The organism is Sulfurovum sp. TSL1, assembly GCF_019972135.1.
Lineage (GTDB): Bacteria > Campylobacterota > Campylobacteria > Campylobacterales > Sulfurovaceae > Sulfurovum.
The window spans coordinates 230687-288357 of sequence record NZ_BPFI01000001.1; the positions used below are offsets into that span (position 1 = coordinate 230687).

Consider the following 57671-nt stretch of genomic DNA (forward strand, 5'->3'; position numbering starts at 1 on the left):
ATTTAGTAAGCGAAGGCTTAAAATTTATGGTGCTAGGTATGCTGATCGTATTCATATTTCTAGTTATCCTGGTTCAGATAATGAAGCTCCAAGCTAAAATTATCAATAAATACTTCCCAGAGAAAGCACCTGAGGCAGCCCCTTCTTCTGCCAATGCTGCACAGGAAGCTGAACAAGAAGCACATCATGTTGCAGCTATTATTGCAGCTGTCACAGAATTTCGTAAACAATCATAAAACAAGGTATCGTAAATGGCTAAAAAATATATTGATGTAATGGACACAACTTTTAGAGACGGATTCCAGTCTGTCTTTGGCGGTCGTGTACTTATGGATGATTTCTTCCCTGCCGTAGAAGCAGCGAAGAATGCAGGTATTAATCACTTCGAATTTGGTGGAGGAGCAAGATTCCAATCACTCTTCTTCTATTTACAGGAAAATGCATTTGATATGATGGACGGTTTCAGAGAGATCGTAGGACGGGATGCAAACCTCCAGGTACTTTCACGTGGTATCAACACAGTTATGCTTGATACTGGTAGCCGTGAAATGATAGAACTTTTTGCAAAAATGTTTAAAAAGCACGGTACAACGACCGTACGTAACTTTGATGCACTGAATGATGTGAACAACCTTGCATTTTCTGCAGAAATGATCAAAAAACATGGCCTTGACCATGAAGTAGTGGTAACAATGATGGACCTTCCTCCGGGATGTAAGGGTGCACATGACGTTGCTTTCTACGAAAAAACATTGAGAAATATTTTAGATTCCGGTATCTCTTTTGACAGCGTTTGTTTTAAAGATGCTTCAGGTACAGCAAACCCTCACAAAGTATATGAGACTATCACCATGGCGAGAAAGCTTCTTGGTGACAGTGTACACCTGAGACTTCATACACATGAAACAGCAGGTGTTTCAGTGGCATCATACCTTGCAGCGCTAGATGCAGGAGCAAATGGTATCGATATGGCAGCATCACCGGTAAGTGGTGGTACCAGCCAACCGGATATCCTTACGATGCTTCATGCGACCAAAGGAACAGATTACAATCTTGGTGATCTACAGTTAGATAAGATCCTGAAGTATGAAGAGAGACTTAAAGAGTGTCTTTCTGACTACATGATACCGCCTGAAGCAACACAGGTATCACCGCTTATTCCATTCTCACCTATGCCTGGTGGTGCATTGACAGCCAACACACAGATGATGAGAGATGCGGGAGATCTTGAAAAATTTGATCAAGTGATCGCTGCTATGAAAGAGGTCGTAGAACGTGGCGGTTACGGTACATCAGTCACACCTGTAAGCCAATTCTACTGGCAGCAGGCATATGCGAACGTGATGTTCGGACCATGGAAACAGATAGCTCCGGGATACGGACGTATGGTACTTGGGTATTTTGGTAAAACACCGGTACAAGCCGATGAGGAGATCATCAAACTTGCATCTGAGAAGTTAGGTCTGGAACCAACAACAGAAAATCCTTTGGATATTGCAGATAAAGATGAAACGAAATCTATCGCACATTGGACAAAAGTGCTTGAAGATGAGGGATTGGATACTTCAGATGAAAATATTTTCATCGCAGGTGCATGTGCAGAAAAAGGTATTGCGTTCTTGAAAGGTGAAAGTCCTCTCATGGTAAGAAAAGGTCAAGAAAATAATTGTAATGGAGAAAAAGAGATGGCAGGAAATTATACAGTAGTTGTAGACGGTAAACAATATAGCGTACAAGTGGCAGAGGGTGAGGGAGATATCCAAATAGCACCTGCGGCACCAGCAGCACAGGTCAATGCAGTGGCAGAATCTGCAACACCGGCATTGGTACCGGGGGCAAAAGGAAGTGTGGAAATACACTCACAAACTCCAGGTAATGTATGGAAGGTCGTGAAGAACCCGGGCGACACTGTTGCTGAAGGCGATGTGATCATGATCCTTGAAGCTATGAAGATGGAAATTGATATTACTGCACCAAAAGCGGGTAAAATTGCCTCAATTAATGTCAATGTCAACGATTCAGTCGCAGACGGACAACTTCTCGCCACAATGGAGTAAGCATGAAGTTCAAACATCTTTTACTTTCGATGATGTTCGCTTTTACAGCACTGACATCAACCGTGCAGGCCAGTGTGCATGAAGCACCTGCTGCCCCTGTGCAAGAAGAACAAGCCTATGAACCCAAATCTATCACCAAACTTCTTGTAAGCTTTTTTGAAACTACAGGTCTCAATGCAATGGTAAACCCGGAAGAGGGTGTGAAGAATGGCCATGGGGATGAGATGAGTTTATTTGCCCAAAGTTGGGGTAAACTTATTATGTTTACCATTATCTTCTTACTTTTCTATTTAGCTATTGCTAAAGGATTTGAACCACTTCTCCTTCTACCTATCGCCTTTGGTGGACTTCTCGCCAACATACCTATCGCCAATATGACAAGTGATCACGGAATGCTGGGTATTATCTACAATATGGGTATTGCTAACGAATTCTTCCCACTGTTGATCTTTATGGGTGTTGGAGCGATGACGGACTTCGGACCACTTCTTTCCAACCCTAAAACTGCACTTCTCGGTGGAGCTGCACAGTTTGGTATCTTTGGTTCATTGGTCGGTGCTGCTGCACTTTCTCAGTATACAGGCATGGTAGACTTCACACTGAAACAATCTGCAGCGATCAGTATTATTGGTGGAGCAGATGGTCCTACATCGATCTTTATCGCGTCGGCACTGGCACCGGAACTTCTTGGAGCGATCGCAGTAGCAGCCTATTCTTATATGGCACTGGTCCCAGTGATCCAGCCACCGATAATGAGAGCATTAACAACAAAAGAAGAGCGTCAGATCGTCATGAAGACTACGAGAAAAGTAAATAAGCTTGAAAAGCTTATTTTCCCTCTCATCGTTATTATGATGATCGCACTCATCTTGCCGGATGCTGCACCGCTTATGGGTTCTTTTGCACTTGGTAACTTTGCAAAAGAGTCAGGCGTTGTGGATAGACTTTCCAATGAGATGCAAAACTCACTCATTAACATTGTGACTATTTTCCTTGGACTGGGTGTCGGTTCCAAACTGGCTTCAGACTCGTTCCTGGTAGCTGAGACCATGGGTATTATGATCATTGGTCTTCTAGCCTTTGCTGCTGGTACAGCAGCAGGTGTACTTATGGGTAAAATCATGAACAAGTTCTCTAAAGAACCTATCAACCCACTTATCGGTGCAGCGGGAGTTTCTGCAGTTCCGATGGCAGCAAGGGTTGTAAGTAAAGTTGGTTCTGAAGAAAAACCGGGTAATATTCTGCTTATGCATGCTATGGGGCCAAATGTGGCTGGTGTGATCGGTTCAGCCGTAGCAGCTGGTGTACTACTTTCTATCTTTAAATAACGTAGTATTACATATTATGCTTCCTCTTTTGAGGAAGTATACGTTAGGAAATACTATCTATTTTCTAACTTATGCTTTGGCATGATAAACATAAAAAGCGGTACCGCTTGAGCACTCTACCGAAGAGAGTGATCATGGTGAGCGTAGAAAAAACGGACTAGTTCGTTTTATATTAAAATAAAAAAAGAAAGAAATAGGATACTTATGAGTACTAAAACGCCCAACGGACTTGATAAACTAGGATTGAAAGATATTGGAGATGTCTATTACAATTTAAGTTATGACGAGTTGCAAGCGCACGAAGTAAACAGCGGAGAGTGTAAGATCTCATCATCAGGTACAGCAATGTGTGATACAGGAATCTTCACAGGACGTAGTCCTAAAGATAAATATTTTGTTGATCAGGCACCTTCTAATGAACATATCGCTTGGGGTGACATCAATACAAAGATCAGTAAAGAAGTTTACGATGAACTTCTTGATCTTACATTAACGCAACTTTCCGGTAAGAACATTTATGTTACCGACGTCTATGCCGGAGCAAGTGCAGCAAGTAAGCGTTCTGTACGTTTTGTGACAGAAGTTGCATGGCAGGCACACTTTGTTAAAAATATGTTCATCCGTCCTACGGACTCTGAACTTGAAAGATTTCAACCGGACTTCACTGTCTATAATGCATGTAAAGCGGTAGATGAAAAGTATAAAGAACACGGGTTGAATTCTGATGTTTTTGTTGTCTTTAATATAGAAGACAATGTGGGTATCATCGGTGGTACATGGTATGGTGGTGAGATGAAGAAAGGTATCTTCTCTATGATGAACTACTGGTTGCCTCTTGAAGGTAAACTTTCTATGCACTGTTCTGCCAATGTCGGTAAAGAGGGCGATGTTTGTCTATTCTTCGGACTTTCAGGTACAGGTAAAACGACGCTATCAACAGATCCTCAAAGAGCACTGATCGGTGATGATGAACATGGTTGGGACAATCACGGTGTCTTTAACTTTGAAGGCGGATGTTACGCTAAAGTGATCAATCTTGATGAGAAATCCGAACCTGAGATCTATGGTGCGATCGTGAAAGATGCACTTTTGGAAAATGTCGTTGCGGATGAAGTCGGTAATGTTGACTATACAGATGGTTCTAAGACTGAGAATACACGTGTTTCATACCCTATAGAACACATTGAAAACCATAAAACAGACCTACAGGCGGGTCATCCAAATAACATTATCTTCCTTTCAGCTGATGCATTTGGTGTCTTACCTCCGGTAAGTAAATTAACCAAAGAGCAGGCGATGTACTATTTCCTTAGTGGATATACAGCGAAAGTGGCTGGGACAGAAAGAGGTATTACTGAGCCTGTAGCAACCTTCTCTGCATGTTTCGGTGAAGCATTCTTACCACTGCATCCAACTGTCTATGCAAAACTCCTTGGTGAGAAGATAGATGAGCATGGCGTGAATGTATACCTGGTAAATACGGGTTGGACAGGTGGTCCATACGGTACAGGTAAGCGTATGAGCATCAAAAACACAAGAGCGTGTATCGATGGTATCTTGAGCGGTGCTATCCTGAATACAGAGTTTGAGACATTGGATACATTCAATCTTGCTATCCCTAAAACATTAGAGGGTGTAGATACAGAGGTACTTAATCCAAGAAATACTTGGGAAGATAAAGCAGAGTATGACGCAATGTTAGCAAAACTCGCTGGTATGTTCCAGGAAAATTTCCATCGTTATGACGGAAATGGTGACGAGTTCGATTTCGCATCTGCAGGTCCTCAACTATAAAACTATAAACTCACACAGCATATTGTGTGAGTCTTTAATATCCCCTTTCAAATCATTCTTTTTTCCATCTTTTACAACTAAGCTACACACTTTCATTGTATCATCTTCAATATAGTCTAATTTATAATGTTTATATCCTTCCTTATATTCTATCTATAGGTATAAAAAACGGGTCTCTAATGGCCTTTTTAGGCATCAGAAATCGACTCTGTATATCTATTGTCTAACGAACAATAGATAAGCAGTATGATCTCCTGATATCTAATTCATTTTTTTATCAAAGTAGATAGGAAGCGCTTTTTAGATCTACAAATATATATACTTACTTCATCTCTTTGATACCTTTTCTTATGGTACTAGTGCTTTATTTCCAAATAAAGGCTATTAAATGGCAAAAATACTCAAATATATCATTTTATACCGCACTTATTATAATAATTATGTGTAGTTATGAAACATATAAATTAAATAGGACTGAAAGTATCTTATTTATTGTATTTTTTTGTAAAAAATTTGTTACTTTTTGAACATTAATTTAATTAAAGGAAAGAAACATGTCAAACTTACCAAAAATCATATGGTCAAAAATCGATGAGGCACCGGCTTTAGCTACATATTCATTACTACCAATTGTGAATGCTTTTACTAAAGAGGCAGGTGTAGAAGTTGTAGAGAGTGATATCTCACTGGCAGGAAGAGTGCTTGCAGCTATGGGTCTTGCTGAAGATGAACTGTCTAAACTTGGAGAAGTGGTGCTTCAACCGGACGGAAACGTTATCAAGCTTCCAAACATCTCTGCATCCGTTGGTCAGTTGAAAGATTGTATCGCTGAGCTTCAAGGTCAAGGTTACGATATCCCTAACTACCCTGAAAATCCGGCAAACGCTGAAGAAAAAGCGATCCAGGCAAAATACAATGGTTGCCTTGGTTCTGCTGTTAACCCGGTACTAAGAGAAGGGAACTCTGACAGACGTGCTGCAAAAGCTGTTAAGAGATTTGCACAAAACAACCCACACAGACTTAAAGCTGTTGATGAGAACTGTCAGGCATACGTTGCTCACATGGGTGGTAAGGGTGACTTCTTCGGTCATGAAAAATCTGTAACATCGACTGCAGACCAAAAAGTAACGATCGCACTTAACGGGAAAGAGCTTACTTCTATCGATGCATTGTCAGGTGAAGTGCTTGACGGTACATTTATGTCTGTTGCTGCTCTTAGAGCATTTTATAAACAAACGATAGAAGATGCAAAAGCAAAAGGTCTTATCTGGTCACTTCACTTGAAAGCAACGATGATGAAGATCTCTGACCCGATCATGTTCGGTCACGCATTTGAGATCTTCTTTGAAGATGTATTTGCTAAATATGCTGATACTTTCAAAGAGCTAGGTGTGAACCCTAACATGGGTATGAGCGACCTTGAGAAAAAGATCGCTGGTCACGCTCATGAAGCTGAGATCAAAGCAGCATTCCAGGCAGTAGTTGATGCTGATGCTCCAAAAATTGCTATGGTTGACTCTGATAAAGGTGAAACGAACTTCAATGCATCTAACGATGTCATTATCGATGCTTCTATGCCTGTTGTGGTAAGGGAAGGTGGTAAACAGTGGGATAGAACTGGTGCAGCTGGTGAAACTGTTGCTGTAGTTCCAGATTCTACTTACGCGATGTTCCACGAAGAAATGGTAGCTGATATCGTGAAAAACGGTCAATACGATGTATCTACAATGGGTGCAATGCAAAATATCGGTCTTATGGCTCAAAAAGCTGAAGAGTACGGTTCTCATCCAACTACATTTGAACTGGCAGAAGCTGGTACGGTTACCGTGACTGGTAGTGTAGATGGTGAAATGATGAGCTTTGAGTGTGAGGCTGGTGACATCTGGAGACTTGCAAGAACGAAAGATATACCGATCAGAGACTGGGTAAGATTGACTGTTGAAAGAACAAGAATCGAAGGTATCCCTGCCGTATTCTGGCTAGATGAGAACAGAGCACATGATGCTGAGCTTATCAAAAAAGTAAACGAATACCTTAAAGAGTATGATACTGACGGTCTGGATATCAGATTCATGAAAGTAACGGATGCAACTAGATTTACAAATGAAGAGATCAGAAAAGGGAACAATGTGATCGCTGTAACCGGTAACGTACTAAGAGATCACTTGACGGATATGTACCCGATCCTGGAGCTTGGTACTTCAGCGAAGATGCTTTCTATCGTTCCATTGATCGCTGGTGGTGGGCTGTTTGAAACGGGTGCAGGTGGATCAGCGCCTAAGCACGTAGATCAGTTCAACGAAACAGGTCACTTAAGATGGGATTCACTAGGTGAGTTCCTAGCATTGGCTGAATCTTTAAGAATGATCGGCCAAAAACATGAGGATGCTAAACTTGCAGCCCTGACTGCCGGTCTTGATGCTGCCAACCAAGGGTACCTTGATAACAACAAAGCACCAGGAAGAAAAGTAGGTGAGCCGGATAACAAAGCGTCTCACTTCTACTTGGCTCAGTACTGGGCAGAAGCACTTGCAAATGGTGAGAATGCTGCATTGGCTGCAAAGTTCGCTCCGGTTGCGAAAGCACTGAAAGAGAATGAAGAGAAGATCATGGAAGAGCTTCTTGCAGTTGAAGGAAAACCTCAGGATGTTGGCGGATACTTTCACCCGAACGATGAGTTGGCTGCCAAGGCAATGAGACCATCTGCTACACTCAATGCGATTATTGACGCTATCTAAGTAAAGCTATCGAGTATTGCACCATATCGGTGCAGTACCCGGCACCAAAATGATTTTAGGAGATTCATTATGAATATCGATTTAATACTTCAAAATATTTTAAATCCACCGATACTATTCTTTTTGCTCGGTATGTTAGCTGTTTTTTTCAAATCAGAATTGTCGATTCCGCAGCCTTTACCCAAACTTTTTTCATTGTATCTGTTGATAGCCATTGGGCTTCATGGAGGATATGAACTTTCTCATAGTGGTTTAAATACCTACATCTTTACTGCACTTTCCTTGGCAATCCTCATGGCGATCATTGTACCGATCTATAGCTATTTTATTTTACGTATGAAATTGGATAACTATAATGCTATCGCTATTGCTGCGACCTATGGATCGATCAGTGCAGTGACGTTCATCACCGGTATCACCTATCTTCAAACGATTGGTGTTGAATATGGGGGCTATATGGTAGCGGGAATGGCACTTATGGAGTCTCCTGCTATTGTAGTAGGACTTGTGTTTGCTACACTGTTCGCTAGAGGTCCTGAAGATAAAAAAGAGACAGATTGGAAAGAGATCTTTAGAGAAGCATTTTTAAATCCATCAGTCTATTTACTGGTCGGTGCTTTGATCATTGGTATTGTAACCGGAGAAAAAGGCTGGAATTCTATGGAGCCGTTGTTTGGAACGCTGTTTAAAGGAATGCTTGCATTTTTCCTTCTTGATATGGGATTGGTTGCAGCAAAAAGAATTTATGAGTTAAAAAAAGTCGGACTGTTTTTAATTATGTTTGCAATCGCTATGCCTATCTTTAATGCATCCGTTGCTATTCTATTAGGGTACTTCTTTGAACTATCACAAGGAGATACCTTATTGCTGTCATTACTTGCGGGAAGTGCTTCTTATATTGCAGTGCCTGCGGCTATGAGGTTGTCTGTACCTGAAGCCAATCCTGGGCTCTATCTGCCATTAAGTCTAGCGGTCACTTTCCCTTTTAACATCTCTTTAGGGATACCGCTATACTACTACTTTATTACTATTTTATGGGGGTGAATTATGGAAAAAATGAAAAAAGTCGAAGTGATCATTGAGTCTATTTATACAAATAGAGTATTAGAGATATTTAAAGAAGCTGATGTAACAGGGTATACCATCATCAGAGATATTGAAGGGTATGGAAGTCATGGCCTAAAAACAGCCGATGAAGCGAATGACCTTCTTAGCAATAATTATATCTTTACCGTATGCCGAGAGGAAAAATTTGAAAGAATGATAGAGAAGATTAGAGCGTTCATAGACAGATATGGCGGGAAATGCATTATTAGCGATTCTCTTGTTTTATTACATGAAAAAAAGTAAAGAGTACTTTGGAAGATTGTTTTTCGTTTGATAACACGATAATACCAATATTAGATAACTATACTGTTAAAAAAAGACAATTAAATATCAAAAATAGATAATTTATAGAACAAAAATAGTGTAGAGATAAAATCTAAAAATCTTTAAAATACTGGCAAATAAAATTGAAGGAATTCGAGTGAGTAAAAAAATATCAAAAATTTTAATAGCCAATCGTGGTGAAATTGCTCTACGTATCATCAGAGCATGTAAAGAGTTGGATATTACCAGTGTAGTTATACATTCGGATGCTGATAGTGAAGGCTCATGGGTACAGAAAGCAGATAAGAGTGTCTTGTTAGAGGGACACCCTGTGCAAGTCTATCTGGATTATGAGAATATTATTAAGGTCGCCAAAGAGTTAAAGTGTAGTGCTATCCATCCAGGATATGGTTTTTTGTCTGAAAGTGCCGACTTTGCAAGAGCCTGTGATGAGAACGGTATTATTTTTATCGGACCCAAGGCAGAACACATTGAACTTTTTGGAGATAAAATTACTTCAAAAAATGCCATGAAAGAGATCGGGGTACCTGTGCTTGAAGGTACAACTACGCCTATCACGGATAAACAAGAAGCACAAAGAATCTCTCAAGAGATAGGTTTCCCGGTTATCATCAAAGCCGCATTTGGCGGTGGCGGTCGTGGAATGCGTGTTGTGCATGAGGCAAAACAGTTCGATTCTCTTTTTGAGGCAGCAACAAGTGAAGCAAAAAAATTCTTTGGAAACGGTGATGTCTTTATAGAAAAATTTGTCAGCAATCCCCGACATATTGAAGTGCAGGTCATTGCGGACAAGTATGGGAACGTCGTGCATTTGGGAGAAAGAGACTGTTCGATCCAGAGACGTCATCAAAAAGTCATCGAGATCGCCCCTTCACCAAGCCTCAATGATGCTACACGAAAAGAGCTCTATCGTATTGCTATCAGAGCGATGAATCGTTTAGGCTATGAAAATGTCGGGACGATCGAATTTTTGCTCGATGCAAAAGACAATATCTACTTTATCGAAATGAATACACGTCTTCAGGTTGAACACCCGGTCACAGAGATCATCACCGGTGTGGATATCGTACAAAGAATGATCCAGATCGCAGAGGGAGACAAGCTTCATTTTTTACAAGAAGAAATCGTGTTTAGAGGATATGCCATTGAGTTCAGGATCAACGCAGAGGACCCGCTCAACAACTTTATGCCATCATTTGGAACGATCGAAAAGTACTTAACTCCGGGTGGACCGGGGGTAAGGCTTGATACAAGCGTATATGGCGGATACTCTATACCGACCAATTATGATTCTATGATAGGGAAACTGATCGTGTGGGCATTAGACTGGGAAGGTGTAGTTAAAAAAGCCAAAAGAGCTTTAGATGAATACTATATAGAAGGACTTACAACCAACATTCCACTTCATAAAGAAGTAGTGTGTGATGAGAGTTTCCAAAAAGGTATATTTGATACAGGATTTTTGGACAAACGTGTTGAACACTTTGCCCTGATCAATACCATCGCACCGACAGAAGATAAACGTATTACTTCTTTTATCTCAAAACTGATGCAAAAGGGTTTAACTTCCAAAAAAGGTGACTTTATATAGTCACTTTATGTTACATATAAATTACATCATTGATGCATATAAAAATATTCTTAAGTAAATATACTATTATATTGTATTGTTTTGATACATATATAAACTAGGATGCATGTTGAACGCTGGTTATGAAGTAAGCAACTTAGTGATCTTAAGAATGTTTACATTTTCTTTACATACTTACACTATGATGACTTTCATCTTCTCTCAAAAAATTCATTGTTGTTATCTATACAACATATCGTGAAAGTTTGAACCCCATTGGGTTTAGATCCTGAAAAGAAAGATGAGGGGTTTTACTTATTGATATCATGTTAAAAGTGATCCGTTGAAATAGAAGTAAACTGAATAGGTGTATAGCTTTGATCTTTATCAGGGTTTAAAAATAAGAATGATGTTCTTTAAAATGTAATCTAGAAGGAAAAATATGAAAAAAACGATCATGACCATCTGTGCATTGGCACTAGTCACACCGACTGCTATATTTGCAGTGCAGAAAAAATCAAATGAGATCACCATTCATTTTGCGCACATAGGTGATATACATGGACACTTGATTCCGCGTGCACATGTCCGGGATGATGGCAACGGTATGAAACAGGGCGGACTCGCCCGTGTCTATACGCTGATCAAAGAGATGCGTGAAAAAGATGATCAGCTTGTTCTGGTAAACACAGGAGATACGATACAAGGATCGGCAGAAGCACTCTACACACGCGGTGGAGCAATGACAGAAGTGCTTAATGCCTTTGGTATTGATTATTATGCTCCGGGAAACTGGGATTGGCTTTATGGGAAAGCGCGTTTTAAAGAGCTTTTTGTAGGTAAAGATGCTTTATCACACTGGCATCCGTTGATTGCAAATATCTATAATGCTGATGACGGTACACATCTTGTAGAACCTTATCATATTCAGACTATAAAAGGGATCAAAGTCGGATTTTTAGGGTTTACATCGGAACGTGGACCCATGATCGTGGGCTCAAGTGTAACTAACGGTTTGAAATTTTCCAATGGAGATACAGAATTTGAAAAGTATGTTCAAGAGTTACGTCCCCAGGTTGATCTGCTTATTGTTTTGTCAGAACTGGGTTTGGCTAAAAATATTGCGTTGTCCAAAGCATATCCGGGAGTAGATTTCGTTTTTTCCTCTGACATGCATGAGGAGACACCAAGAGAGGTAGTGCTTAAAAACGGGACTGTTTTGATTGAAGAGGGACAGGATGGAACGCGTGTGGGTGAAATGAGTGTAACGCTTAGAGACCATAAAGTTGTTGGACACAAGTTCACATTTCACATCGTGGATGAACAGATCAAGCCTGATGCAGAAATTACAGCGCTGATTGAACAAGTACGTGCACCATTTGTTGAAGAAACAAGCGCAAAAAAATATGTCAATCCATTTAGTAAACGTCATTTAAAGGGTGCAATTAATACTGTAATTGGCAAAACGGATGTAGATCTTCATAGAAGTAATTTTTCAGACAGTGTGATGCCTGCAGTTGTTGAAGGAAGTTCTCATGACTTTATCACAGATGTTTTTAGAATACAAAGTGGTGCAGACATAGGATTACTACGCGGTTTTAGATATGGAACACATATCAAAACCGGTAATATTCGCCGTGAAGACATCTATCATTATATCCCGATTGGTCCGTTCTTGGCAAAAGGAGAAATGACAGGTCAGACTATAAAGAATGTGATCGAAAACAGTGCAGATGGATCGCTGGCAGGTGATGCTACTGATTGGAAGGGTGGCTGGCTTTTTGCATGGAGCGGCCTACACTATGATTTGACGCCAAATGCCCAAAAAGGGGAAAGAGCAACAAACATTACTGTACTCGACAAACAGACAGGTAAATATCTACCGTTAGACCTTGAAAAGGTATATACCGTTGCCGGTTATAACTATGAGGAGGAGCCAAACCGTATTAACAAAGTCATATGCGACACTGTTGAGCCAGTTAAAAATGATAAAGGGGAAGCCATCGAAGCAACTGATGCGATTGAAGAGTATTTAAAAGTTCAACATGCAAATCCGGAACTCAATCGTATTAAGATCATTGCACCGCTTAGTAAACCACATTATGGGAATAGAGAGATTCAACCTCTGCCCTAGACAATGGGTAATCAAGCAGAACACATACCTGTGTTCTGCTATAATTTGAAAACATTTGCTAAACAGGATAGTAATGATAAAAGGGGCTATGATATGAAACTTAATGATATTGTTATCAATTATGTAAAAAAAATCATTAAAGAAGATCGAAAAAATATTTTTCATTTATTGTATTACTCTATCATTGATGCAATTCTTGTTTTATCTATTCCTCTCGCATCCGCTATTATTATCAACAGTGTATTGGCACATGCATCACTGTCTTTAGTTATTCTGGGATCAATAGTTCTTGTTTTATTTGTATTTATTACTATTTTACAATTGCTTAAAGGGTATATTGTTGAAAAGTTTCAACAGAAAGTTTTTCTTCAAGAAGGCATAGAGATTGCGACAAAAGCAATAAATCTAGACCATGAAGATCATGATGCCGAAATTAAACATAAAAAATTAATGAACTACTTTTTTGATATTACCTCGATTCAAAAGTTCTTTCCTATTCTGTTACTTGATGGTTTGGGGCTTGTGATCAAGATCGTTGTGAGTCTTCTTTTGTTACTTGCATTTGACCCGATTCTATTTGCTGCAGGAACACTCTTTTTTTCGATCTATATCATCCTGTTGTTTCTCCTTGGGCACAATGCAGCACAAAGTGCATTGGAGCGTTCGGATGCAAAACATAGTACCATCTATTTTTTACAGCATATCAATGAAGAAATAGGTACTGAACATGAAACGCTATCAAAGTTTAATACCTATTTAACTACGTATGTACAGGCCAGGAAAAAGTTATTTCAGATCATTATCAGACAATTGGGATTTACTTTTTTTGCAGAAGGATTCATTTTCAGTATGTTCCTGGTCATAGGAGGTTATCTTGTTATTAACGGCAGTCTGCCGCTGGGGGAATTTGTTGCCGCTGAAATTATTGTGACCTCTATTACTTACGCATTAAAAGGATTTGCAAAACAGCTTGATTATATTTATGATATGATCGAAGGACTCTATAAAGTCAATAAGTTGTCAGTAGGGTTGGAGGATAAGAGACATGGATAGATTTAAGTTTGATGCATTGCAACTTGTTGAGACCAATCCTTTTGTAAATCGTATCGGCCGTTTTACATTTGTTCTCATACTTTTTTTCATCGTCATTCTTTTTTTACCCTGGAGACAGACGGTTCAGGGTGAAGGCACACTGATCGCGTATGATCCCACCCAGAGAATACAGTCTATCTCGGCGCCTATTGATGGTTTTATCGATACCTTTTATGTTTCTGAGAACGAACATGTACAGCAGGGAATGAAACTTTTCAATATGATCGACCCCGATAAAGACTACAAAACACGTGTGTATAAAATGAAAGAGGATTTCGAACAGCAGCATGAAAATATTGAAAATGAACTCATTGTCCTCAAACAAAAAGACACCAGTCTTCTGAATCAGAAAAAAATACGTTTAGAGCTCTATGACAAACATTATATTCAGGCAGAAGAACAGTTGAAAAGTCTACAGCTCAAATATCAGGCGGAAAAAAAGAACTATGAGGTTCTCTTCAACCATTTTACCAGGATCAAGCAACTCTATGTTCAAAAAATAGAATCAAAAAAGCATTATGAAAAAGCCGAGAATCAATATATCAATTCGAAAATAACATTAGAGAAGATCGAAATTGATATAGAGGTGCAGAAGCGAAATTTATCCATCATTCAACAGGAAAAACAACATTTTCTGGAAGAAATAGGAAATCAGATAAGAACACTTGAAAACAATATGTTAGGAGTGGAAACACGCTTAAATATTTTAAAAAGGGACTATGAAAAACATTTGACAGAGATAGCCAGATATGAAACATCATCGGTGATCTCACAAAAAGATGGTTCTGTCATGCGGATCTTGGAAAATGACAAGAATACGTATATCAAAAAAGGGCAGCCTGTCATACGTTTTTCTCCAGATGTTAATACCAGTGCACTGTTGTTAAAGGTCTCAGACTTCAATATGCCTTTGATGAAAGAGGGACTGCCTGTAAGGATCAGATTCTATGGATGGCCTGTGTTGTACATCCCCGGATGGCCGGTGATAAGGTTTGGTACCTTTGGAGGCATTGTGAAGAGAGTGGACCCGGTCTTGCATGAGAAAGGTGCTTACTATGCCTATGTGGTTGAAGATCCAAATGAACCATGGCCCTCTCATGAAAAACTTCGAGTAGGTACAGGTGCAACTGCATGGGTTGCCTTGTCAAGTGTGCCGATCTGGTATGAACTTTGGCGCTTAATGAATGCATTCCCAGCGAACATGGTCACGCCGGAGAAAAAATAATGAAACAAACATTTTTAAGATACTGTATCTATCTCTGTATGTGTTCGTATGATGCATTTTCCAAAGAAATTTTTACCGTGGAGCATATGAAACACTATCTGACAGAAGAAAACCCGTATATATACACTGCAGTGGGACAACAATATATTGATGCAGCGCGTATTGGATCAGCACAGGGAGGCTTTGATACGAAGCTCTCCGTAGCGTACGATAAAAAAGAATACCCGATAAGTACAGGCGAATTTTCTGATATCTCTTTGAGCAAGCCGACAGAAAACGGTACGGAATTTATTGTAGGGTACAGAAAAGCTGAAGGGGTTCAAGAGTATAACAATATCAAAACCGGTAGTGAAGGGGAATTACGGCTGGGAGTGAAAGTACCGGTATTTTCAGTTTTGAACGATATGAACGAACGTAAATATACGCTTGATTCCGCCAGAATAAATGCTACCAGGTCGGCATTTGAATCACAAAACAATTTAAGAAATCTCTATACGCATATCGTCACTTCATATTACCAACTCCTCTACTATAGTGAGGTCCTGAAGCTTGAGAAAAGTCTCTTGCATAAAGCGACAAAAAGGAATCGTTTTATTGAGAAAAGAGTACGAACCGGAGACCTTTCGGATATCGCTATACTTGAATCAAAACAGCAGATCATTAATCGTGAACAGAGAGTTCTCAGAACAAAAAACAGTTATACCCAGGCATTACAGACATTTTTAAAGTATCTGAACCTCTCTAAAAAAGAGTTTGATCTGAGATATGTGCTCCCCCCACTAAAGATGCTAAAGAAGGAAAAGATCATTTTCCACAATGTGATCAGTCAGGCATTAAAACAAAGACCAGACCTCAAAGCCTTGGAGTCCCAACAAAGCAAACTGGACCTGGACACAGCCTATAATAGCGTATCAGCGTATCCCGAGTTAAATCTTTTTGCCTACGGCGTGCATGATATACACTATGGAGAGGGTATAAAAGTGGGACTGCAGTTTGATATCCCATTAGAAAGACGATCGTATAAAGGAAAGATGATCGAGATACAAAAAGGTATGAATCAACTTGAAGAAGAGAAAAACAGACTACTGTTAGACCTGAAAACAAATCTTAGTAATTTAATGTATGCATTGGATATTGTCAATCAAAATATAGAATTGGGGGATAAGGAAACAAAGATCGTTGAATCGCTCGAAGAAGCTGAAAATAAAAAATATGAAGTGGGTTCAAGTGACCTGTTTCAGATCAATCAACGTGAGATCAGAACATTGGAAGTCAAGAAAAAGCAATTGGAATACCATCTCAATGCGCTGGTGATACAACAGGAGATAAAAAAAGAGATGGGAGAGTATATGACACTGTAAAAGTGTGATATGCATAATATATTTTAAGCTGAATCAACTCCATCTTATTGTCCATAATTATTAGTATACCTTCTCTATTATATAATCTTAAGTTATTTATATTACAATATCAAGAAATATATCAAAGGAAATACTATGGATATAAATAAATGGAGAGCCACATGTAGACCTATCAGGATTGTGGTAGGGTTGGCACTTATCGGTTACGGTGCATACTCAGGAAATGCATGGTTCTATCTTGGCGTGGTCCCGCTTATTGCTGGGCTTACAAATTTTTGTCCGGCCTGTATCGCCACGAAAAAGTGTGATACACCGGTGAAATAAACCAGGTGAGGACCTACCTCACCTGGTTTATACGTCATTGTAACGCTATTACGTTAGCACTCTTTTCGTAATTCAACCATTCTACTTGGTTAATAAAGTATAATTTCACAATACAACGCTTCAAAGGTACTGTCTATGGATAAAATCACACAATATTTAAAAGACCATCCTCATGATGAACTGCATCCTTCTGAGCTAGCTAATATTCTCAAAGATCTCAATGAGAAAAGTTTTCATGAAGCATTAAAGGCCATTCCTAGAGAGCTGATCGCAGATGTTGCACTGGAACTTCCGGACAGATATTTTGAAGATATTGTTGAGTCGTTTACCACAAAAGAAATCGCAGATTCGGTCGCTGAACTGGAAAGTGATGATCAGACAGACTTCATGCAAGAGCTTGAAGAGGTGGATAAAGGCATCGCCAAAGCAGTATTTAGCCAGTTGGATGAAGATGACCAGGCAGATATTTTAAAGCTGAAGCAGTATGATGATGATATCGCGGGTGCGTATATGCAAGTGGAAGTCTATACAGCGAACTTGCATGATACTGTACATGATGTGATCAGACAATTTGCGAAATTAAGACGCAATGATGAACTTGAGAATGTGAACTATCTTTTTGTAACGGATGAAAAGCATCATCTTCGCTACGGTATAGGATTAGACCATCTTCTGGTCTTTAATTTTGATCGAACACTGGCAGAGAATATTAACGAAAACCCTGAAAAATATAAACCTATTATGGGATATGATTCTGACGATATCAGTGATATCGTACAGAAGTTTCAAGAGTACGATCTATCGTCTATGCCTATTATTGATGAGGATGGTATACTTCTTGGGCGTATCACTTCTGATGACATTTATGACATTATCAATGAACAGGCGACAGATCAAATGTACCACTTGGCAGGGGTGAATGATGATGCCGAAGAAGATGAAGATATTTTTAAAGCAGGTAAATCACGTGCCGTATGGTTGGGGGTGAATCTGATCACAGCCATTATCGCCTCTCTGGTCATAGGTCTTTTTGAGGATACCCTTCAAAGTATTGTCGCTTTGGCTATTTTGATGCCTATCGTGGCTTCGATGGGGGGTAATGCAGGGACACAAAGCCTTACGGTTGTTGTGCGTCAACTCGCGCTTGGTGACATTGCCCAGCATGATGCCTTTCGTACGATAAAGAAAGAAATCATACTCTCGCTTGCAAATGGTTTCCTTTTTGCTATAATCATGGGTATAATAGCCTCCATATGGTTTGACAAAGGGATGCTTGGTATTGTTATAGCACTCTCGATGGTCATCAATTTGTTGAGTGCAGGTTTGTTTGGTGCTATGGTGCCATTGTTACTCAAAAAAATGGAAGTCGATCCGGCTATTGGAAGTACTGTGGTATTGACAACGGTGACGGATGTTGTAGGCTTCTTTTCGTTCCTGGGTCTAGCGACCCTGATATTATTATAAAGGTAAATTTACATAAATGGAATTGTTAATTCTCTATTTCACTTTGGCAGTGATGATATCCTTCATCTGTTCAATTTTAGAATCTGTTTTACTCTCTGTTAATATGGCCTATGTTTCAGTGCTTGAAAAAGAGCGTCCCATCGCAGGAAGACTTTTAAGAGGACATAAAATTAATATAAATAAATCTTTATCTTCTATTTTGATCCTGAATACGATTGCCAACACTTTAGGTGCAGCTGCTGTGGGGGCACAAGCTGAAAGTATTTATGGAGTGGGTGCGGTCTTTTATGTATCGATTGCCTTGACGTTTGCTATTCTTTTTTTGTCTGAGATCATTCCTAAAACCATAGGTGCAGTGTACTGGAAAGCTTTATCACCTGTGGCAGCGTATGTGATTCATTTTTTCATTTGGATAACGTACCCTATTATCATTTTAACACTCTTTGTGACCAATCGTATAAGCAGAGGTGTTGATACCACCAGTTTGACGAAAGAAGAACTCATTCAGAGTACCTTGCATAGTGAAGATGAGGGGCTGCTTAAAGAGCAAGAATCTGATGTGATTGAAAATATCCTGCTTCTTGATAAGATAAAGATCAAAGATATATTAACGCCTAGAACGGTTGTTTTCGCTTTAGATGGAAATAGAAGCATTAAAGATATTGTGGAGAGTGAACCAGCGATATTTAAATTTTCAAGGGTACCTGTCTACGATGAGAGCATTGAAAATATTACCGGTATAGTCATGACTAAAAAGATCTTTAAACAAGGTTTAAAAGATGGTACTGTAGCGTTAAGTACGATACAAAAAGACATTTTTAAGATCTCAGAAAACCTGCCTGTATCTAAAGCGCTTGATCTGTTCATTAAGAAAAAAGAGCATATGTTTCTTGTCCTTGACAACTATGATCAGACTGAGGGTATCGTAACACTTGAAGACTGTGTAGAGACGATCCTCGGTGTAGAAATCGTTGATGAGAGTGACAGTGATGCGGACATGAGAGAAGTGGCAAAACAGAAGATGCGTTTAAAGCGTAGGTTAGAGAGTATTTCTAACGAAGAAGAGTAAGGCTTGTTTTGTCATTAGCAACACTTGGATTATCTTCGGAGATATTAAAAGCACTGAATGAGAAAGGCTATGAGTCTGCCACGCCTATCCAAAAAGCACTGATCCCCGCTATGTTCACGGGTCGGGACATTATGGCCGGTGCACAGACGGGTACAGGGAAGACAGCAGGATTTTCTCTTCCTATACTCCAAGAGCTCAGTAAAAGTTTTGTTGAAGGACACCATTACCCTAAGGCTGTTATTTTGGTGCCTACACGTGAACTCGCCAAACAGGTGCATGCAAGTATAGAAGCGTATGGAAAGTACCTTCCTTTAAAAAGTATGGTGCTCTATGGTGGAGCAAATTTGACATCACAGGCGAACAGACTGAAAGCAGGAGTAGACATTATCGTTGCTACAAGCGGACGTCTCCTGGAACATATAGGCCAAAAAAATGTCAATCTTGAAAGTGTGGTACACTTAGTGTTGGATGAAGCAGATACGATCCTGGATATGGGCTTTGTCCATGAGGTGAGTAGGATACTCCAGTACCTCCCGGATAAACGCCAGAATGTACTGATCTCAGCGACACTTTCAGGATCTGTAAAAAGACTCGCAGAACAGATACTCCAAAAACCCAAACTCATAGAAGTGGACAGTATGGGAACTTCTGCACAGTCTGTAGAGCAGATCGTCTACCCTGTTGAGAAAGAAATGAAAACTGAGCTGCTCTCCTACCTGATAGGTTCGCGCAATTATAAGCAGGTACTTGTTTTCACACGTAAAAAAGAAGTAGCCGATGAAGTGAGCAGAGAGTTAAATCTCTCAGGGCTAGAAACAGCGGTCATTCACGGAGGTAAAAGTTCTGGGGAGAGATCTAGGGCACTCGAAGGTTTCAAAGAAGGGAAAGTGCGTGTACTTGTTGCGACGGATATCGCAGCACGGGGATTGGACATCCCAGCCTTGGGTGTAGTCATGAACTATGATATCCCTCACGTCACGGGTGACTACATACACCGTATAGGACGTACGGGAAGGGCAGGAGCAAAAGGATTGGCCATTACGCTCATATCTCCTCTGGAAACGGTAGCACTTAAAGAGGTAGAACGTCTTATGGGTAAACGCATTCCTCAAGAGAAATTGGAAGGGTATGCACCTAAGGAAATACCTAAACAAAAAGGTGCACGTAAAAATCCCAATGAACATAAAAAGACAGATGGGGCTTTTGGTAAAAAGAAATCCAAAACAGCGACTGCACCGAAGAGCAAAAAACGTAAAACAACCAAACGTGACGGTTTTAAAGCATTTGATACGGCTAAACCAAAGACGGATAAAAAACGCGGGAAAGGCAGGAAATAACTCTACTGATCCGTTCTTCGTATTCCACAGCGCAATGATACATATTATGTCTTCGCGAAAAGAATTTTAAGACGTTTTATGATTTAAGGTCTTTCAAAAACGCTAGGGTCAATGTATCTTTACCATTTATGAGTTTCTTTCCAACATAGAGTTGTATGCTGTGGAAAAGAAAAAGTTCACCTGCATAGTTGATACCCAAAATAAAAGTATAGTCACCAAAAGTAAATTTTTTCAGCCCTTTTGCTTCAGGTTTATGGGCAGGATTCTTAATGTAAAAACAGATTTCATTGGGAAAGTCGCTTGTACGTTGATCATCATCGTTCAAATGTACCTCACCCAACTCAGACGTTACTTGAACAGAGAGCTTCTGATCAAGTTCATGTGCTCTTATCGTATAATCACCAAATGTAAATTGCATGCTTACTTCCTTGTTTTTTAGATGAAATATTATAGCTTTTATTGTAATGGTTTTATATGAATTTTTGTATAAATAATGCCCAGACTTACCATAGCATAGAACGGAACTTTCTGAAATCTGATTTAGTGATTCTATGTAGTTTAGACTTCCTTTAAAGAAAACTTCCCGATCTCTTCCAAAAATGTAGTAGCATACGAACCTTTAGGAAGATAAAACTCAACGGTAAGCTTTTTAGTATCACTTTCATAATGTGTTTCTACATCTTTAGGCCAGATCCATGCGAAACGTCTGTCTCCTTTGAGACTGTTCAATTCCGTATCATCATAGGCTTCTTCTAGATGGTGGGCATCACTTTTGGCCCTCAGTGCATTGGCCCCACATAGCAGTCCGGTAGGTGAGATCTTCTTTTGTTCGAAGGCTTGAGCACTTTGCTGCATCTCTTTGACATAATCAATTTTTCCATAAGGATAGGGCATGATGACATCACCGAGAAAGAGTTTGAAAAACTGAGGCTGCTTGGCCAAAACTTTCACCAGTTCCAGAGGATATTGGAGTTTTTTTGCCGCCTCTTCAGCTTTATTGTCCCTTACGATGGCAGAGAGCTTGACCCTTGAAGCCAGCCATTTATTGTACAGGTAGCTCTGGTAGGCTGACACAAGCAGTTTTTCTTTACTCCCTTTGAGACGTTTCCCTGAGTGGGCTATCTCTTTGCCCTGCAGATAGGAACGGCTGTCTTCACCAAAGCGCTGGTAACCATAATAGTTCGGTATGCCGTCAACTTGCATTTTTTTCGCCGTGGTATTGAAGAACTTTGCTTCATTTTCAGCAAGTTCATGCAGGATGATGGAAAAGCGATTGCCTTTGAGGTGCCCTATCTTGATAGGCGCTTTGTTGTAGGTGCGTTCCAGTATCTCGATCTTCTCTGTCGTAAGGTTCTTGTTCAGTTCTTTTTCATATTTTTTTGGAAGTGAAATATACTGGATGGTAGTGGCATTTTTATCTTTAAGGCCTGCATAGCCGATGTCACGTTCTTGAAGACCGGTTGCTTTGGCAAGAACCGTAACCAGTTTCCATGTGCTCATATCGGTTTTTTTGATCTTGAGTATGAGAAAATTTCCTGTACCGGTAAAAGCATAAAGAGGTATCTCCTCAACAAAAAAACGTTCGACGGTCTGTTTAAAGTCAAACTTGAGCGGGGTATGGTTATAGGCGTAGGTTTTAATGTGATTCATGGAGAAATTATAGCGAAATAATGATGTGATCAGGAGATATGATCATGAATTGAAATGCTTATTGGATCTTTTTTATGTTTAAAACTTAAATTATAATTTAATATATGATAGACTTATGGACAAAATTTTTGGGAGGATGAATGATGAAATCATTAAAATTTGAGGGAAGCGGGAGAGAGTATTTCAAAATATGGATCGTGAATGTACTTTTAACTATATTGACACTGGGGTTCTACTATCCATGGGCGAAGGTGCGTAATCGTCGTTATTTTTATGCCAACTCTATACTGGATGGTAGAAATTTCGAGTATCATGCCACAGGGAAACAACTCTTTATAGGTTTTTTGGTGGCAATGAGTCTCTTTATTGCCTATGTGGTGATCCAGCAACTTTCACCTATAGGCAATGTTATTTTGATCGGTGCTTTATTTGTAGCGATACCTTGGCTCATTTGGAGAAGCATGATGTTCAATATGCGTATGACAAGTTTTTCCAATGTGCGTTTTGGTTTTGTAGGTAAACTTCGTGATTCTTATATGAACTTCTTCGTATATCCTGCTCTTTTAATGATCGGTTATGTAGTATTGGTGGTTGGTGTGGATGTATTGATGCCTGTATTGGGTATGGGGCTAACATCTTTGATCTCAGTTATTGTATTTTTAACGTTCATTGTGTTTGCCGTTTCGTTCATAAAAAAGAAAAATACTGAATATTTCATCAACCTTTCACGTTATGGACAAGGCATATTTCAAACAAATATTAAGACAAAAGAGTTTATGAACATTATGGTCAAAACAGTAGGTATCGCACTATTGACGATGGTTGTCACAACATTGATCATAGGAGCTTTGGTCTATGCAACGGTAGGACTTGAAACACTTGTTTCTATCCAAGAGGCAGCCAATGATCCTCAAATGATGCAGGCGAAGATGGCTGCTATCATGCCTATCATAGGATTAGCCTACCTGGGGATGATCCTTGCATCCATGTTCATTATGGCATATGCTATGACAAGACAACGTAGCTATGTGTATAAAAATACGACTTTGGATGATGAAATTTCCTTTGGTTCTACACTCAAAGCCAAGCAATTTGCGTGGGTCATGATCACAAACTTTTTGGCTGTGATCGCAACATTGGGTCTTGCTATGCCATGGGCGAAAGTAAGGGTTGCAAGGGTCATGTTGGAAAATACACAAGTGCATACTAATGCAGGATTTGACCAATATATGACACAAAGACAAAATGAATCGTCATCACTGGGAGAACAGATAGGTGATGCCTTTGATGTAGATGTAGGACTGGGATTTTAGAAATATGATACAGGGCAAGTGGTATGCACCGGGAAGTGCAGCATCTCTGGATGCGACACTTGCTACAACATCTGACACTACCTATGTGATCAAGATAGCAAACGGCGCTGTCTATGAAGGCAAATTAACTGTATTGAATGTCGGTAACAGGCTGGGGAACACAGAGCGGAAGATCACACTTGAAGATGGCTCCATCTTCGCTACAAAAGAGAATGACTTTATCGATCATACCTTTAAAACACAGTTGTTAAGTAACGGCTTTATCCATACTCTGGAGTCGAAGATAAGATGGGTTTTCGTCGCACTTGTTATCACGGCATTGACTGCATTTGGATTTTTTAAATGGGGTGTGCCATGGAGCAGTACAAAGATAGCCTATATGTTGCCTCATGAAACCAATGAGATCATAGCCAGCCATACTTTAGAGTTTCTTGATACGTATCTATTTGAAAAGAGTCAGATCTCTCAAGCTAAAATGGAAGAGATACGCCGACATTTTACATCTAAATTAGTTCCGTTAAGTGAAGACAAAGAGATAAATTACAGAGTGCATTTTCGTTTATGGCGTGATGGAAACGTAAGTATACCTAATGCATTGGCATTGCCTTCAGGAGATATTATCTTAACAGATAAATTTGTAGAGTTATCAAAAAATAAAGATGAAATTGATGCTGTACTACTGCATGAAATGGGACATGTCGTACATCGTCATACTTTAAAGATGGTGATAGAGAGCACATTTATCACAGTGGCTGCGATGATGATAGTCGGAGACAGTAATGGATTGGCAGATATGGGAGTTGGGTTAGGTTCACTGCTCGTAAGCAGCAGCTATTCACGTGGTCATGAATCTGAAGCAGATCGCTATGCATTTGAGCAGATGCTTACTGAAAAGATCGATCCTATGGCATTTTCAGATATCATGAATCGTATGATGTCCTATATGGAGAGATCAAGCAAACATGATAAAAAGGGCAAAGAGTCCGATGAGGATATTTTGGATTATGTTTCTTCTCATCCTACTACCCAAGCGCGTGTCAAGATAGCACAACAGTACAGTGAATGTTTCAAACAAGGGTTGACTACCTGTGAAATAGCTTTAGAGTCCCAATAAGATTCAACCGCATTTACCGGGCGCACATTTCATACCGTTAAATTGTCCTGTCAGTGTACCATCGGTACTTCCTTCATGCATTTTATCCATTCTTTCTTTCATCATTTGCGGATGTGCGATGAAGTTGTAGCCTTTGTAAAGTGTGATCCCCCCATAGAGAATAACAAAGAGAGAAGCCAGCTTCATCATGGTACCTCGGAGGGAGCCTTTTTGTAAGATCTTTGTGAGGAAGCCTAAAAAGAAAAGTGCGGGGATGGTCGCCAGCCCGAATGTCGCCATCACCAAAGCACCGGAAATGGGATCAGCGGTACTTGCCGCAAAAATAGCAAAAGAGTAGACAAGTCCACAAGGGATGATACCATTGAGCAATCCCAAAAGATAAAAGCTAAGATAGGATTTGTCCGACATGAGTGCTCTAAAGCTGTTTTGATACCAGGCATATTTGGAAACAGACCATTCAGCAGAATTCAGAAATTTGAGATTTCCTATAAGAGAAAGACCTGCGAGTATCATCAGCATACCTGTGATGAGAAAAAGTATCCCTTTGGTAGTAGGTGTAAAGGCGACCACTTGCCCCACATAGCCAAATAGAGCACCCAAGATCGCATAGGTCGTGACACGTCCAAAGTTATAGGCCAAGTGTGCAGCTGTTTGTTGCAGATAACTTGTTCTTTGATCTATTTTTGTAGAAGAGTATGCAACAACGATCCCGCCACACATACCAATACAATGTCCAACACTTCCTAAAAAAGCGGTTGTTAAGATAATAATTAAATCTATATTGCCCATGGAGATAGCCTCTTTTGTAAATAGTGATAAAACTATAGTATTATTTTGTTAAAATAGTGTTAATAAATCATAAGGGCAGTATCGTGTTTAAATTTTTAAAACGTAATTTTATGAAAATGTTTAGAGAATTACTTGTATACCATCACAGTTCTTTAGAATACAGAGCAAAGATCCTCACCCTTATGGTCTCAGCGAACGGCGAGATCTGTGAATGTGAAAAACAAAAATTGAAAGAGATCGCACATAGCATTTATAGTGATGATCAGGAAAGAGCAGAACTGCTCATCGATATGGTCAATGAATACCATACAAAAATTGTAACCAACAACGGGCTGGATTTTGAGCATCTTGTTATGTTGGTCAAAAATGAGACCAAAGAGGTACCTCGTTTTACATCAAAGATAGATATGGGGCTTCTAATGCAACTGCATGAATGTATGGACAGTGAGGAGGATACCCTGTTCCAACAGCGTATTATTGAATTTTTACAGGGCCTTAAGGACGAATATGGAGTGGTATAGATTTATTATTTTTGGTAAAGTACAGGGTGTATTTTATCGAAAGTTTGTTTCTCAGTCCATGATGAAGAAACAATTCAAAGGCTACATACAGAACCTTGATGATGGTACAGTTGAAGTCGTCGCTGAAGTATTTGATGATGATTTTGATACGTTTATGTCTATTTTGAACGAAGGATCACCAACTAGTTCTGTAGAGGATATACGTTATGAGATCATTCATGATGCAGACTTTAGAACCGACGGTTTTGAGATACGATATAAGTAGGAGTGTCAAATGAGTAGTGGTTGGGGATGTCAATTTATGGGAACAAAAGGTGATGATAAGGAGTGGTGTTTAAAACTGCATCATCATTGTGAACCCGGATGCAAAGGATGCATCATCGCTGGAAAAGTAGAGTTCTCTACTCCGAATATCAGTGAAGAACAGGAGAGGAAGGTCAAAAAACGCAGTGACAACCCTCTAAGTGGCAAGTAACTACGCCATCTCTTTGCCAAACTTCTCTTTGAGTTTTGCCAGCTTCGGCGGAATAACTGCCATACAGTACCCCTGCATAGTGTTTTGACGGTAATAGTCCTGATGGTAGGCCTCTGCTGTATAATAAGACTCTAAAGGTTCTATGATCGTGACAATAGGGTCTTTATACTCTGCTTGTGCTGCTGCCATCGCCGCTTCGGCAGCTTCTTTGGTCTCTTCATCGGTATAGAGGATGGTCGATCTGTACTGTGTGCCTCTGTCTGCGCCTTGTCGGTTGAGTGTGGTAGGGTCATGTATCAGAAAAAAGATCTCCAGTAACGTGTCTACTGTGATGATGCTGTCATCATACGTGATCTTAATCACCTCTGCGTATCCTGTGTCACCAGTACAGATATCTCTGTACGTCGGATTAGGCGTATGCCCGTTCGCGTACCCACTCTCTACGTCACTGACACCTTTAAGCAATTCAAAGACTGCTTCCGTACACCAGAAACAACCACCACCGACTATAAGTTCTCGTTGCATTATCTATCCTTTTATTTCTCTAAAACTACAATGCGTATGGGGCAATGTGCTTGTTTAATTTATATTTATTTTATACGCTATAATACCTAAGAAATTAAAAATTAATCTAAATAAGGGGTTTTCTTATGAATATTAATGTTGTATGTCCCCATTGTTTTAAGGTGAATCGTATACCTAAGAAAACATCATATAGTAAAGCCAACTGTGGGGGTTGTAAGAATTCTTTACTTAAGAGTGCACCTGTCTCTGTCGATGCAGACAAGTTAGGTACTTTTATTGCAAACTCGGATGTGCCTGTTGTGGTTGACTTTTGGGCCCCTTGGTGTGGTCCCTGTCTGCAGATGGCTCCTGCTTTTGAAGAAGTCGCTTTGGCCATGCCGCTTCAGGCACAGTTTCTCAAAGTCAATACGGATGAACAGCAGGCTTTGGGTACGCAGTACGGTATACAGAGCATCCCTACGCTGATCGTATTTAAAAACGGAAAAGAAGTGAATAGAGTGAGTGGTGCTTTAGATACCGGTAGACTGCAAAGCTGGGTAAGGCAGTATCTCTAGATGAGTAAAATATTATTGTTGGAAGATGATGCCAACCTGAATGAAACGGTCACAGAATTTCTGGAAGACAAGGGTCATGATGTGGTAAATGTCTATGATGGATATGAGGCACAGGAAAAATTGTATGAGAGCAAGTATGACCTGCTTCTTTTGGATGTCAATACGCCAGGTATGAATGGCTTTGAACTTCTCAAAGAAGCCAGAGAGAATGATGTGGTGGCACCGGCTATTTTTATCACTTCTTTGGATTCGCTGGATGATCTGGAAAAAGGATTCGAGAGCGGATGTGATGACTACATACGGAAACCGTTTGCGCTCAAAGAACTACAGATACGTGTGGAGACACTGCTTAAACGAGCTTTTTATCATGAGTCTAAAGAGTTGATAAAGATTGCAAAAGATATTGCTTATGATATCAAAAATAATGAACTGATCATCAACGGTAAAACGGTATCTTTGGGACATAAAGAGTCTCTGCTTCTTAAACTCTTTATGAAAAATGAGGATGAGGTCATTGTTCATGAACGCATCTATAAACATTTATGGGATTTTGATGAAGAACCTAGTGATACGGCACTCCGTACGTATATCAAAAATCTTCGTAAAATCATAGGTAAGGAAAGAATTGTCAGTATTAAAAAACAAGGCTACAAATTCACTGCTGAGAAGTGAGAAAAAATCTCTTTTGAGATTTTTGACACTCTATGTGGCCATGGTCATATTTCTGATCACACTGTTATCACTGTTTTATTATCAAAGTCAGGAAAAACTGATGCTTTCTGACCAGCGGGCGATGTTGACAAAGTATGCCTATATCCAGACAAGAAGACTTAAAGTACTGCATCATTTTTTTCCTGAAAGAACAGAATATCCTCGTGATCCCCGTTTCAGATCAGCTATTTATGACTTGGAACATATGAAAATATTTTCATTACTGGAAGATGAAAATGTGCGTTTTGATGCAGAAGAGATATATATTACGAATAGTCATATACATTTAGTGAAAATGCTGGATGAGTTTTATCTGGGGACCAAATACCTTATCATAGAAGTAGAGGACAGCGGTGCATGGAGAGGGGAGATATGGACAAATATCATCACTTACGGTATGGCTGTTTTTATCTTTTTTATGCTCTTTGGACTCTATCTTGCTAAACTGTTTTTAAAGCCAATGCGGGATTCCATTGTACTCTTAGACAGGTTTATTAAAGATACGACGCATGAACTCAATACACCGCTCTCTGCGATACTGGCTAACATAGAGATGATGGATACCGATGTAATGGTAGAGAAAAATAAGACCAAACTGGCACGCATCAACATTGCAGCCAAAACGGTTTCAGTTCTCTACAAAGATCTCACGTATCTCATGTTGGAAGAAGAGAAAGAGAACCACGATGAAGAGATTGAGATCAAAGAACTGATCCATAACAGGGTAGAGTATTTCTCTGTTTTGGCACAGTCAAAACATATAGCGTGTGATCTGGATCTGGAAGAGGCGACTATTATAATGGATAGACGTAAATTTACCAGAGTGATAGACAACCTGATATCCAATGCGATCAAATATAACAAACGTAACGGTACCATAGGCATAAAATCGAGAGAAGGGTTGTTGGTTATCTCGGATACAGGTATAGGTATCAATGAAGAAAAAATACCTTTTATGTTTGATCGCTATATGAGATTCAACAGCAGTGAAGGCGGTTTTGGTATCGGTCTGAGCATCGTGAAAAAAATAGTGGATGAATATCATATCTCAATAGAGGTTGAGTCAAAAGAAGGAGAGGGTACAAAAATGGTGTTACGATGGTAAAGTCTATCATATTATGTTTCGTCCTGTTTTCAGGTGTATTTGCTCAGGATGCGTATGAACGTCACTGTGTGGAGTGCCATAAAGAGCTACCTACATCTTTACAGCGTATGTTTATGCGTTACCTGCTTGTGTACAGCGGTGAAGAAAATGTGAAAGCCGGACTGAAACACTATTTGAAATACCCTTTAAAAGAGATCTCTGTGATGTCTGACCTCTTTATAGACACGTATGGTATTAAAGAAAAAAGTACATTGAGTGATAGTGAAATCGATGAAGCTTTGGATATCTATTGGGATAAATATAAGGTGTTTAACAAGTTGAAATAGTTACACATTGACAAAGCTTTAGATATCTATTGCAATAAGTTTAAGGTTTTTAATAAGTTGAAGTAGTTACAATAACTTTGGATAAGGTTATATTATAAATTAAAGGAAGAATGAAATGAAAAGAATAGTCACTGTACTTAGTCTTGTTGCATTTGCAATGGTTAGTACGCCTACAGTCGCATCAGCGAGTGTAAAAAAAGGTCAAAAAATATACAAGAAAAAGGTGAGAAAATACTGTGGATTCTCAGGTGTGAGATTTGCAAGACACCATAATCAGGATGAGTGGGAAGAGATCTATGATGATGGTGAATTCTCAGCAGAAATGAAAAAAATTTGTCCTAAATTACCTTTAAATAAAATTAAAAAATCATGGTGGAAACATCTGTATGAGTTTACTTATGAGTATGGTGAAGGCGGATCGCACGTTCCAAAGTGTTAAACCAAATGTAACTTCTTGAAGCAGTTGTTAACCTTCTGCTTCTTCTTTCACACACTTCACAATATTTTCACAATTACATGCTATTATACTTTTACCTAAAAATAAAAAGGATTACATATGAAGACTACAACTAAATTAGCAGTTGCTGCTTTACTTGGTATGACATTACTTTCATCAACTGCATCTGCAGATGTGAAAAAAGGTCAAAAAATTTATCTTAAGAAGCTTAAAGCTCCTTGTGGATTCAATGGTGTTAAGTTTGCACAATCACATACGCAAGATGAGTGGGAAGCGATCCATGAAGCTGGTAAATTTGAGGATGAAATCAAGAAAATTTGTCCAAAAGTAAAAAAATTCAAAGCAAAATATATTCCAGATGTATATGATTTTGCATATGAATATGCAAGCGATTCAGGTAACGTACCGTCTTGTTAAGGTATGTATCTTAAAAAAAATAGAGGTGGAAGGTCCGCTTTGAGCGGACCTTCTTTATATGAAATAAATAAACTTAAAGGAATTAAAATGAAAAAAATTGCAATCGCGATGTTATTTGCTGGATCTACATTACTTATGGCTGATGGTGCTGCTGCTTACGCTAAATGTGTTGGTTGTCATGGTGCAAACGGAGAAAAAGCTGCTCTAGGTAAATCTGCTGTGATCAAAGGTCAAGATGCTGCAAAAACAGTTGAGCAACTTAACGGTTATAAAGCAGGTACACTTAACCAATATGGCATGGGTGGTCTTATGAAAGGTCAAGTAGCTTCTATGGATGATGCGACGATCAAAGCTGTTGCAGATTACATCGCAGCAATGAAATAAATTTTATACACTTTACATTCAGAAGCCTTTTGGCTTTTGAATGCTCTTACACTCTTTTTAAAATCCCTCTTTTATTATTCTTATTATTTTGTAGCTTCAGTATATTTTTTTATTTTCCTGGCCTCATATGAATTGGCATTTGAACAACTATTACATACTGCTTCCGCATTTTCCTGTTTCACATTTCATTGTGGGTATCTCTTTCTTGGGTGCTTTTACGGTATTGTCTGTTGAACATTTTGTGCTCAGTCTCCCGGTTTCTTTGACACGTACACAATCATAGATCTCTTTCGTTGTTAAGGCTTTCAGTACACATTCCCGTCTGTTATCCTCTTGTGCAAGCTGGCTTAAGATATTCATTTTCTTTTTTACCAGTAAGGCAGAACCATCCACCATACTTGCCCCACATTTTCCCGGACCACATTTCATTCCATCTTCTGTTAAGTTATCTGTTTTATCTTTATCTGTACATCCTGACAGAAGTGATAGTGTGACAAGCAGTGTAATCGTCAGCTTTGATCTCATTTGGTCTCCTTAAGCTCTTTTAACTGATATTTCTCATACATTTCATAAAAAATAGGGATGAGAAAGAGGCTGAGTATAGCGGAACTGACTAGACCTCCTATCATCGGTGCAGCGATACGTTGCATGACCTCACTTCCTACCCCCGACGTGTACATGATAGGCAGAAGTCCCATCAGGATCGCAAAGACGGTCATGAGTTTGGGTCTCACTCTTTGAACGGCACCTTCATAAATAGCATCGGAGAGATGTTGAGTGTTAAATTGTTTCCCCATTTTTTGATGCATCGCTTCGACACTTTCTTGTAAATAGACGATCATGACTATGGCTGTTTCTGCAGCAATTCCCAGAAGTGCCAGGAAACCGACTATCACTGCAATACTCATATCGAACTGTAATAGATAGAGGTAGATTATACCGCCTAGCAGGGCAAAAGGCAGTGTACAAAATACAATAAGGGTAGGTACGATTTCTCCCAACGCAAAATAGATCAGGATCAATATCACTAACAGTACAACAGGCACGATCCATTTTATTTTTTGCATAGCCGAGTGAAGGTATTCTGACTGTCCTTCCCATTCCAGATAATATCCGGGAGGGAGATGTATATCTTTTAAAACTTTAACGGCCTCTTCTTTGTATTTGACGGCACTTACGCCTGTTTGTGGCGTAATATAGATGAAAGTTACCGGTGTTGCCATCTCACTTTTGATCACAGAGGGACTCTCTTTGTATATGACAGTGGCAAAAGTAGAAAGCGGTACAAATCCGAGTGGTGTTTTGACCGGTATATTGCGTATATCATCAAGATTTCGACGCTCTTCCTCTTCAAAACGCAGTGCGATAGGGTAACGTTCCAAACCTTTATACATGGTAGTGATCTTTTTCCCACCTATTGCTGCAGATGTATAGTCATCGATCAGTGACTTGGAAATATTATAACGCTGCAGCGCCTCGGTATCTATGTTGATATCTATGAAATATCCTGCACTTGCCTGATCAGAGAAAACTGACTGTGTCCCTTTAAGTGCACGAAGTTTTGACTCGATCTGCATGGCTACAGATTGCAGCCCCTGTGCATCTTTCCCATAGAGTTTGATACCCAGGGGGGTTCTGATACCTGAGAGTAACATGTCAATACGACCACGTATAGGGTAGGTCCATGAGTTCACAAGGCCAGGTACCTGGAGGGCTTCTTCCATTTCCGCCATCAGTTTTTCATAGGTCATCCCTGCGCGCCATTGTGATCTGGGTTTAAAGGTAATGATGGTTTCGATCATACCAAGAGGGGCAGGATCTGTGGCTGAATTGGCACGTCCTCCCTTACCGAACACCGTATCAACTTCCGGAAAACTTTTAATGATCTTATCGGTTTTCTGTGTCAGTGCTTTGCTTTGATCCACTGAGATACCATACGGTGTTACAGGCATATACATAACGGTTTGCTCATTGAGCATAGGCATAAATTCCCAGTTTAATTTTTGGTAAAGAGGGAGTGAAAATGCAAGTCCGCCAATAGCAAGAAAAATAACGAGGTATTTGAATTTTAAAGCATGGACCAGAAGTGGATGATACAGCCAAATAAAAAAACGATTCAGCGGGTTTTTTGATTCGGGTATGATCCTTCCTTTGATGAAATATATCATGAGTACAGGTACCAGTGTGACAGAGAGTATCGCTCCTGCTGTCATTGCAAAGGTTTTTGTAAAAGCAAGGGGGTTAAACAGTAACCCCTCTTGACCGGAAAGTGCAAAGATGGGCAAAAAAGAGACGACCACAAGTGCCAGGGCAAAAAAGATAGGACGTCCTACAAGTTGAGAAGATTGAATGATGGTTTTGATACGCTCATCATTCTTCAGAGGTTCACCATGTTCTTTGGTTTTTTTATGTATGGCCTTATGTGTATTTTCTATCATCACGATAGAAGCATCTACCATGGCACCGATAGCGATAGCGATACCTCCCAGACTCATAATATTAGAGTCAATGCCAAAGATCTTCATCAGTAAAAATGGGAGGGCTATGGTTAAGGGGAGTACGATGAGCATGATAAGTATGGAACGAAAGTGCATCAAGAATAGACCAATGACCAGGATCACGATGATACTCTCTTCGAATAATGTCGTTTGAAGTGTTTTGATCGCTGATGCTATCAGCCCTGAACGGTCATAGGTCGTAACAACGTTCACATCTTCTATTTGGAGTTCTTGCATTTTGGACTTGATACGTTTTATGACCGAGTATACATCTTCCCCATACCGTACCATGACGATACCTCCGACCACTTCTCCCTCTCCATTGAGGTCAGCCAGTCCGCGTCTGGCACTTGGGACCCTCTCTACACGTCCCACTTGAGAGAGAGTCAGAGGCACACCGTTTTTGGTCGTCACGACAAGTTGACGTATCTCATCCAGATCTTTGATATAGCCTTTGGCCTGTACCATCCATTCATAACCGTTTTGAATGACGATGCGTCCACCTGTGTCATTATTGTTCTCTTTGAGTGTTTTAGAAATATCCTTGATAGAAAGATTGTACTGGACCAGTGCATCATTGTTCACCGTAATCTGATACGTTGGTACAAATCCTCCTATACTGGCTACTTCACTCACCCCGTCCACACCCATCAGCGCGTATTTGTAGTAGTAGTCTTGAATCGTTCGCAGTTCATCAAGGGTCTTTGTTTGAGAGGTCAGTGCATATTCGTATACCCATCCTACACCTGAAGCATCAGGTCCAAGGGTGACTTCCATCGTATCTGGAAGCTGACTTTGTATGGATGCAAGCTGTTCAAGTACACGGCTTCTTGCGGAATAGAGGTCTGTACCTTCTTTAAAGATAATGTAGATCAGGGCAGTTTCATAGGTTGAAAAACCGCGGACGGTTTCAATATCCGATATCGCAAGAAATTGTGAAACCAGTGGATAGGTTCCCTGCTCTTCGATGATCTCCGGGCTTTGTCCTTTCCATGTAACCTGTACGATGACCTGTGGAGGTGAAAGGTCCGGCAGGGCATCCAGGGGGGTATTCCTCATGGCCCAAATGGAACCTATGATGAGGAAGAGCGTGGTCATAAGGACAAGAAAACGATTTTTAGCCGAAAATACGATAAGTCGTTCTATCATTAGTAGATCCCGTGTATCTGAGCATCGGAGTCCATCATGAAGAGTGCATTGTTCACCAGTGTATCTCCCTCATTCAGCCCTTTTATAATTTCATAATGTTTCGCGTCTAAAGATTTGATCTGAATGACCACAGGTTCATACTCTCCTTTAAATTCAGTTACAAGAAAAGCATACCACAGTCCATTTTTGCGTATAGCTGCAGTACGAGGTATAACAAGATGACTTGCCGCATCGGCTGAGGCATATACTTTTGCATACATGCCCGGTTTTAATACAGTATCTTCATTGTCAAGTTGAAGTCTTAATGTGGCTGTTGCTTCTTTTGGGTCCAGCTCGGGGTAAAGAAAGTTTTTTTTGGCTGTATATGTTTTCGAAATACCTTTGGCATTGACCGTAAAATTTGTAAGGAGAGGCAGTTTCTCTATCTCATCCTGATAGAGTTTGACCTCTATCCATACTTTGTCCAGATTGACGATCTGAAAGAGCTTTTTTTGTGGGTTGAAAGAGGCACCTTCATTAATATTTTTTTCAAATATCCACCCGGACTGTGGTGCATAGATAGTTGTGAACTCATCAACCTTACGTTCAGTGTTGATACGTTTGATCTCTTCATCATGTACACCCAAGAGACGCAGTTTGGTTTCCGCACTCTGAAGCATTTGAGGTGAGGGGTGCTTTTCATTGAACTCCAAAGAGTGTAAGTAGTCCTGTTTGGATTTGTATACTTCCGGAGAATAGACATAGGCCAAAGCATCTCCTTTTTCTACTTTTTTATAGAGTGTATCAGCAAACAGTTTTGTGATATAGCCTGAAAACCATGCATGTACATCTATCTTTCGTGAGTCCTCCGCAACGATATATCCGTAGTTGATCTGCTCCTTGGAAGCAGTCATTTTTTTTACTTTTACTGTCTTCACACCGAAAAGCTGTTCTATAGTGGGAAGAGAGCTATTGTGTTCCTGAGAGAATAAAAAAATCGGGATCAGTAAAAGTGTGATCGTTGTTTTTATATGTATGGATACCATTATATTTCACCTATAAGAGATTTTAGTTGTGCCTGTGTTCGAAGGTATTCGGCTTTGATGGAGATACGTTGTTCTTCCAGGTCCAGTTTTTGTTCCAGTAGATTGGTGTAAGCAAAAAGGTCACCTCCGCTTTGAATACCCGATTGACTCAGTTCGATCATATGTTCAAGCTGAGGCAGGCTTTCATTTTGGATAATGTGATAGATCTGGTAGGCTTCAGTGAGTTTGGCATACATCACAGTAATTTCACTTTCCAAAGAGGATCTGTAGTCTAACGAAGCACATGCAGCAGCAAGGGCTTCCTTGCGTGCAGCTTCAGCCTGATGCTCTTCTGAACCATATAAAGGTAGAGAGACCCCCACTGTCACAGAGGCATAATCAGGAAATTCCTGACGGTTGTAATAGCCTACATTCACATAAGGGTCAGGTGCCATATTTAGCTCTTGTATGACTTTGTTCGCCTCTGCGATATGCTGCTCAGAGAGTTTCATATGGTAATTTAGATTGTTCTGTGACCTGGAAAGATAACTTTCCAATGATCCGGGACGTTTGATCTCCAATGGATCAGATACCCTGGAGACCTCACCTTGTACAAGGTATTTGAGTGTAGTCTGCTGGTTCTTCAAGATCATCTTATAGCGTTCATATTTTATTTTTATTTTGGCGAGCATCAAGCTTGCAGCCATACTGCTGGTATGACTTCTATTCTCAGTAGATGCATAGGAGGTATAGAGATCTATATTCTGTTTGGCGACAGCTTTATAGCGGTTGACAACGCGGATACGTGCTTCAATCTCTTTCATGCTATAGGATGTCATGCGTATCTCTTTAGCCAGTGTGATCTTGGCTGCTTCATAGGAGTCCAATATCAGACTTTTTTGTGCTGTCGTAAAGTTTTTTCTTGCATCGAGTTTGCCGAACCATGGAAATTTTTGCTTTACATTGATAGCATTGAACTGCATAGGTTCAAGACCACGGTCCGAAGGATGATCAAACTGTATGTCATTGATGGTCAAAGAGATATCCGGGTTGGAGAAGTTCTGACTTTCATCTATACGTTCATCCATGGCAGAAAGGCGGTGCTGGATAGTCTGGAGTGAAGGGTGCTTTTTAAGTGATTGATCGATAAGTTGTTGAATACTTTCTGCCTGCAGTACTCCTACAGTCCATAAAGTAAAAAGAATGATGCGCATTGGTTCTCCCGGATTTTGTGTAGCGTGCTGATAAAGTTATGCGTATTTTATCGTATTTATGTGTACCTCGTGTGTAATGTCTGAACAGTATAAAATAAAGGTGAAAATATGGGTGAGATATAAAAAACAATAAAACCTATAGATTTACTTGACATTAAAAAAATATTTGGATAATATACGCTTATTAAATGAAATAAGCACTTGTAAAAACCCTAGATATTTACATAGGACAAGGCATTGTACTTTTTTTTGGTTATTTTAGTCTCCCCTAATACTCAAACTGAGAAAAAAGTCAATATTATTGTAAAGTACTCTAGGGTCTTTAGAGGTGCTAATGATATGGTTAACTAAAAAGTTGCTTCAGTGAAAGGAAAGAATATGTCTCCAAGTTGTCCGATATCTACAAGAAGAATCGACGCCAATATGGTAAGAATGATCTCTTTTCAAGTAGCACTTTTTACATTCATATTTTTGATCACTCAAGAAAGCTCTTTTGCATGGGTCATACTCTTTGATTTTTTGATGAGAGCATTACGTTTCTCAGGCTTCAGTCCATTTCAGATGATTGGAAAGTTCGTACTTAAGGGGTGGGGGGTTGCACCTAAACTTTGTGATGAATCACCAAAGAGGTTCGCTCTCTATCTGGGGTTGGTCACTTCGTTGTTCATTGTGCTCTTCTATTTTGCGGGCTTTACACTATTTGCTACTCTGTTAGCGGTTATTTTATTAATTTGTGCATTACTTGAGACATTATTCGATTTTTGTATAGGATGTAAGCTATACTACGCAATACAAATCGGTAAAGGTCTTTTAGGAAATGATAGGAATATCCAGTAAAACAATCTATGCGATCGCTGCACTTCAGGAGTTGGGTTCCATTCCCGATGATAAAGTTCTCAAGATAAAAGAAATAGCAGCCAATGCATCCATTCCGCAAAACTTTTTGGAACAGATACTCTTAGAACTGAAAAAACAGGGGCTTCTTACCAGCATCAAAGGTGCACATGGCGGATACAAACTGGCAAAAAGCCTCAACGATATCACGCTTAAAGATGTGGTGCTTATTCTGGAGTCAGATATATTTGCTGACAACTACCAAACAGATAGCCAGGCACTTAAACTCTTTTGGGATGATATTAAACAAAAAGTCTCGGCGGTGTTCGAGATCCCATTGTCTGAACTGAAGAACTATCAACTGAAAGCCAACCAAATACTAAATTATTCAATATAGGGACAAAGATGAACAATACCACTGATTTTGACTATTTCAATACCTTGCTTGTCCAAAGTGTAGGTTCCAAGGTAGGACCCATTGCACCTACGATCACCCCGTCCGCTGCCTATGGTTACGAAAATGCTGAAGAAGCAGAAGGTATCTTTGCTGCCCAGGTCAATAAACCACTCTATGCAAGAGTAGGAAATCCGACAAATGCCAAACTGGAAGCTATCGTAGCGAAGATGGAAGGCGGATTTGGTGCCATTGCCACCTCTTCAGGTATGGGTGCGATCTCGATGGTATGCAGCGCTTTTTTATCTGCAGGAGATGAGTTGCTCTGTATCGGCGGTTTCTTTGGTGGCACCTATTCACTTGTCAATGAAACTTTGGCACGTTTTGGTGTGAAGAACACTTTTTGTACCGTAGACGATTTTGAACATATTGAAGCAACACTTCAGCGCGGTATCAAGATGGTGCTTTTTGAGTCTGTAGGGAATCCAAGCCTTACACTGCCTGATATACAGCGTATCATCGATCTTTGTAATCAGTATGAGACATTGGTCATGATAGACAATACTGCGACACCGCTTTTGGTCCGACCACTGGAGATGGGAGCGGATATCTCTGTGCACTCTTCAACGAAAAATATGTCCGGACATTCGGCTGCACTCGGTGGTATAGCTGTTTTCAGAGCAGTAAAAGAAGAGGGTGATAAACTGATGAACCCGAAATATGCCGATGTACACAAAATAGTCAAAAAGATGGGAGAAAAAGCATTTATACCTATCTGTAAAAAACGTGCCATTCGTGATTTCGGTATGACTGCCAATGCCTTTGGTTCATTTATGACCATGATAGGACTGGAAACACTCTCACTCAGGGTAGAGAGGATCAATAAAAGTGTCGAAACAGTCGCAGCATTACTGGATGAAAAACTGCCTGAGGGGGTGAGTGTAAACCACCCGTCATTGGCATCAAGCCCTGATCATGAACGATACAAGTCAGACTTTGCACAGGGCTGCGGTCCGTTGCTCAGTATAGACTGTGGAACAAAAGAGCGGGCTTTTACGTTTCTGAACAAACTGAAGTATGTGATACAAACAGCAAACATTGGGGACAATCGAACACTTGCACTGCATATGACAAGTACTATCTATAGTGATTTCAATGAAGAAACCCGTAAATTTCTGGGTGTCCATGAAGGGTTGATCCGTGTTTCCATAGGTTTGGAAGATCCTAAGGTCATTGCAGAGGACTTTTTACAAGCAGCGAATGCATTGTAAGAATCTCTTATAAGTAGGTATCGTGCTGTATAGATCACTTCGTTCTTCTCTTTTGATCATCTGTTTGTTGGTTTCTCTTGAGGCCAACAGTGCACAAGAAGGGCTAGCATATCTCAACAGTATAAGAGAAAAGAGCGGTCTTATCAAACTAAAAAGCAACAAGGCTTTACAAAATGCAGCAGCTTCTCATGCCCGCTATCTTATACAGAATCAACAAAGCGGACATTATGAAAAAAAAGGACACCCTGCCTATACAGGTAGTACACCCTCACAGCGTGTCGTAAAAGCAGGGTATCCTTCTATGTTTGTGATGGAAAATGTCTCTATCAATACCGTAGGCCAGAAAAAATCCATAGAGAATCTTTTTTCCGCGATCTACCACCGTTTGGTATTTTTGAATTTTGATACGGACGAGATAGGATATGGATCTTCTTCTGCCAATAAAAAAAGACAGGTAAAACAAGCATATGTCTATAACATGGGTGCTTCAGGTATTGCAGCATTGTGTAGAAGATCTTTTACTTTGACCAATGGTACCTATTATATGAGAGATATTTGCAAACAAAGTAGCAAGATGGTACCTCAGTCACTTTTTGAAGCAACAAAAGATAAAGTACGGCGTAAAAACAGAGAGATCATACTCTATCCCTATGCGGAACAAACGGATATCTGGCCTGCATTTTACAATGAGTCTCCAGATCCTCTGCCTGGTTATAAGGTGAGTGGTTTTCCTCTTTCTGTACAGTTCAACCCTGCATATTACAGCCATGTCACGTTGAAAGCATTTCGTCTCTATAATGAAAATGGAAAGGAGATCGAGGAGACCAGGATCCTGCAAGAGAACAACGATCCCAACCATATTTTGACTGCATTGGAATTCGTACTGATGCCACTGAAAAGACTGGAGTTTGACACAAGATATACGGCAGTATTTGAAGCGGTTGCCGATGGAGTTAACGTGAAAAAACATTGGAAATTCAGAACATCAAAACCTGAAGCAAAAATCTATAGAGTGAATGGAAATACGATAACATTGGCAGTAGAGGCAGGTACCACAGCCGTACTCTATATGGTACCCGATTCAAGAAACGATATCTTACACGGTTACAGGTCCAGGGGAGGCATCAATGCTTCATTCCTGGATCAAAATACATTAAAAGTAACGTTCCCGAAGAGACGCTCTTCGGGAAAGGTCAGTCTGGACTTTGGAAAGAAAAAAGTTTTCTTTGACGTACAGTAGTTAGAAGGAAGCTTTCAAACCGTAAAAATAGTTTTGTAACTGCATCATACCTTTCGTCGCAAACTGTTCCATAAAGCTCTCGAGTTTATCTTTTTCTTTCCATCTTGGATCTGTGACGTTTGCAAGTTTCTCCACTTCTGCTTTGGCTTGGCTTTTCACTCCGACATAGTCGATGAGTCCTGCATCTTTTGCTCTTTTGGCTGAAAATATATGCGCATCTGCATAGGCTTTGGCATGCTTTATATCTAATCCCCTAGCATTGGCTACATCACTGACAAAAAGTTCATAGGTATCTTTGGTAAGCCTTTCAAGTTCAGCACGTTCTTCATCTGTCCACTCTCTTGTCGGCGTACCTGCCTCTTTGTAGGTACCTTCTTTGACTATCTGTGTTTTCACACCGATCGTATCCATCAGTTCCTCTATATTTGCACTCTCCATGATGACCCCGATAGATCCAACGATGGAACCCGGATTGGCAATAATGGTATTTGCATAGATAGAAGCATAATAACTGCCGCTTGTCATCATACCCGAAGCATAAGCAACCACGGGTTTATGCTCTTTTAATGCTTTGATCGCATAGGCGATCTCAATGGAAGGCGGAACCGCACCTCCGGGTGAATTCACGTTGAGCAGTACCCCTTTTATCTTAGGGTCTTTTTGTATCTCTTCTATCTCTTTAAGTATCATCTCCGCATCGATGATGGGACCTGCAAGCTGTATCTCCTGTAGATTGGCAGGCTTTAATTCAGTCGTTGAAGTGGGCATAAGCACAAGCAGAACAATGAGTAAAAAAAGCATTCCAAAAAAGTGTTGACCGATCCATTTGATCACTTTACCTATAGCACTAAACATATTTTTCTCCTTCGATATAAACTTCGGAAACCTCTTTTGTATGCAAGATACTCCACAGCGCCAACTCTTCAGTTCTTTTAGGCGCTTCAGGCAGAGTGACGACTGCAAAGTCCGCAAGTTTGTCGACTTCTATTTTACCACAGTTCAAACCCAATATCTCAGCAGCATCTCCGGTCACTGCTCGCAGCAGTTTCTCGGAAAGTTCCTGGATAGGTATGTCATGGTGCAGCATGATCGCAGCTTTGAGCTCATCGAAGATATTGAGTGAATCGTTGGAACTTAATCCGTCTGTGGCGACACTGAAAGGAAGGTTTAGATCTTCAATGGCAAGCCTTCCGCATCCCAGGTATCTGTTGGAACGTGGACAATGGGCGATAGAGTGCCCTTTATGGGCCAAATAGTCTAACTCCTCCTCTGTTGCCTGTACACAATGTGCAAAATGTGTCGGATAGGTATCAAAGGCATGCATGAACTCTTCAATATTTGTGACAGTGGTTGTGGTGTTAAAGTATTTCAGAAAAAATGCTCTGAGCGTACCGCTACTGGATTCAAGCCATTCTCTTTCATCCTTTGATTCTAAAAAATGCGTACTGAGGGGCATGGTGTGTTTTTTGGCCAGAGTGACCGCTTTTTGCAGCAGTATCGGGTGTACAGAATAAGGGGAGTGTATCGCTATGGCCGGGGTGATACGAGCACGCTTGTCACATGACTGTGAGGCTCTGACACGCTCCTGAAAGTCACCATACAGCATATCTGCGTACATGGCATTTGAGCCTATGAGTTCATTGAAAAAGACCACACGTTGAGGGGTTTTCTCACACACTTCAAGTTCGTTGCCAAAACTTGAAATGGCACCAAAAGCAGTGATTCCTGAACGCAGCATATTTTGACACTCGTGAAGCATTATTGCATTGTTGCATGCCCCCATAAGCTCCTCTCTGTGTTCTATAACAGAATCAAGCCAGGGTTTGAAAGCACCATACAATAAAGAGGTTTTGTTCGCAGAGAACTCCAGATGTACATGGGTGTTGATAAATCCAGGATAGAGTATGGAGTGCGGCTCGGTCCGGATGACCTCTGCATCGGGATAACGTTGGGTGAGTTCTTCCAGCGGACCAATATCTTTAATGATTTCTGTAAATGCAACTGCTTGATTTTGTACATAGCCATGGGGTGTATAGAGAAAGTCTGCATTTATTATCTTCATTTTGCCTCACCTTTAATATATTTTGATAGAATAATACCTAAATTATATAAACAAGGTAGAAAATGAAAATAGTAGTGATCCAAGGTCCAAACCTCAATATGCTGGGAATTAGAGAGAAAAACATCTATGGTCCGATGAAATTAGAAGATATCCATGCACAAATGAAAGCATTTGCTGATCAAAACAAAACAGAGATCGAATTTTTTCAAAGCAACTTAGAGGGTGAGATCGTAGATCGTATCCAGGAGTGTATCGGTGATGCTGACGGTATCATTATCAATCCGGCTGCATATACGCATACCTCTATCGCAATTCGTGATGCGATTGCTGCGGTACAGATACCTACACTTGAAGTACACCTTTCAAACATTTATCAAAGAGAAGAATTTAGACACAAGTCACTGATAGCACCGGTATGTGCAGGTCAGATCTCAGGTATGGGACCATTTAGCTATCACCTGGCAATGGTCGGTATGACACAAATGCTTTCAGAAGTGGCAGCAATGAGAGAACACCAGGCAAAAGCACAAGCAGCAGCACAACAACAATAATCTAACCCTTTCCTCTCCTCCGAGAGGAGGGCTATACCCCAATTTTAAACCAGATCAAAAGGTCTCTTATGAACTACATGCTCAAAGATGAAAATGCTATCTACTATGAATGTGGCTACAGTTGTGATAATGCGCTTTACCTTTCTTTGGGGAGTGAAGCATTTTTTATCACAGACAGTCGTTACACCATCGATGCCACCCAAAGTGTAAGAGGTGCAACCGTGGTCATCAATCGTGACCTTTATGGTGAAGCCGTCTCCTTACTCAAAAAGTCCAGGATTAAAAAAGTGATCTTCGATCCTAAAGAGTGGAGTGTAGACGGTTTTGAACGTGTAAGTTCTCAATGTAAAGTAAAGTTTGACCCACAGCCGGATTTCTCGCATAAAAAGCGTATCATTAAAAGCGATGAAGAGCTGAAGATCCTTGCCAAGGCAGCAAAACTTGGAGCAAAAGCGTTTAAAGCACTGGCTAAAGAGTTTTCTGCCAATGGTTTTGGTGAAAACGAATACACACTTACCTACAGAGCCAAAGGTGTTTTGAGTGACTTTGGCAAGTATGAACTGAGTTTTGATCCTATCGTGGCAGTGAACACCAATGCTGCAAAACCCCATGCCATGCCGACATCTAAAAAATTAGCTAAAGATAATCTGCTGCTGGTGGATGCAGGGTTGAAATATAAACGCTATTGTTCGGATCGTACACGTACGGTACAGGCAGATAAAGATTTTCTCTTTGAGACACAACAGAGTTTTAAACGTAAAAAGATACAAAAAGCGTATGATACGGTGCTTAAAGCACATGACAATGCCATTGCCAAAGCACGTACCGGTATGAAAGCGAAAAAGGTGGATGCCCTTACACGTGACATCATCACCAAAGCAGGCTTTGGAGAGTACTATGTACACTCAACAGGACATGGGGTTGGACTGGACATCCATGAAATGCCTTATATCGCTTCAAAATCAGATACGATCATTGAAGACGGTATGGTCTATACGATAGAACCAGGTATCTATATTCCTGATGAGTTCGGTATTCGTATAGAAGATATGGTAGCCATGGTAGACGGTAAAGCGGTTGTTTTATAGGTTATGCTATGATAAGAAAGAAAATAGACACAGAAAATACTTTGATCAGAACAAAAGATTTTCCTTCTATTTTATCGAGTCAAAGCGGTCACAGGGTGTTATTGGGGATCGGTGGGAATATCGGCGATGTCGTACGCCGGTTTGAACATCTTTTTTATTTTTTTAAAAGATCTTCATTATTGCGAGTCATAGAGACAGCACCTATCGTAAAAAATCCTCCTTTCGGGTATACAGAGCAGGGAGATTTTTATAACTCTTTACTGCTTATTGAGACGTTTTTAAGCCCCAAGGCGTTATTGCGCTATCTGTTACGTGTAGAAAAGGCATTTGGACGTAAACGTCTTTTTAAAGACGGTCCGAGAACTTTAGATATAGATATCATATTTTATGAAAATGTGACAATGGAGACAAAAGAACTGACACTCCCGCATCCGGGTTGGAAAGAACGGGCGTCGGTATTGATCCCATTATCAATGATGAAAAGGTATAACAAGCATGGTTAATGAAACATTTGTAGCTTCTGATCCAAAAAGTGCATACGAACAGGCCGTACAGAAATATGGAGAGGGTGTTGAACTCATTTCAGCAAAACAGATCAAATATGAAGATGGCAAATTACGTTCTGAAGTATGCATAGCTGTACCCAAAGATCTTTTTATGGAAAAGTCTTTTGGCAAGATCTCTACTGTGCATACTGAACCGGAAAAAGATGAAGATGGCGCACTGCTAGAAGAACTGTGTGAACTGAAAAAACAACTCTCCCTAATGAAAGAGGAGATGTTGGATCCGGAAGATCAGAGTGTCGTGCAAAAGGTGAAAAAACTTTTTATGAAAAAGGGCATTGCGAAATCCTGGCTGGATGATATTTTAGCGTCACTGATGGGAAGTAATATACTCAGTGATGCAACACTCTTGGTCTCTTACTTGCTTGAAGAGATCGATGAGAGCCTGAAGGTATACCAGGAGTCATTGGATGAGCCTAAGATCATGATGCTCGTAGGTCCTACAGGCGTAGGGAAAACGACGACTATTGCCAAACTTGCTGCACGTTATGCCTATTTGATGGATAAACCTTATAAAGTAGCGCTTCTCAATCTTGACAGCTATAAAGTGGGTGCATTTGAACAGCTTGCGCACTATGCGGATATCATGCAGCTTGAGCACATTACGGTAGAGAGTGTCGAAGATTTTACGGAGGGTTTAGAAGCTTTAAGTGACTATGATGTGATACTGGTAGATACGGCAGGCATGTCACCTTATGATACGAAAAAATTTATTAAAACAGTTGAGTTTGTTCAGACGGATACCCCTAGAAAACTAGAGGTAAATCTTGTTTTCTCTGCAACGGTAAAATATGAAGATATGGATGATATTTATACTAACTTCTCATTCATGGATATAGACTCTGTCATGATCAGTAAATTCGATGAGACAAAGCATTTTGGTACGTTGTTGAACTTTATGCTATTATACAATTTACCTATGAGTTATTTCTCGACAGGCCAGGAGGTACCGGATGATCTTGTGGTTGCTTCAAAAGAGTATCTTTTAGAGCATTTTATCGGGGACTTGGATGAAGCATGAAACACAGGCGTTTCATTTAGCAAAGATGATGCAAAGGCATGTAAACTACCCGACATATGATCTCACCTTGCCACTTGTGACGGTACGAAGTACTAAGCTTAAAAAATTAAGTGTAAATGATATAATTCTGACGGGGTTTGACACGTTGGTACTGTCATTAATGAATGGGAATACTATTTGTGCTAATATAAGACTCAAACCTATGCATAATGTGCATCAGGCTGAAATTGTAGATGTAGCAGAAGATACCATAGAACAGTCTGATAGTAAAAAATATAAAATCTTAAAGGTCTCTTTGGGTTCCGTGCAAACCAAAGCATTGGAAATAGGATCTACAATTGATATCACGCATGTAGATCTAAAAAACGTGGCGCTTGTATCAGAGGGTAAAATGATAGCAGAGGGCTCGTTGGTCAACGTAGATGAAGAGATAGCAATACAAATAAAGAAAGTGAATTGATATGAAAAAGAAAGTACTAGTCGGTATGAGTGGAGGCGTAGACTCTACAGTCACATCTATACTCTTGCAAAAAGAGGGATATGAGGTTGAGGGTGTCTATATGAAGCTCCATCAGAAACCAGGGTATCATGAAGAGAATTTTGCCAAAGCACAAAGAGTCGGTGAATACCTGGGTGTGAAGGTGCATTTCCTGGATCTGAGTGAAGCGTTCGATAAGCAGGTTTACAATTATTTTGTAGAGAGTTATAAAGAGGGACTGACACCAAACCCATGTGTCATGTGTAACCGTACCATCAAGTTTGGAAAGATGGTGGAGTTTGCAGACAGTATCGGTGCAGACCATGTAGCGACAGGGCATTACATCAAGTGTGACGGTGATTTTATCTATGCAGCAGATGATCCGAACAAGGACCAGAGTTATTTTCTTTGTGAAGTAAAAAAAGAGGTGCTTCCTCGATTGCTTTTTCCTCTAGGTACATGGGTGAAAAAAGATGTCAAAGCGTATGCAGCCAATATAGAAGTGCTGAAAGATTTTGCGACACAAAGAGAGAGTTCTGAGATCTGTTTTGTGGAAAACACCTACGATGAAGTCTTGGCAAAACATATGGATATCGATATGCCCGGTGAAACCGTAGATACTGAAGGAAATGTGGTCGGTACACACAAAGGATACATGCATTATACGATAGGAAAGCGTAGAGGTTTCTTTGTGGATGGCGCTCATGATCCGCATTTTGTACTTGATATTAAGCCTGAAACCAATCAGATCGTTGTGGGTACCAAAGAAAAACTTGAAGTGCATGAGTTTGAAGTCAAACAGATCAACCTTTTTAAAGATCTCACAGAGTTTGATTGTATGGTGAAAGTGCGGTATCGTACGACTGCTGTACCTTGTCACGTGAGCATTAACGATGGTACAGCCAAAGTTGTGTTAGACGAGCCCGTTTTTGGACTGGCAAAAGGACAGATCGCTGCATTTTATGAAGCAGACAAATTGATCGGTGGCGGAGTAATCTGTTAAAAATTAAGATGAATTGATGTAGAATATCACTAGTTTTATATTAAGGAATATTAAGTGAAAATATTGAGAGTAGTATTGATATGAAATCTTCTATATTTTCATTTAACGATTTTGGATATAATGGCTTAATTCATTTTAAGTAGGATGCTTTATGCAACAATTTGACAGAAAAAAATCAGCTTCATGTACTCCACATTTTTTTACCATACTTTTGATACCTTTCCTCTTTTTGATAGGATTGGTTGTCGCTTATCTGGGTATCTTCCCTGTTAATGTAGAGACGCATACATTGGGTATCGTGGCATTTATCTTTGTGGTATTTGTCACTTTTATAAGACATAATGCAAATTACGCAGTGTGTCATATGAAAGGGTCTTTTGCCAACATGGAAGAGAATCTGCAGGCAGCCTTGCGTGAAAATGCATTAACGATCATGGGCAAAACCAAATCTACTTTACATATCAAAGACTTTATCACCGAGTATTATGAGGATATCCGTAACGATAATTTTGCACGTGTAGCCCCTTCGGTCTTTCCTATGCTGGGTATTTTGGGTACATTCATCGCTATCGCCCTGTCCATGCCTGATTTTACCGTGAAAGATCTTGATGCACTTGACCGTGAGATCTCTATACTGCTTTCGGGTATAGGTACTGCATTTTATGCATCGATCTACGGTATTATGCTCTCACTTATCTGGACCTACTTTGAAAAAAGGGGTATCGCAAAAGTCGACAAACAGATCTTTGATCTGGAAAAACTCTATGGACAGCGTGTTTGGAAAAGATCCGAATTGATCAAACATGAGCATATGCAGAGCGAGCTGAAAGACCAACAGATCGTTCAGACACTTAAAGAAACATTCAATATGGATTTTATTAAAGAGCTGAATGAGCAGTATCTTAAAAATTTTACAACGATCGTACATGACACGACAAACAGTTTTACAAAGCTGACAGTACACATGCAGGAAGCTGCTTCAGAATTACGTGATACGCTTGAGAATATACAGACCAGACAATCAAGTGTGCATGCAGTTGCTGCGATGGAAAAAAATATCGAAGGATTCAATAAAAATACTCAAACACTCCAAAAATCTATGGAGCGTTTTGATGGTTCAGTGGACCATACTTTTGTAAAGATAGATGAAGAACTTGGACAGGCTGTTGAAAAACTTGCAGAATTTGCACGTATCATCTCCCAACAAAATGAGCAGATACGTGAAAATATAGCTACATTAAAACAGCCAAAAAAGTAAAAAGATGTTTAGAAACGACAAGACGAATGCGGAAAGCAATTTCTGGATATCCTATGCCGACCTGATGGCAGGGTTGCTTTTTGTTTTCATTTTACTGATCGGTGCGATCGTATCAAAATCCATGATATTGAAAGCGGATCTGCATACCAAAGATGAGAGGCTTTTAAAACTCTCTGAAACCCTTGATGTCAAAGAGTATTCTTTGGCAAAAAGTCAAGAGCTTTTAGCTGAAAAAGAGAGACTTTTGACCCTTCGAGATGCACGTATTGCCGAAGATGCGATCAAATTGAGCGAAGCGGAAAAACAAATGCAACTTCAAAATGCGCGTATTGCCAAAGACCAGCTTCGCCTGACTGAAAATGAAAGAATGTTCAAGCTTCATATCTCTGAAATAGACAAGCTGAATAAACTCTTACTGGAAGCAAATGCCAAACAGGATCTACTTAGCAATAAGATCGTCATCGTCCAAAATCTACTGGATGAAAACAAAGATGCATTAGATAAAACAACGAAAAGTCTGAAAGAGTATGAAGGGAAAGTGCTCATGCTCTCCAGCGAGTTGAATGAAACGAAGGATACGGTAAAAATAAAAGATGAAAAACTTTTAACCCTTCTGAATGCTTTGGATGAGAAGAAGACAAAGTATGATGAACTCGTGGCAAATCTACAGGCACAAAAAGCGAAGATCAAATCTTTGACCGGTATCAAACTAAAGGTTATTGCTGCACTAAAAGAGGCATTGGGCGACAAGATCGATATAGATAAAGAGACTGGATCACTCAGATTGGCCTCTAATATACTTTTTGAAAGCGGAGATGCAACACTGAAGCCTGAGGCAAAAGTAGAGCTTAAAAAGGCATTTGAAGAGTACATTGGTACATTGGTAACGAATCCAAGTATCAAGTCTCACCTCGATAAGATCATTATCGAAGGGCATACGGACAGTGTGGGATCATACATCTATAACTTGAACCTCTCGCAAAAACGGGCACTGGCCGTGATGGAGTATCTGCTGACGTTGGATTTCACGAAAAAACACAACATTCAACCGCTTATGATCGCTTCGGGAAGAGCCTATCAGGATACTATCATGGTGGATGGTGTGGAAGATAAAGAAGCATCGAGACGTATAGAGATCAAATTTAGACTCAAAAATGAAGATGCGATGCATGAGATAGAAAAGGTTTTAGATGCAAAATGATTTTGAACCCGTGCATCTAAAAGAGGCAAATGCAAAACTCGAAAGAGAACTGGTATCTTTAAAACGAGATCAAACAGAGGAGAAACACCCTGAAGATGTCAGTGTGCAAACCTCTTTATGGGAAAGAATCCTGGGATTTTTCAAAAACAATCCTTTTGTATTGCCTGAAGACTACTCTAAAACTAAATAAGTGTCATATTTCTTTTGAATGATTTATGCTCTTATTGTTAAGTTTTATAGAAATTTACGTAATTATTTCTATACTATGCTATACTAAGTGTCTTATATTAGTATAGTATATTGAAAATGCAGGAATCATAAGATGCGATTAAATAGTTTATTAGCACTATCAATTATAGGTACAATGGTACTTTTAGGTTGTGGAGGAGGGGGCAGTGACAGTGGCACTGGTCTCACATCATGTAATGAAAATGTTACTGTCACTGGTGACTACCAGGTTGAAAGTTTATGCTCTGCAGATATTGTCAATGCCACTGTCTCTCTAGGAAATACAGCAAAAAGCCTTTACCTTGTTTTGAGTAACAGTGATACGACTTCTGCTACTGCAACGATTACGCATAATGCAAAAAGTATAGATGCGGCACAAGCCAAAACTGTTTTCTCTACGGATGTTACAGAAAAACCACGTATTCTTCATCACCCCCAATATGTAGAGGCGTTTAATGCTCAAATAGGTACATTGCTTTCTAGAGCAGAAGAGAATCAGTTTCAAGCTAAAACGATAGCTATACCTGAGAGGATGGAAGATACAGTAGGTGATCCAGGTACATTTTGTACAGATATTAATCCTGATAATGGAACCTGTAGAACTCAAACTTCTGCAAGAGCTAGGAAAGTGATTGCGGATGTACCTACGAAATATGGGCCCAAAACACTGAATATCTGGGTATCAGATGATAGTTTTGATAGTGGTTCTGGGTGTTTATCAGACAAATGTGTGACCCAGGACATGGTGAATGCACTGGCAGATACTTTTTTGAAGAGTACTTCTACTAATGATGATATTTATGATTGGGTCACCAATATCTATGGCGAAGAGTGGGGAAGTAATGCAGAAGCAAAGTATAGTTATCTTATCCCAGCTAATGATGAAATCACAATATTGCTGACAGATATAGATGATGATGGACTACCAGTTTCTGGAGAAGGAAGGGTTGTTGGGTTCTTTTGGGCAAAAGACAATTTTAAAGCTTCTGCAATATCAGGTTCTAATGAAAGGGTGATGTTCTACATTGATTCCGTCATGTTTGCCAATGGCGAAACTCCTTTGACTTGGAGTCTTGATGATACGTGGCCTAAAGAGATAGTTTCCACACTGGCACATGAATTTCAGCACATGATCCACTATTATCAAAAAAATATTTTACGTTATGCAGACATTAATCAAGATACAGATACGTGGATCAATGAAATGCTTTCTGAAAGCACAGAAGATATCATCGCGACAAAAATAGGACATAGTGTAGAGGGAAGATATCCGACTTTTAATGAAAATAATACCCTTTCATTAACAATTAATAGTGGCCCATTAGATCAATATGGAAATCCAATATTTGCTTTAGCTGATTATGCTAAAGTCAACGTCTATGGAGCCTATCTTCTCAGAAACTATGGAGGGGCACAAGTGCTTCATGACATTGTACATAACAGCTTTGATGATCAACAGGCAGTCGTTGATGCTGTGAATCAATCACCTCAGGGATTAGGAAAAACGTTTGCAGATCTGCTTAGCGAGTGGGGTGTTGCCGTGATGCTTTCAGATCATGACAATCTAGTGGATACACCTGTCTATAATATAGGTACGTTATTTGAGGATGTCTATGGAAGTATAACATATGAAATGAACTCTATTAACCTTTTTGATTATGGTCAAGGTCCGACAATATATACAACAGCAGGTACCATTCAGCCACAGGGGAATTACTACTATAAAATAGGTGATAATTTAACGGGTGATATCAATATTAAGTTAGAACTGAACAGTCAGACCGAAGCAACGTTGATAGCCAAATAGAAGAAGGATATGTATGAAAAAGATACTTATTGGACTGAGTCTTATAGGATTGTTGGTTGGCTGTGCGCAGGACAATATCCTAGAGCTTGAGGGGAGGGTAGCGATGAAAGGCTCTTCACCGCACGCCTATCTGAGTATTAAAGACATGAAAACCCAAACCAGTTACAAGATACAAAACCAGGCGAAGTTTGATCTGGCCAAAAAACAGAATCAGACAGTTAAAGTCAAAGCCGTACTTGTCAAAGAGGCGATCGGCCCTGGGTTCCCAGCTGTGATAGACGTCGTAGAGGTCGAATAGACTTCTACTTGCTCTCTTTTTTTCTGATGATATCTGCCCCCAGTGCAGCAAGTTTTCCTTCCAGGTCATCATACCCGCGGTCTAAGTGATAGATACGTCTTACGTTCGTTGTACCTTCTGCAACCAGTGCAGCCAGAACAAGTGCTGAAGAGGCTCTGAGGTCTGTTGCCATGACATCGGCTCCATAGAGCTTGTCCACACCTTTTACCGCTGCTGTACTCCCTTTGAGCCAGATATCTGCACCCAGACGGTTCAGTTCACTCACATGCATAAAACGGTTTTCAAAGAGACGTTCCTCTATCAGACTTTCTCCCTTAGCCATGACTGCAAGTGCCATGAACTGTGCCTGCATGTCTGTAGGGAATCCCGGATACTCTATGGTGATGAGATTCACAGGTTTGAGATTTGAAGCAGGATGGATGGTAATAGTATCATCTCCAAGATCGAAGGTACAACCCATGTGTTCCAGTTTGTCGATAGAAGCACGTATATGTTTATGGTTTACGTTGTGGAGGGTAATACTCGAATGCGTGATAGCTCCTGCACAAAGGTAGGTTCCTGCTTCTATACGATCGGGGATGATCTCTACCGTTTTAAAGTCAAGTGGCTGTCTGTCTGTTCCTTCTATGATCAGTTCATCCGTGCCTATACCTTCTATCTTTACCCCAGCGTCGCGTATCATCTCACAGAGTTGTACCACTTCAGGCTCTTTTGCTGCATTGATGATCGTGGTGGTCCCTTTGGCCAAGGCTGCCGCCATTACGATGTTTTCCGTACCGCCCACAGTGATCTTGTCAAAGATGATCTTTGCACCTCTAAGTCCATTGGGTGCTTCCGCACGCACATACCCACCTTTGATCTCTATGTGTGCACCCATCTCTTCGAGCGCTTGGAGGTGAAGGTCAATAGGACGTTGCCCGATAGCACATCCGCCAGGCAGACTCACTTCACATTCACCGAATCTTGCAAGCAGGGGACCCAAAACCAAAATAGATGCTCTCATCTGAGAAACGATTTCATAGACTGCTTTTGTGGAAGTGATCGAGCCATTGTTGATCTTTGCTACCGTTTTGTCATGTTCAACGTGACCGCCAAGCATCGTTAGCAATTTAAGAAGTGTGCGGATATCTACCACATTTGGAAGGTTTGTCAATGTGACCTCTTTGTCACTGAGTATAGTCGCTGCAATGATAGGAAGGGCAGCATTTTTAGCACCACTGATCGTTACATGTCCGCTTAACTTTCTACCGCCTACTATCTCTAAATAATCCATCCATCATGTCCTCAAATAATATTTGAAAGATTTTACCTAAAACTCGATTAGAAGTGTCCCATTGATAGAGATGGTCAGTATATTAATACTAACCAATATTACACAATGTTTTTCCTTTCACATTAAAAAATAGAAAAATTAATATTATTCACTATAATTTAATCTAACTATAACAAGAAGTTTTGTACTATATTTAATAATATGTACTCAAGTAAGGCCGTAGGCCACATTTTAAGGGAAAAGAATGTCGAGTAGTTTAGATAAATTAAGGGCGCTTACGAGTCGCTTGGAAGATAAAATCGAAGAAAAAGAAAGAAAGTCTTCGACTGGATCTTCTGAGCACAAAGAAGTGCCGAAAACGAAAAAGAAACCACCGGTAAAAACTGTCAGTAAAGCAGGTGAAAACCATGACAATGTTCGTGAAGAGAATATTGTACGGGTGAAAGAGCTTTATGAAAAACTCAAAATTTTTGAGAAGTCTCCAGACTTTGACAAAGTCTTTATGTATAAGGCTATGAACCTGTCTGGTATTGGTTTGAAAGAAGATGATTTTGGTGAAGTACGTGAAGGTAAATATATCCAGGTCATCGCTATTACTTATGAACCGGACAAGCATGGTAAAAAGAAAGCGAAGAATATCTCTTTAGGATATTTTGGTAAAGCGGAAACGCTGGAGAACAAACGCAAGAATGAGATCATTGAATTTGTTTTACGCTGGCGTTATGAAAAAGCCTTTCAAAATGTGGAACACTATAAAGACCTTATATCACGTGTTGAAGTACCCTCCGATACGCTCTTTTAAAATTTAGGGAATTTTCATTTCCCTAACGCTTCACTAATCTAAAATTTGCTACAATCAAATTATAATTTTACTACTTAGGATTGTCATGCATCTCGATCTTACACCAGAAGCACTTTTGGCACAGCTTGGTTATACAAAAACTGAACAAACACTCAAACAGATCAATGATATTATCGCAAATACGAAGAACTTTGACAAGTTTTCACAGCATATCCCTTCATTTAACGATGCCTTGGCTGTTGAAAAAGGTTATATTGCTATGTCCAACTCTGAAGATCATCTAAAGATCAAATGTGATGAAGACAGCAGTGCAGATAACCTCTCTGCATTTACAGAGTTGGTAAAACATTGGGCAGATAAATACAAACTGGAACTCAAACAGGTAGATAATAAGAATACTTATTACATCATCGGTCAGAAATAATTGCCTTTATCCTCTCTTAATGACGAGCAGCTTAGCGCTGCTACGGCACCTTTAGGACACAATCTTATCATTGCCAGTGCCGGTACGGGAAAAACCTCCACCATTGTAGGGCGTATCGCACATCTTTTACACCAGGGTACTGAACCTTCCAAGATATTGCTTTTAACTTTTACCAATAAAGCAGCAGGAGAGATGATCGCACGGCTTGAACGCTATTTTCCTAAAAAGATCGTATCGAAGATAGAATCCGGGACTTTCCATGCAGTCTCGTACCGCTGGCTCAAAGAGATCTATCCGAATTTGGCACTGAAACAGCCTTCTGAGCTCAAAACATTGTTTAGAAGCATCTATGAAAAACGCAATTTTGAGCGTATGAACCTAAGCATGCAGCCTTTTTCAGCCACTTACCTCTATGAGATGTACTCCTTGTATCAAAATGCATCGCTAGAAGGCTTTGATACATGGTTTTTGGAAAAATACCCTGAACATGAACCTGTCATGGATATCTATACGGATATCACTCAGGAGTTTGAAAAAGAGAAGATAGACTACGGATTTGCTTCTTTCAATGATCTGCTGCTTCGGATGAAAAACCATTTGGAAGAGAATACTATAGCTTTTGAAGAGGTACTGGTGGATGAGTATCAGGATACCAACACCCTTCAAAGTGCTCTTATCGATGTACTGAAACCAAAATCTCTCTTTTGTGTAGGGGATTATGACCAGAGTATCTATGCATTCAATGGGGCCAATATCGAGAATATTGCAACGTATTCAGAACGTTATAAAGATGCCAAGGTCTTTACGCTGAAAACAAACTATCGTTCGACAGCTCCCATACTCTCTTTGGCAAACCGTGTCATAGAAAGAAATGAACGTATCTACCCCAAAAAACTGGAAGTGGGACGTGATGTGAAGAGCTATCCGCCCAAACTCTTGATGTACAATGATCTTTTTGAACAGTACCAGTCCATTGCAGAGGGGATCAAACGTACCCATGTGCCCAATGACCAGATAGCTGTTATTTTCAGGAACAACTCTTCAGCAGATGGGGTTGAAGCGAGTCTGCGTGAGTACGGTATACCCTGTAAGCGTAAAGGCGGGACCAGTTTTTTTGATACAAAAGAGATCAAGTTTTTACTGGACCTTTTGGCGCTGCTGGTCAATCCGAAAGATATGATGGCATTCATTCATGTGTTTGAATATGCAAGAGGTGTAGGGTCAGCACTCTCCAAAGAGTTTTTCCAGTCCTTCCTGCATTTTGGGCAGGGAAATTTTATGCAGGGGGTACTCTACCCAAAGGTGCATGATCTGCCGAAGCTGAACCCTAACAAAAATGTGCAGTTGGGACTCTTTGATGATGACCAGGAGATAGGATCTGCTGCGAGATTTAAACATATGGACCTAGATAGTGCACTCTATAACCATCCATTGCTTAAACATGCAAAACTTACAAATGACGGTATGGCGTTTTTCAAAGACTTTTATATGCTGATGAAGTCTGTACACAGTCTGGAGAAACCCTCTGAAATCTTAAAGAAAATTATCGCTTCGAAACTCTATGTAGGGATCATAGAACTCCTGGCAACGCAAAGAGGACGTCTCAAATCCGGTGAAGTCGATGAAGAGAAAAAGAAACAGGCGAAAGAGCGTATACAGAGAAAAGCACATCTACTGCTGGACCTTTCACGGCAATATGCAGAGTTGCGACGTTTTGTAAATGCCATGGTACTGGGTGGAAATGAACTCAGTGAAGGTGAGGGGATCAATCTCCTCACCGTCCATGCCAGCAAAGGCCTGGAGTTTCCCGAAGTCTATGTCATTGACCTGGTAGACGGAAGATTCCCGAACAGAAAGATGATGTCCAGTATCGAAGAGGAACGTCGATTGTTCTATGTTGCCGTGACACGTGCTAAAGACAGACTTTATCTCTCTTTGGCAAAATTTGACAGAGTGAAAAAAATAGACTACAAACCTTCACAGTTCCTGCATGAAGCAGGGCTGATCAAAGGGGAATTTGTAGAACCTGAGCCTAAAGGGAAAAAAGAGAAGAAAGAGACGAAAGAACCTGCGGTTTAGTGGTATCTTTTATCTCTGATGCTCATCTGTTTGGTGCTTTCATCCACATAGATATCAAACAGGTCGATCTCATCTATCAGATTGCTGAGTTTTTTGTATCCGAAGTTGATAGGTGAAAAGGAGGTGGAGTTATTGATATATTGGCCTATATCAGCAAGATTTGCCCATCCATCCTCATCCATGGTCTGTTCAACCGCTGTTCTTAGCACATTGACCAGCCAGGTATCCTGCCGCATCTCTTTACCGGATTGACGTACAGGTGTCTGCATCACATCAACGCTCTCGGTACTATGGGTACTACTGTTGGTCATAAGCTTTTCAGTAAAGATGAACTGTGAACATGCTGCCATAAAAGGCTTGGGTGTTTTCTTCTCTCCAAAACCATAGACCCTGATACCTTCATTTTGTACACGCATGACGACAGGTGTAAAGTCAGAATCACTCGTAGCAAATGCAAAAGCATCAATGTCTTTGGTGTGAAGCAGATCTATGGCATCTATCGTCATGAGAATATCTGTGGCATTTTTATTTTTAGAATAGTCAAACTGTTGTATGGGTTTAATGGCAAACTCCAACAGTTTGTCTTCCCAGTTCTTGAGGTTGTCTTTTGTCCAGTTACCATAGGCTTGACGAATGTTTACAACTCCGTATTTACTCAGCTCATTGATAATACCTTCTATGGAACGGTGTGATATATTGTCACAG

The 57671-nt window shown here is 40.1% G+C and carries 58 protein-coding genes (2 of these 58 running past the window's edge); 46 read left to right on the plus strand and 12 right to left on the minus strand.

From position 1 onward, the window contains the following. The 16 genes from LDM98_RS01155 to LDM98_RS01230 form a co-directional block, all read left to right on the plus strand. A protein-coding gene (locus LDM98_RS01155) for an OadG family protein (RefSeq protein ID WP_223897392.1) crosses the window boundary here: on the plus strand, positions 1–236 show its 3' portion. The gene continues 10 nt to the left of window position 1, outside the view; 236 of the gene's 246 nt are visible here — the last part of the coding sequence; the start codon falls outside the window, past its left edge; the stop codon is at positions 234–236. A gap of 15 nt (positions 237–251) precedes the next feature. Further along, positions 252–2057, plus strand: a complete 1806-nt coding sequence (locus tag LDM98_RS01160; protein ID WP_223897393.1) for a biotin/lipoyl-containing protein — start codon at positions 252–254, stop codon at positions 2055–2057. A 2-nt stretch (positions 2058–2059) separates the two neighbouring features. Next, on the plus strand, positions 2060–3385 hold the full coding sequence (locus tag LDM98_RS01165; RefSeq protein ID WP_223897395.1) for a sodium ion-translocating decarboxylase subunit beta: 1326 nt from the start codon (positions 2060–2062) through the stop codon (positions 3383–3385). 204 nt (positions 3386–3589) lie between these two features. After that, entirely contained in the window at positions 3590–5179 is a 1590-nt protein-coding gene (gene pckA / locus LDM98_RS01170; RefSeq protein ID WP_223897397.1) for a phosphoenolpyruvate carboxykinase (ATP), read from the plus strand. 554 nt (positions 5180–5733) lie between these two features. After that, a complete protein-coding gene (locus LDM98_RS01175) occupies positions 5734–7917 on the plus strand; it encodes an NADP-dependent isocitrate dehydrogenase (protein WP_223897399.1) in 2184 nt (727 codons plus the stop codon). Between the two features lie 69 nt (positions 7918–7986). Further along, positions 7987–8961, plus strand: coding sequence for a sodium-dependent bicarbonate transport family permease (locus LDM98_RS01180; RefSeq protein WP_223897400.1), 975 nt, complete (start codon positions 7987–7989; stop codon positions 8959–8961). Between the two features lie 3 nt (positions 8962–8964). Further along, a complete protein-coding gene (locus LDM98_RS01185; RefSeq protein ID WP_223897402.1) occupies positions 8965–9267 on the plus strand; it encodes a DUF190 domain-containing protein in 303 nt (100 codons plus the stop codon). A 178-nt stretch (positions 9268–9445) separates the two neighbouring features. Beyond that, complete coding sequence (locus LDM98_RS01190; RefSeq protein WP_223897404.1) at positions 9446–10900, plus strand: acetyl/propionyl/methylcrotonyl-CoA carboxylase subunit alpha; 1455 nt, start codon at positions 9446–9448, stop codon at positions 10898–10900. 421 nt (positions 10901–11321) lie between these two features. Next, on the plus strand, positions 11322–13013 hold the full coding sequence (locus LDM98_RS01195; protein WP_223897406.1) for a bifunctional UDP-sugar hydrolase/5'-nucleotidase: 1692 nt from the start codon (positions 11322–11324) through the stop codon (positions 13011–13013). A 93-nt stretch (positions 13014–13106) separates the two neighbouring features. Further along, entirely contained in the window at positions 13107–14066 is a 960-nt protein-coding gene (locus LDM98_RS01200; protein ID WP_223897408.1) for an ABC transporter ATP-binding protein, read from the plus strand. Beyond that, positions 14059–15330: an HlyD family secretion protein gene (locus tag LDM98_RS01205; protein WP_223897409.1), complete on the plus strand. Its 1272-nt coding sequence runs from the start codon at positions 14059–14061 to the stop codon at positions 15328–15330. The genes LDM98_RS01200 and LDM98_RS01205 overlap by 8 nt, the downstream gene beginning before the upstream one ends. Next, positions 15330–16691 (plus strand): TolC family protein, encoded by a 1362-nt coding sequence (locus tag LDM98_RS01210; protein WP_223897412.1) that lies wholly within the window; start codon positions 15330–15332, stop codon positions 16689–16691. Before LDM98_RS01205 ends, LDM98_RS01210 begins: the two co-directional genes overlap by 1 nt. A gap of 135 nt (positions 16692–16826) precedes the next feature. Next, complete coding sequence (locus LDM98_RS01215) at positions 16827–17015, plus strand: DUF2892 domain-containing protein (RefSeq protein ID WP_223897414.1); 189 nt, start codon at positions 16827–16829, stop codon at positions 17013–17015. A 135-nt stretch (positions 17016–17150) separates the two neighbouring features. Next, complete coding sequence (gene mgtE / locus LDM98_RS01220) at positions 17151–18479, plus strand: magnesium transporter (RefSeq protein ID WP_223897416.1); 1329 nt, start codon at positions 17151–17153, stop codon at positions 18477–18479. A 16-nt stretch (positions 18480–18495) separates the two neighbouring features. Further along, complete coding sequence (locus LDM98_RS01225) at positions 18496–19548, plus strand: CNNM domain-containing protein (protein WP_223897417.1); 1053 nt, start codon at positions 18496–18498, stop codon at positions 19546–19548. Positions 19549–19556: 8 nt separating this feature from the next. Continuing rightward, positions 19557–20885, plus strand: a complete 1329-nt coding sequence (locus LDM98_RS01230; protein WP_223897419.1) for a DEAD/DEAH box helicase — start codon at positions 19557–19559, stop codon at positions 20883–20885. Between the two features lie 76 nt (positions 20886–20961). On the opposite strand, the gene LDM98_RS01235 is transcribed toward LDM98_RS01230, so the two are convergent. Together LDM98_RS01235 and truD are read right to left on the minus strand one after the other, a co-directional pair. Continuing rightward, entirely contained in the window at positions 20962–21303 is a 342-nt protein-coding gene (locus LDM98_RS01235; RefSeq protein ID WP_223897421.1) for a hypothetical protein, read from the minus strand. A 140-nt stretch (positions 21304–21443) separates the two neighbouring features. Then, complete coding sequence (gene truD, locus LDM98_RS01240; RefSeq protein WP_223897422.1) at positions 21444–22535, minus strand: tRNA pseudouridine(13) synthase TruD; 1092 nt, start codon at positions 22533–22535, stop codon at positions 21444–21446. Positions 22536–22678: 143 nt separating this feature from the next. Here truD and LDM98_RS01245 point away from each other — a divergent pair, with 143 nt between their 5' ends. Together LDM98_RS01245 and LDM98_RS01250 are read left to right on the plus strand one after the other, a co-directional pair. Next, positions 22679–23848 (plus strand): YjgN family protein, encoded by a 1170-nt coding sequence (locus LDM98_RS01245; protein ID WP_223897424.1) that lies wholly within the window; start codon positions 22679–22681, stop codon positions 23846–23848. Between the two features lie 4 nt (positions 23849–23852). Further along, positions 23853–24962, plus strand: coding sequence for a M48 family metallopeptidase (locus LDM98_RS01250; protein WP_223897426.1), 1110 nt, complete (start codon positions 23853–23855; stop codon positions 24960–24962). A gap of 3 nt (positions 24963–24965) precedes the next feature. Here LDM98_RS01250 and LDM98_RS01255 read toward each other — a convergent pair whose 3' ends face one another. Then, the gene (locus LDM98_RS01255; protein WP_223897428.1) at positions 24966–25751 is read right to left on the minus strand and encodes a sulfite exporter TauE/SafE family protein; all 786 of its coding nucleotides are present in this window, start codon (positions 25749–25751) and stop codon (positions 24966–24968) included. A 110-nt stretch (positions 25752–25861) separates the two neighbouring features. Between LDM98_RS01255 and LDM98_RS01260 the strand changes: the two genes are divergently transcribed. The 3 genes from LDM98_RS01260 to LDM98_RS01270 are packed head-to-tail and all read left to right on the plus strand — an operon-like array spanning position 25862 to position 26747. Continuing rightward, positions 25862–26272, plus strand: a complete 411-nt coding sequence (locus LDM98_RS01260; protein ID WP_223897431.1) for a hypothetical protein — start codon at positions 25862–25864, stop codon at positions 26270–26272. Further along, a complete protein-coding gene (locus LDM98_RS01265; RefSeq protein ID WP_223897432.1) occupies positions 26259–26537 on the plus strand; it encodes an acylphosphatase in 279 nt (92 codons plus the stop codon). The genes LDM98_RS01260 and LDM98_RS01265 overlap by 14 nt, the downstream gene beginning before the upstream one ends. A 9-nt stretch (positions 26538–26546) precedes the next feature. Further along, positions 26547–26747, plus strand: a complete 201-nt coding sequence (locus tag LDM98_RS01270) for a hypothetical protein (RefSeq protein WP_223897433.1) — start codon at positions 26547–26549, stop codon at positions 26745–26747. Here LDM98_RS01270 and msrA read toward each other — a convergent pair whose 3' ends face one another. Next, positions 26748–27272, minus strand: coding sequence for a peptide-methionine (S)-S-oxide reductase MsrA (msrA, locus tag LDM98_RS01275; RefSeq protein ID WP_223897434.1), 525 nt, complete (start codon positions 27270–27272; stop codon positions 26748–26750). Positions 27273–27397: 125 nt separating this feature from the next. On the opposite strand from msrA, the gene trxC reads away from it, so the two are divergent. From trxC to LDM98_RS01310, 7 genes are all read left to right on the plus strand, one after another. Then, entirely contained in the window at positions 27398–27826 is a 429-nt protein-coding gene (trxC, locus tag LDM98_RS01280) for a thioredoxin TrxC (RefSeq protein WP_223897435.1), read from the plus strand. Further along, positions 27827–28498: a response regulator transcription factor gene (locus tag LDM98_RS01285; RefSeq protein ID WP_223897436.1), complete on the plus strand. Its 672-nt coding sequence runs from the start codon at positions 27827–27829 to the stop codon at positions 28496–28498. Then, positions 28452–29642, plus strand: coding sequence for a HAMP domain-containing sensor histidine kinase (locus LDM98_RS01290; RefSeq protein WP_223897438.1), 1191 nt, complete (start codon positions 28452–28454; stop codon positions 29640–29642). Before LDM98_RS01285 ends, LDM98_RS01290 begins: the two co-directional genes overlap by 47 nt. Then, a complete protein-coding gene (locus tag LDM98_RS01295) occupies positions 29636–29968 on the plus strand; it encodes a hypothetical protein (protein WP_223897440.1) in 333 nt (110 codons plus the stop codon). Before LDM98_RS01290 ends, LDM98_RS01295 begins: the two co-directional genes overlap by 7 nt. Before the next feature lie 115 nt (positions 29969–30083). After that, positions 30084–30407: a hypothetical protein gene (locus LDM98_RS01300; RefSeq protein ID WP_223897442.1), complete on the plus strand. Its 324-nt coding sequence runs from the start codon at positions 30084–30086 to the stop codon at positions 30405–30407. A gap of 117 nt (positions 30408–30524) precedes the next feature. Further along, on the plus strand, positions 30525–30842 hold the full coding sequence (locus LDM98_RS01305; RefSeq protein WP_223897444.1) for a cytochrome C: 318 nt from the start codon (positions 30525–30527) through the stop codon (positions 30840–30842). Between the two features lie 87 nt (positions 30843–30929). Continuing rightward, positions 30930–31226, plus strand: a complete 297-nt coding sequence (locus LDM98_RS01310) for a c-type cytochrome (protein WP_223897445.1) — start codon at positions 30930–30932, stop codon at positions 31224–31226. Between the two features lie 150 nt (positions 31227–31376). Here the strand turns inward: LDM98_RS01310 and LDM98_RS01315 are convergent, their stop codons facing one another. The 4 genes from LDM98_RS01315 to LDM98_RS01330 are packed head-to-tail and all read right to left on the minus strand — an operon-like array spanning position 31377 to position 37091. After that, complete coding sequence (locus LDM98_RS01315) at positions 31377–31751, minus strand: hypothetical protein (RefSeq protein ID WP_223897447.1); 375 nt, start codon at positions 31749–31751, stop codon at positions 31377–31379. Next, the gene (locus LDM98_RS01320; protein WP_223897449.1) at positions 31748–34873 is read right to left on the minus strand and encodes an efflux RND transporter permease subunit; all 3126 of its coding nucleotides are present in this window, start codon (positions 34871–34873) and stop codon (positions 31748–31750) included. The genes LDM98_RS01315 and LDM98_RS01320 overlap by 4 nt, the downstream gene beginning before the upstream one ends. Beyond that, the gene (locus LDM98_RS01325) at positions 34873–35898 is read right to left on the minus strand and encodes an efflux RND transporter periplasmic adaptor subunit (RefSeq protein ID WP_223897451.1); all 1026 of its coding nucleotides are present in this window, start codon (positions 35896–35898) and stop codon (positions 34873–34875) included. Before LDM98_RS01325 ends, LDM98_RS01320 begins: the two co-directional genes overlap by 1 nt. Then, positions 35898–37091, minus strand: a complete 1194-nt coding sequence (locus tag LDM98_RS01330) for a TolC family protein (protein ID WP_223897453.1) — start codon at positions 37089–37091, stop codon at positions 35898–35900. The genes LDM98_RS01325 and LDM98_RS01330 overlap by 1 nt, the downstream gene beginning before the upstream one ends. 378 nt (positions 37092–37469) lie before the next feature. On the opposite strand from LDM98_RS01330, the gene LDM98_RS01335 reads away from it, so the two are divergent. From LDM98_RS01335 to LDM98_RS01350, 4 genes are read left to right on the plus strand one after another with little or no spacing between them, the layout of a single operon-like run. Continuing rightward, complete coding sequence (locus LDM98_RS01335) at positions 37470–37928, plus strand: DUF4395 domain-containing protein (RefSeq protein WP_223897455.1); 459 nt, start codon at positions 37470–37472, stop codon at positions 37926–37928. After that, the gene (locus LDM98_RS01340) at positions 37909–38322 is read left to right on the plus strand and encodes an Rrf2 family transcriptional regulator (RefSeq protein WP_223897457.1); all 414 of its coding nucleotides are present in this window, start codon (positions 37909–37911) and stop codon (positions 38320–38322) included. Before LDM98_RS01335 ends, LDM98_RS01340 begins: the two co-directional genes overlap by 20 nt. 8 nt (positions 38323–38330) lie before the next feature. Further along, positions 38331–39590, plus strand: coding sequence for a PLP-dependent aspartate aminotransferase family protein (locus tag LDM98_RS01345; RefSeq protein ID WP_223897460.1), 1260 nt, complete (start codon positions 38331–38333; stop codon positions 39588–39590). A gap of 22 nt (positions 39591–39612) precedes the next feature. Next, positions 39613–40830 (plus strand): CAP domain-containing protein, encoded by a 1218-nt coding sequence (locus LDM98_RS01350; protein ID WP_223897462.1) that lies wholly within the window; start codon positions 39613–39615, stop codon positions 40828–40830. Here the strand turns inward: LDM98_RS01350 and sppA are convergent, their stop codons facing one another. Both sppA and LDM98_RS01360 read right to left on the minus strand, forming a co-directional pair. Next, complete coding sequence (gene sppA, locus LDM98_RS01355) at positions 40831–41685, minus strand: signal peptide peptidase SppA (protein WP_223897464.1); 855 nt, start codon at positions 41683–41685, stop codon at positions 40831–40833. It lies immediately after the preceding gene. Then, positions 41678–42892, minus strand: a complete 1215-nt coding sequence (locus LDM98_RS01360) for a metal-dependent hydrolase (RefSeq protein ID WP_223897465.1) — start codon at positions 42890–42892, stop codon at positions 41678–41680. The genes sppA and LDM98_RS01360 overlap by 8 nt, the downstream gene beginning before the upstream one ends. Positions 42893–42954: 62 nt before the next feature. On the opposite strand from LDM98_RS01360, the gene aroQ reads away from it, so the two are divergent. The 11 genes from aroQ to LDM98_RS01415 all read left to right on the plus strand — a co-directional run bounded on the left by aroQ (position 42955) and on the right by LDM98_RS01415 (position 52388). Continuing rightward, on the plus strand, positions 42955–43443 hold the full coding sequence (gene aroQ / locus LDM98_RS01365; protein ID WP_223897467.1) for a type II 3-dehydroquinate dehydratase: 489 nt from the start codon (positions 42955–42957) through the stop codon (positions 43441–43443). 68 nt (positions 43444–43511) lie between these two features. Further along, positions 43512–44531 carry a M24 family metallopeptidase gene (locus tag LDM98_RS01370; protein WP_223897470.1) on the plus strand — a complete coding sequence of 340 codons (1020 nt, stop codon included), beginning with the start codon at positions 43512–43514 and terminating at the stop codon, positions 44529–44531. A gap of 8 nt (positions 44532–44539) precedes the next feature. After that, positions 44540–45034, plus strand: a complete 495-nt coding sequence (gene folK / locus LDM98_RS01375) for a 2-amino-4-hydroxy-6-hydroxymethyldihydropteridine diphosphokinase (RefSeq protein ID WP_223897472.1) — start codon at positions 44540–44542, stop codon at positions 45032–45034. Further along, positions 45027–46115 (plus strand): flagellar biosynthesis protein FlhF, encoded by a 1089-nt coding sequence (locus tag LDM98_RS01380; protein WP_223897474.1) that lies wholly within the window; start codon positions 45027–45029, stop codon positions 46113–46115. The genes folK and LDM98_RS01380 overlap by 8 nt, the downstream gene beginning before the upstream one ends. After that, positions 46105–46575: a hypothetical protein gene (locus tag LDM98_RS01385; RefSeq protein WP_223897477.1), complete on the plus strand. Its 471-nt coding sequence runs from the start codon at positions 46105–46107 to the stop codon at positions 46573–46575. Before LDM98_RS01380 ends, LDM98_RS01385 begins: the two co-directional genes overlap by 11 nt. A gap of 1 nt (position 46576) precedes the next feature. Then, positions 46577–47596 carry a tRNA 2-thiouridine(34) synthase MnmA gene (gene mnmA, locus LDM98_RS01390; RefSeq protein WP_223897479.1) on the plus strand — a complete coding sequence of 340 codons (1020 nt, stop codon included), beginning with the start codon at positions 46577–46579 and terminating at the stop codon, positions 47594–47596. 151 nt (positions 47597–47747) lie between these two features. Continuing rightward, positions 47748–48854 carry a MotA/TolQ/ExbB proton channel family protein gene (locus LDM98_RS01395; protein WP_223897481.1) on the plus strand — a complete coding sequence of 369 codons (1107 nt, stop codon included), beginning with the start codon at positions 47748–47750 and terminating at the stop codon, positions 48852–48854. 4 nt (positions 48855–48858) lie between these two features. After that, complete coding sequence (locus LDM98_RS01400) at positions 48859–50055, plus strand: OmpA family protein (RefSeq protein WP_223897483.1); 1197 nt, start codon at positions 48859–48861, stop codon at positions 50053–50055. Beyond that, positions 50045–50245: a hypothetical protein gene (locus LDM98_RS01405; protein ID WP_223897485.1), complete on the plus strand. Its 201-nt coding sequence runs from the start codon at positions 50045–50047 to the stop codon at positions 50243–50245. The genes LDM98_RS01400 and LDM98_RS01405 overlap by 11 nt, the downstream gene beginning before the upstream one ends. Positions 50246–50377: 132 nt before the next feature. Continuing rightward, positions 50378–52090, plus strand: a complete 1713-nt coding sequence (locus LDM98_RS01410) for a hypothetical protein (RefSeq protein ID WP_223897487.1) — start codon at positions 50378–50380, stop codon at positions 52088–52090. 13 nt (positions 52091–52103) lie between these two features. Then, positions 52104–52388, plus strand: a complete 285-nt coding sequence (locus LDM98_RS01415) for a hypothetical protein (protein ID WP_223897489.1) — start codon at positions 52104–52106, stop codon at positions 52386–52388. Positions 52389–52392: 4 nt separating this feature from the next. Here LDM98_RS01415 and murA read toward each other — a convergent pair whose 3' ends face one another. Then, the gene (gene murA, locus LDM98_RS01420) at positions 52393–53661 is read right to left on the minus strand and encodes a UDP-N-acetylglucosamine 1-carboxyvinyltransferase (RefSeq protein WP_223897491.1); all 1269 of its coding nucleotides are present in this window, start codon (positions 53659–53661) and stop codon (positions 52393–52395) included. Positions 53662–53905: 244 nt separating this feature from the next. On the opposite strand from murA, the gene LDM98_RS01425 reads away from it, so the two are divergent. The 3 genes from LDM98_RS01425 (at position 53906) to LDM98_RS01435 (ending at position 56966) form a co-directional block, all read left to right on the plus strand. After that, on the plus strand, positions 53906–54463 hold the full coding sequence (locus tag LDM98_RS01425) for a hypothetical protein (protein ID WP_223897493.1): 558 nt from the start codon (positions 53906–53908) through the stop codon (positions 54461–54463). Between the two features lie 85 nt (positions 54464–54548). Then, the gene (locus LDM98_RS01430) at positions 54549–54887 is read left to right on the plus strand and encodes a hypothetical protein (RefSeq protein ID WP_223897495.1); all 339 of its coding nucleotides are present in this window, start codon (positions 54549–54551) and stop codon (positions 54885–54887) included. Next, on the plus strand, positions 54888–56966 hold the full coding sequence (locus LDM98_RS01435) for an ATP-dependent helicase (protein ID WP_223897497.1): 2079 nt from the start codon (positions 54888–54890) through the stop codon (positions 56964–56966). Here the strand turns inward: LDM98_RS01435 and LDM98_RS01440 are convergent. After that, on the minus strand, positions 56963–57671 hold the 3' portion of the coding sequence (locus LDM98_RS01440) for an NYN domain-containing protein (RefSeq protein WP_223897499.1). Its footprint extends 44 nt past the window's final position; the window shows 709 of its 753 coding nt (coding positions 45–753); the start codon falls outside the window, past its right edge; its stop codon occupies positions 56963–56965. The genes LDM98_RS01435 and LDM98_RS01440 overlap by 4 nt on opposite strands.

Coding starts and splice junctions, on each gene's coding strand:
- LDM98_RS01160 (WP_223897393.1), top strand. CDS start 252: ATGGCTAAAAAATATATTGATGTAATGGACACAACTTTTAGAGACGGA.
- LDM98_RS01165 (WP_223897395.1), top strand. CDS start 2,060: ATGAAGTTCAAACATCTTTTACTTTCGATGATGTTCGCTTTTACAGCA.
- pckA (WP_223897397.1), top strand. CDS start 3,590: ATGAGTACTAAAACGCCCAACGGACTTGATAAACTAGGATTGAAAGAT.
- LDM98_RS01175 (WP_223897399.1), top strand. CDS start 5,734: ATGTCAAACTTACCAAAAATCATATGGTCAAAAATCGATGAGGCACCG.
- LDM98_RS01180 (WP_223897400.1), top strand. CDS start 7,987: ATGAATATCGATTTAATACTTCAAAATATTTTAAATCCACCGATACTA.
- LDM98_RS01185 (WP_223897402.1), top strand. CDS start 8,965: ATGGAAAAAATGAAAAAAGTCGAAGTGATCATTGAGTCTATTTATACA.
- LDM98_RS01195 (WP_223897406.1), top strand. CDS start 11,322: ATGAAAAAAACGATCATGACCATCTGTGCATTGGCACTAGTCACACCG.
- LDM98_RS01200 (WP_223897408.1), top strand. CDS start 13,107: ATGAAACTTAATGATATTGTTATCAATTATGTAAAAAAAATCATTAAA.
- LDM98_RS01205 (WP_223897409.1), top strand. CDS start 14,059: ATGGATAGATTTAAGTTTGATGCATTGCAACTTGTTGAGACCAATCCT.
- LDM98_RS01210 (WP_223897412.1), top strand. CDS start 15,330: ATGAAACAAACATTTTTAAGATACTGTATCTATCTCTGTATGTGTTCG.
- LDM98_RS01215 (WP_223897414.1), top strand. CDS start 16,827: ATGGATATAAATAAATGGAGAGCCACATGTAGACCTATCAGGATTGTG.
- mgtE (WP_223897416.1), top strand. CDS start 17,151: ATGGATAAAATCACACAATATTTAAAAGACCATCCTCATGATGAACTG.
- LDM98_RS01225 (WP_223897417.1), top strand. CDS start 18,496: ATGGAATTGTTAATTCTCTATTTCACTTTGGCAGTGATGATATCCTTC.
- LDM98_RS01235 (WP_223897421.1), bottom strand. CDS start 21,303: ATGCAATTTACATTTGGTGATTATACGATAAGAGCACATGAACTTGAT.
- truD (WP_223897422.1), bottom strand. CDS start 22,535: ATGAATCACATTAAAACCTACGCCTATAACCATACCCCGCTCAAGTTT.
- LDM98_RS01245 (WP_223897424.1), top strand. CDS start 22,679: ATGAAATCATTAAAATTTGAGGGAAGCGGGAGAGAGTATTTCAAAATA.
- LDM98_RS01250 (WP_223897426.1), top strand. CDS start 23,853: ATGATACAGGGCAAGTGGTATGCACCGGGAAGTGCAGCATCTCTGGAT.
- LDM98_RS01255 (WP_223897428.1), bottom strand. CDS start 25,751: ATGGGCAATATAGATTTAATTATTATCTTAACAACCGCTTTTTTAGGA.
- LDM98_RS01260 (WP_223897431.1), top strand. CDS start 25,862: ATGAAAATGTTTAGAGAATTACTTGTATACCATCACAGTTCTTTAGAA.
- LDM98_RS01265 (WP_223897432.1), top strand. CDS start 26,259: ATGGAGTGGTATAGATTTATTATTTTTGGTAAAGTACAGGGTGTATTT.
- LDM98_RS01270 (WP_223897433.1), top strand. CDS start 26,547: ATGAGTAGTGGTTGGGGATGTCAATTTATGGGAACAAAAGGTGATGAT.
- msrA (WP_223897434.1), bottom strand. CDS start 27,272: ATGCAACGAGAACTTATAGTCGGTGGTGGTTGTTTCTGGTGTACGGAA.
- trxC (WP_223897435.1), top strand. CDS start 27,398: ATGAATATTAATGTTGTATGTCCCCATTGTTTTAAGGTGAATCGTATA.
- LDM98_RS01285 (WP_223897436.1), top strand. CDS start 27,827: ATGAGTAAAATATTATTGTTGGAAGATGATGCCAACCTGAATGAAACG.
- LDM98_RS01295 (WP_223897440.1), top strand. CDS start 29,636: ATGGTAAAGTCTATCATATTATGTTTCGTCCTGTTTTCAGGTGTATTT.
- LDM98_RS01300 (WP_223897442.1), top strand. CDS start 30,084: ATGAAAAGAATAGTCACTGTACTTAGTCTTGTTGCATTTGCAATGGTT.
- LDM98_RS01305 (WP_223897444.1), top strand. CDS start 30,525: ATGAAGACTACAACTAAATTAGCAGTTGCTGCTTTACTTGGTATGACA.
- LDM98_RS01310 (WP_223897445.1), top strand. CDS start 30,930: ATGAAAAAAATTGCAATCGCGATGTTATTTGCTGGATCTACATTACTT.
- LDM98_RS01315 (WP_223897447.1), bottom strand. CDS start 31,751: ATGAGATCAAAGCTGACGATTACACTGCTTGTCACACTATCACTTCTG.
- LDM98_RS01320 (WP_223897449.1), bottom strand. CDS start 34,873: ATGATAGAACGACTTATCGTATTTTCGGCTAAAAATCGTTTTCTTGTC.
- LDM98_RS01325 (WP_223897451.1), bottom strand. CDS start 35,898: ATGGTATCCATACATATAAAAACAACGATCACACTTTTACTGATCCCG.
- LDM98_RS01330 (WP_223897453.1), bottom strand. CDS start 37,091: ATGCGCATCATTCTTTTTACTTTATGGACTGTAGGAGTACTGCAGGCA.
- LDM98_RS01335 (WP_223897455.1), top strand. CDS start 37,470: ATGTCTCCAAGTTGTCCGATATCTACAAGAAGAATCGACGCCAATATG.
- LDM98_RS01340 (WP_223897457.1), top strand. CDS start 37,909: ATGATAGGAATATCCAGTAAAACAATCTATGCGATCGCTGCACTTCAG.
- LDM98_RS01345 (WP_223897460.1), top strand. CDS start 38,331: ATGAACAATACCACTGATTTTGACTATTTCAATACCTTGCTTGTCCAA.
- sppA (WP_223897464.1), bottom strand. CDS start 41,685: ATGTTTAGTGCTATAGGTAAAGTGATCAAATGGATCGGTCAACACTTT.
- LDM98_RS01360 (WP_223897465.1), bottom strand. CDS start 42,892: ATGAAGATAATAAATGCAGACTTTCTCTATACACCCCATGGCTATGTA.
- aroQ (WP_223897467.1), top strand. CDS start 42,955: ATGAAAATAGTAGTGATCCAAGGTCCAAACCTCAATATGCTGGGAATT.
- LDM98_RS01370 (WP_223897470.1), top strand. CDS start 43,512: ATGAACTACATGCTCAAAGATGAAAATGCTATCTACTATGAATGTGGC.
- folK (WP_223897472.1), top strand. CDS start 44,540: ATGATAAGAAAGAAAATAGACACAGAAAATACTTTGATCAGAACAAAA.
- LDM98_RS01380 (WP_223897474.1), top strand. CDS start 45,027: ATGGTTAATGAAACATTTGTAGCTTCTGATCCAAAAAGTGCATACGAA.
- LDM98_RS01385 (WP_223897477.1), top strand. CDS start 46,105: ATGAAGCATGAAACACAGGCGTTTCATTTAGCAAAGATGATGCAAAGG.
- mnmA (WP_223897479.1), top strand. CDS start 46,577: ATGAAAAAGAAAGTACTAGTCGGTATGAGTGGAGGCGTAGACTCTACA.
- LDM98_RS01395 (WP_223897481.1), top strand. CDS start 47,748: ATGCAACAATTTGACAGAAAAAAATCAGCTTCATGTACTCCACATTTT.
- LDM98_RS01400 (WP_223897483.1), top strand. CDS start 48,859: ATGTTTAGAAACGACAAGACGAATGCGGAAAGCAATTTCTGGATATCC.
- LDM98_RS01405 (WP_223897485.1), top strand. CDS start 50,045: ATGCAAAATGATTTTGAACCCGTGCATCTAAAAGAGGCAAATGCAAAA.
- LDM98_RS01410 (WP_223897487.1), top strand. CDS start 50,378: ATGCGATTAAATAGTTTATTAGCACTATCAATTATAGGTACAATGGTA.
- LDM98_RS01415 (WP_223897489.1), top strand. CDS start 52,104: ATGAAAAAGATACTTATTGGACTGAGTCTTATAGGATTGTTGGTTGGC.
- murA (WP_223897491.1), bottom strand. CDS start 53,661: ATGGATTATTTAGAGATAGTAGGCGGTAGAAAGTTAAGCGGACATGTA.
- LDM98_RS01425 (WP_223897493.1), top strand. CDS start 53,906: ATGTCGAGTAGTTTAGATAAATTAAGGGCGCTTACGAGTCGCTTGGAA.
- LDM98_RS01430 (WP_223897495.1), top strand. CDS start 54,549: ATGCATCTCGATCTTACACCAGAAGCACTTTTGGCACAGCTTGGTTAT.